57 protein-coding genes and 1 tRNA gene (2 of these 58 only partly in view) are annotated in these 50,449 nt (G+C 62.5%); 25 read left to right on the forward strand and 33 right to left on the reverse strand.

Annotated elements, in window-relative coordinates; all coding sequences use genetic code 11:
* From BVG79_RS00410 to BVG79_RS00420, 3 genes are all read left to right on the forward strand, one after another.
* On the forward strand, positions 1-1,336 hold the 3' portion of the coding sequence (locus BVG79_RS00410; RefSeq protein WP_236951378.1) for an ABC transporter permease subunit. 410 nt of this gene lie to the left of the window's left edge; the window shows 1,336 of its 1,746 coding nt (coding positions 411-1,746); its start codon lies beyond the left edge, outside the window; its stop codon occupies positions 1,334-1,336.
* A 196-nt stretch (positions 1,337-1,532) separates the two neighbouring features.
* Positions 1,533-2,441, forward strand: a complete 909-nt coding sequence (locus tag BVG79_RS00415; protein WP_085785162.1) for a sulfurtransferase — start codon at positions 1,533-1,535, stop codon at positions 2,439-2,441.
* 6 nt (positions 2,442-2,447) lie between these two features.
* Complete coding sequence (locus BVG79_RS00420; RefSeq protein WP_085785163.1) at positions 2,448-3,623, forward strand: YeeE/YedE family protein; 1,176 nt, start codon at positions 2,448-2,450, stop codon at positions 3,621-3,623.
* Here BVG79_RS00420 and BVG79_RS00425 read toward each other — a convergent pair.
* Genes BVG79_RS00425 through BVG79_RS00440 form a run of 4 tightly spaced genes read right to left on the reverse strand, consistent with a single transcriptional unit; the run spans position 3,620 to position 7,985 of the window.
* Positions 3,620-4,174, reverse strand: a complete 555-nt coding sequence (locus BVG79_RS00425; protein WP_085785164.1) for an NTP transferase domain-containing protein — start codon at positions 4,172-4,174, stop codon at positions 3,620-3,622. The two genes, BVG79_RS00420 and BVG79_RS00425, sit on opposite strands and share 4 nt — an antisense overlap.
* Positions 4,155-5,171 carry an XdhC family protein gene (locus BVG79_RS00430; RefSeq protein WP_085785165.1) on the reverse strand — a complete coding sequence of 339 codons (1,017 nt, stop codon included), beginning with the start codon at positions 5,169-5,171 and terminating at the stop codon, positions 4,155-4,157. The genes BVG79_RS00425 and BVG79_RS00430 overlap by 20 nt, the downstream gene beginning before the upstream one ends.
* A gap of 2 nt (positions 5,172-5,173) precedes the next feature.
* Entirely contained in the window at positions 5,174-7,516 is a 2,343-nt protein-coding gene (locus tag BVG79_RS00435) for a xanthine dehydrogenase family protein molybdopterin-binding subunit (protein ID WP_085785166.1), read from the reverse strand.
* On the reverse strand, positions 7,509-7,985 hold the full coding sequence (locus BVG79_RS00440; protein WP_085785167.1) for a (2Fe-2S)-binding protein: 477 nt from the start codon (positions 7,983-7,985) through the stop codon (positions 7,509-7,511). The genes BVG79_RS00435 and BVG79_RS00440 overlap by 8 nt, the downstream gene beginning before the upstream one ends.
* 604 nt (positions 7,986-8,589) lie before the next feature.
* Here BVG79_RS00440 and otsB point away from each other — a divergent pair.
* Complete coding sequence (otsB, locus tag BVG79_RS00445) at positions 8,590-9,444, forward strand: trehalose-phosphatase (RefSeq protein WP_085785168.1); 855 nt, start codon at positions 8,590-8,592, stop codon at positions 9,442-9,444.
* A gap of 43 nt (positions 9,445-9,487) precedes the next feature.
* On the forward strand, positions 9,488-10,888 hold the full coding sequence (gene otsA / locus BVG79_RS00450; protein ID WP_085785169.1) for an alpha,alpha-trehalose-phosphate synthase (UDP-forming): 1,401 nt from the start codon (positions 9,488-9,490) through the stop codon (positions 10,886-10,888).
* Positions 10,889-10,896: 8 nt separating this feature from the next.
* Here the strand turns inward: otsA and BVG79_RS00455 are convergent, their stop codons facing one another.
* A complete protein-coding gene (locus BVG79_RS00455; RefSeq protein WP_085785170.1) occupies positions 10,897-11,700 on the reverse strand; it encodes a division plane positioning ATPase MipZ in 804 nt (267 codons plus the stop codon).
* Positions 11,701-12,064: 364 nt separating this feature from the next.
* Between BVG79_RS00455 and BVG79_RS00465 the strand changes: the two genes are divergently transcribed.
* The 3 genes from BVG79_RS00465 to BVG79_RS00475 all read left to right on the forward strand — a co-directional run bounded on the left by BVG79_RS00465 (position 12,065) and on the right by BVG79_RS00475 (position 14,210).
* A complete protein-coding gene (locus BVG79_RS00465; protein WP_085785172.1) occupies positions 12,065-13,336 on the forward strand; it encodes a DEAD/DEAH box helicase in 1,272 nt (423 codons plus the stop codon).
* Positions 13,337-13,410: 74 nt separating this feature from the next.
* Positions 13,411-13,881 (forward strand): YbaK/EbsC family protein, encoded by a 471-nt coding sequence (locus BVG79_RS00470; RefSeq protein WP_085785173.1) that lies wholly within the window; start codon positions 13,411-13,413, stop codon positions 13,879-13,881.
* Positions 13,878-14,210, forward strand: a complete 333-nt coding sequence (locus BVG79_RS00475) for a YnfA family protein (protein WP_198167860.1) — start codon at positions 13,878-13,880, stop codon at positions 14,208-14,210. The genes BVG79_RS00470 and BVG79_RS00475 overlap by 4 nt, the downstream gene beginning before the upstream one ends.
* A 42-nt stretch (positions 14,211-14,252) precedes the next feature.
* On the opposite strand, the gene rpmE is transcribed toward BVG79_RS00475, so the two are convergent.
* From rpmE to ffh, 9 genes are read right to left on the reverse strand one after another with little or no spacing between them, the layout of a single operon-like run.
* Complete coding sequence (rpmE, locus tag BVG79_RS00480; RefSeq protein WP_085785174.1) at positions 14,253-14,474, reverse strand: 50S ribosomal protein L31; 222 nt, start codon at positions 14,472-14,474, stop codon at positions 14,253-14,255.
* Between the two features lie 11 nt (positions 14,475-14,485).
* Positions 14,486-14,863 carry a 50S ribosomal protein L19 gene (rplS, locus tag BVG79_RS00485; protein ID WP_085785175.1) on the reverse strand — a complete coding sequence of 126 codons (378 nt, stop codon included), beginning with the start codon at positions 14,861-14,863 and terminating at the stop codon, positions 14,486-14,488.
* Positions 14,864-14,903: 40 nt separating this feature from the next.
* The gene (trmD, locus tag BVG79_RS00490) at positions 14,904-15,746 is read right to left on the reverse strand and encodes a tRNA (guanosine(37)-N1)-methyltransferase TrmD (protein WP_085785176.1); all 843 of its coding nucleotides are present in this window, start codon (positions 15,744-15,746) and stop codon (positions 14,904-14,906) included.
* A complete protein-coding gene (rimM, locus tag BVG79_RS00495) occupies positions 15,746-16,249 on the reverse strand; it encodes a ribosome maturation factor RimM (protein WP_085787157.1) in 504 nt (167 codons plus the stop codon). The genes trmD and rimM overlap by 1 nt, the downstream gene beginning before the upstream one ends.
* Before the next feature lie 51 nt (positions 16,250-16,300).
* On the reverse strand, positions 16,301-16,666 hold the full coding sequence (gene rpsP / locus BVG79_RS00500; protein ID WP_085785177.1) for a 30S ribosomal protein S16: 366 nt from the start codon (positions 16,664-16,666) through the stop codon (positions 16,301-16,303).
* Positions 16,667-16,706: 40 nt separating this feature from the next.
* Entirely contained in the window at positions 16,707-17,006 is a 300-nt protein-coding gene (locus BVG79_RS00505) for a chorismate mutase (RefSeq protein WP_085785178.1), read from the reverse strand.
* Positions 17,003-17,533 carry a GNAT family N-acetyltransferase gene (locus BVG79_RS00510; protein ID WP_085785179.1) on the reverse strand — a complete coding sequence of 177 codons (531 nt, stop codon included), beginning with the start codon at positions 17,531-17,533 and terminating at the stop codon, positions 17,003-17,005. Before BVG79_RS00510 ends, BVG79_RS00505 begins: the two co-directional genes overlap by 4 nt.
* Complete coding sequence (locus BVG79_RS00515) at positions 17,530-18,063, reverse strand: GNAT family N-acetyltransferase (RefSeq protein WP_236951379.1); 534 nt, start codon at positions 18,061-18,063, stop codon at positions 17,530-17,532. Before BVG79_RS00515 ends, BVG79_RS00510 begins: the two co-directional genes overlap by 4 nt.
* Positions 18,060-19,562, reverse strand: a complete 1,503-nt coding sequence (ffh, locus tag BVG79_RS00520; RefSeq protein ID WP_085785180.1) for a signal recognition particle protein — start codon at positions 19,560-19,562, stop codon at positions 18,060-18,062. Before ffh ends, BVG79_RS00515 begins: the two co-directional genes overlap by 4 nt.
* Before the next feature lie 222 nt (positions 19,563-19,784).
* Here ffh and BVG79_RS00525 point away from each other — a divergent pair, with 222 nt between their 5' ends.
* Complete coding sequence (locus BVG79_RS00525; protein WP_198167861.1) at positions 19,785-20,600, forward strand: glycosyltransferase family protein; 816 nt, start codon at positions 19,785-19,787, stop codon at positions 20,598-20,600.
* Positions 20,601-20,613: 13 nt separating this feature from the next.
* Complete coding sequence (locus BVG79_RS00530; protein ID WP_085785181.1) at positions 20,614-21,564, forward strand: LysR family transcriptional regulator; 951 nt, start codon at positions 20,614-20,616, stop codon at positions 21,562-21,564.
* On the opposite strand, the gene BVG79_RS00535 is transcribed toward BVG79_RS00530, so the two are convergent.
* Positions 21,489-21,869, reverse strand: a complete 381-nt coding sequence (locus BVG79_RS00535; protein ID WP_085785182.1) for an ArsR/SmtB family transcription factor — start codon at positions 21,867-21,869, stop codon at positions 21,489-21,491. The two genes, BVG79_RS00530 and BVG79_RS00535, sit on opposite strands and share 76 nt — an antisense overlap.
* Positions 21,870-22,063: 194 nt before the next feature.
* Between BVG79_RS00535 and BVG79_RS00540 the strand changes: the two genes are divergently transcribed.
* The 5 genes from BVG79_RS00540 to BVG79_RS00560 all read left to right on the forward strand — a co-directional run bounded on the left by BVG79_RS00540 (position 22,064) and on the right by BVG79_RS00560 (position 24,621).
* Positions 22,064-22,423 (forward strand): AtpZ/AtpI family protein, encoded by a 360-nt coding sequence (locus BVG79_RS00540; protein WP_085785183.1) that lies wholly within the window; start codon positions 22,064-22,066, stop codon positions 22,421-22,423.
* Positions 22,407-23,150, forward strand: coding sequence for a F0F1 ATP synthase subunit A (locus BVG79_RS00545; protein ID WP_085785184.1), 744 nt, complete (start codon positions 22,407-22,409; stop codon positions 23,148-23,150). The genes BVG79_RS00540 and BVG79_RS00545 overlap by 17 nt, the downstream gene beginning before the upstream one ends.
* Positions 23,151-23,207: 57 nt before the next feature.
* Positions 23,208-23,438, forward strand: a complete 231-nt coding sequence (locus BVG79_RS00550) for a F0F1 ATP synthase subunit C (protein ID WP_085785185.1) — start codon at positions 23,208-23,210, stop codon at positions 23,436-23,438.
* A 102-nt stretch (positions 23,439-23,540) separates the two neighbouring features.
* The gene (locus tag BVG79_RS00555) at positions 23,541-24,050 is read left to right on the forward strand and encodes a F0F1 ATP synthase subunit B' (protein WP_236951380.1); all 510 of its coding nucleotides are present in this window, start codon (positions 23,541-23,543) and stop codon (positions 24,048-24,050) included.
* A gap of 4 nt (positions 24,051-24,054) precedes the next feature.
* Positions 24,055-24,621 carry a F0F1 ATP synthase subunit B family protein gene (locus BVG79_RS00560; protein WP_085785187.1) on the forward strand — a complete coding sequence of 189 codons (567 nt, stop codon included), beginning with the start codon at positions 24,055-24,057 and terminating at the stop codon, positions 24,619-24,621.
* Positions 24,622-24,676: 55 nt separating this feature from the next.
* Here BVG79_RS00560 and BVG79_RS00565 read toward each other — a convergent pair whose 3' ends face one another.
* From BVG79_RS00565 to BVG79_RS00575, 3 genes are all read right to left on the reverse strand, one after another.
* Positions 24,677-25,444, reverse strand: a complete 768-nt coding sequence (locus BVG79_RS00565) for an FCD domain-containing protein (protein WP_085785188.1) — start codon at positions 25,442-25,444, stop codon at positions 24,677-24,679.
* A 92-nt stretch (positions 25,445-25,536) separates the two neighbouring features.
* Positions 25,537-26,193: a YiaD family glycine zipper/OmpA-like lipoprotein gene (locus BVG79_RS00570; protein ID WP_085785189.1), complete on the reverse strand. Its 657-nt coding sequence runs from the start codon at positions 26,191-26,193 to the stop codon at positions 25,537-25,539.
* Positions 26,194-26,265: 72 nt separating this feature from the next.
* Positions 26,266-27,117 carry a methylated-DNA--[protein]-cysteine S-methyltransferase gene (locus BVG79_RS00575; RefSeq protein WP_085785190.1) on the reverse strand — a complete coding sequence of 284 codons (852 nt, stop codon included), beginning with the start codon at positions 27,115-27,117 and terminating at the stop codon, positions 26,266-26,268.
* 100 nt (positions 27,118-27,217) lie between these two features.
* Here BVG79_RS00575 and nth point away from each other — a divergent pair, with 100 nt between their 5' ends.
* Both nth and BVG79_RS00585 read left to right on the forward strand, forming a co-directional pair.
* Positions 27,218-27,862 (forward strand): endonuclease III, encoded by a 645-nt coding sequence (gene nth, locus BVG79_RS00580; protein ID WP_085785191.1) that lies wholly within the window; start codon positions 27,218-27,220, stop codon positions 27,860-27,862.
* Complete coding sequence (locus BVG79_RS00585) at positions 27,859-28,842, forward strand: adenosine kinase (protein ID WP_085785192.1); 984 nt, start codon at positions 27,859-27,861, stop codon at positions 28,840-28,842. The genes nth and BVG79_RS00585 overlap by 4 nt, the downstream gene beginning before the upstream one ends.
* A gap of 216 nt (positions 28,843-29,058) precedes the next feature.
* Here BVG79_RS00585 and BVG79_RS00590 read toward each other — a convergent pair whose 3' ends face one another.
* The 4 genes from BVG79_RS00590 to fabA are packed head-to-tail and all read right to left on the reverse strand — an operon-like array spanning position 29,059 to position 32,622.
* On the reverse strand, positions 29,059-30,012 hold the full coding sequence (locus BVG79_RS00590) for a threonine ammonia-lyase (RefSeq protein WP_085785193.1): 954 nt from the start codon (positions 30,010-30,012) through the stop codon (positions 29,059-29,061).
* Positions 30,013-30,057: 45 nt separating this feature from the next.
* Complete coding sequence (locus tag BVG79_RS00595) at positions 30,058-30,846, reverse strand: enoyl-ACP reductase FabI (RefSeq protein WP_085785194.1); 789 nt, start codon at positions 30,844-30,846, stop codon at positions 30,058-30,060.
* Positions 30,847-30,857: 11 nt separating this feature from the next.
* Positions 30,858-32,084, reverse strand: a complete 1,227-nt coding sequence (gene fabB / locus BVG79_RS00600; RefSeq protein WP_085787159.1) for a beta-ketoacyl-ACP synthase I — start codon at positions 32,082-32,084, stop codon at positions 30,858-30,860.
* A gap of 22 nt (positions 32,085-32,106) precedes the next feature.
* A complete protein-coding gene (fabA, locus tag BVG79_RS00605; protein ID WP_085785195.1) occupies positions 32,107-32,622 on the reverse strand; it encodes a bifunctional 3-hydroxydecanoyl-ACP dehydratase/trans-2-decenoyl-ACP isomerase in 516 nt (171 codons plus the stop codon).
* 218 nt (positions 32,623-32,840) lie between these two features.
* Here fabA and irrA point away from each other — a divergent pair, with 218 nt between their 5' ends.
* Positions 32,841-33,284 (forward strand): iron response transcriptional regulator IrrA, encoded by a 444-nt coding sequence (irrA, locus tag BVG79_RS00610; RefSeq protein ID WP_085785196.1) that lies wholly within the window; start codon positions 32,841-32,843, stop codon positions 33,282-33,284.
* Positions 33,285-33,376: 92 nt separating this feature from the next.
* Here the strand turns inward: irrA and BVG79_RS00615 are convergent.
* The 11 genes from BVG79_RS00615 to mdh all read right to left on the reverse strand — a co-directional run bounded on the left by BVG79_RS00615 (position 33,377) and on the right by mdh (position 46,301).
* Positions 33,377-33,451 (reverse strand) — tRNA-Gln (locus tag BVG79_RS00615).
* Positions 33,452-33,603: 152 nt separating this feature from the next.
* Positions 33,604-34,437, reverse strand: a complete 834-nt coding sequence (gene kdsA / locus BVG79_RS00620) for a 3-deoxy-8-phosphooctulonate synthase (RefSeq protein WP_085785197.1) — start codon at positions 34,435-34,437, stop codon at positions 33,604-33,606.
* 46 nt (positions 34,438-34,483) lie between these two features.
* Entirely contained in the window at positions 34,484-36,082 is a 1,599-nt protein-coding gene (locus BVG79_RS00625; RefSeq protein WP_085785198.1) for a KpsE/RkpR family capsule polysaccharide export protein, read from the reverse strand.
* A complete protein-coding gene (locus BVG79_RS00630; protein WP_085785199.1) occupies positions 36,066-36,719 on the reverse strand; it encodes an ABC transporter ATP-binding protein in 654 nt (217 codons plus the stop codon). The genes BVG79_RS00625 and BVG79_RS00630 overlap by 17 nt, the downstream gene beginning before the upstream one ends.
* A 118-nt stretch (positions 36,720-36,837) precedes the next feature.
* On the reverse strand, positions 36,838-38,226 hold the full coding sequence (gene lpdA / locus BVG79_RS00635) for a dihydrolipoyl dehydrogenase (RefSeq protein ID WP_085785200.1): 1,389 nt from the start codon (positions 38,224-38,226) through the stop codon (positions 36,838-36,840).
* Positions 38,227-38,282: 56 nt separating this feature from the next.
* A complete protein-coding gene (locus BVG79_RS00640) occupies positions 38,283-38,672 on the reverse strand; it encodes an MAPEG family protein (RefSeq protein WP_085785201.1) in 390 nt (129 codons plus the stop codon).
* A 15-nt stretch (positions 38,673-38,687) separates the two neighbouring features.
* The gene (odhB, locus tag BVG79_RS00645; RefSeq protein ID WP_085785202.1) at positions 38,688-39,914 is read right to left on the reverse strand and encodes a 2-oxoglutarate dehydrogenase complex dihydrolipoyllysine-residue succinyltransferase; all 1,227 of its coding nucleotides are present in this window, start codon (positions 39,912-39,914) and stop codon (positions 38,688-38,690) included.
* Between the two features lie 3 nt (positions 39,915-39,917).
* On the reverse strand, positions 39,918-42,881 hold the full coding sequence (locus BVG79_RS00650) for a 2-oxoglutarate dehydrogenase E1 component (protein ID WP_085785203.1): 2,964 nt from the start codon (positions 42,879-42,881) through the stop codon (positions 39,918-39,920).
* Positions 42,882-42,904: 23 nt separating this feature from the next.
* Positions 42,905-43,789, reverse strand: coding sequence for a succinate--CoA ligase subunit alpha (gene sucD, locus BVG79_RS00655; protein ID WP_085785204.1), 885 nt, complete (start codon positions 43,787-43,789; stop codon positions 42,905-42,907).
* A 103-nt stretch (positions 43,790-43,892) separates the two neighbouring features.
* Complete coding sequence (sucC, locus tag BVG79_RS00660; protein WP_085785205.1) at positions 43,893-45,089, reverse strand: ADP-forming succinate--CoA ligase subunit beta; 1,197 nt, start codon at positions 45,087-45,089, stop codon at positions 43,893-43,895.
* Between the two features lie 249 nt (positions 45,090-45,338).
* A complete protein-coding gene (gene mdh / locus BVG79_RS00665) occupies positions 45,339-46,301 on the reverse strand; it encodes a malate dehydrogenase (protein WP_085785206.1) in 963 nt (320 codons plus the stop codon).
* Between the two features lie 186 nt (positions 46,302-46,487).
* On the opposite strand from mdh, the gene BVG79_RS00670 reads away from it, so the two are divergent.
* The 7 genes from BVG79_RS00670 to BVG79_RS00700 all read left to right on the forward strand — a co-directional run.
* A complete protein-coding gene (locus BVG79_RS00670) occupies positions 46,488-46,691 on the forward strand; it encodes a DUF1737 domain-containing protein (protein ID WP_085785207.1) in 204 nt (67 codons plus the stop codon).
* 194 nt (positions 46,692-46,885) lie between these two features.
* Complete coding sequence (gene sdhC / locus BVG79_RS00675; RefSeq protein ID WP_085785208.1) at positions 46,886-47,284, forward strand: succinate dehydrogenase, cytochrome b556 subunit; 399 nt, start codon at positions 46,886-46,888, stop codon at positions 47,282-47,284.
* A gap of 11 nt (positions 47,285-47,295) precedes the next feature.
* Entirely contained in the window at positions 47,296-47,679 is a 384-nt protein-coding gene (locus BVG79_RS00680; protein WP_085785209.1) for a succinate dehydrogenase, hydrophobic membrane anchor protein, read from the forward strand.
* Between the two features lie 21 nt (positions 47,680-47,700).
* Positions 47,701-49,506 (forward strand): succinate dehydrogenase flavoprotein subunit, encoded by a 1,806-nt coding sequence (gene sdhA / locus BVG79_RS00685; RefSeq protein WP_085785210.1) that lies wholly within the window; start codon positions 47,701-47,703, stop codon positions 49,504-49,506.
* A 1-nt stretch (position 49,507) separates the two neighbouring features.
* Positions 49,508-49,867 carry a hypothetical protein gene (locus BVG79_RS00690; protein WP_085785211.1) on the forward strand — a complete coding sequence of 120 codons (360 nt, stop codon included), beginning with the start codon at positions 49,508-49,510 and terminating at the stop codon, positions 49,865-49,867.
* Entirely contained in the window at positions 49,867-50,172 is a 306-nt protein-coding gene (locus BVG79_RS00695) for a hypothetical protein (protein WP_085785212.1), read from the forward strand. Before BVG79_RS00690 ends, BVG79_RS00695 begins: the two co-directional genes overlap by 1 nt.
* A 17-nt stretch (positions 50,173-50,189) precedes the next feature.
* Positions 50,190-50,449, forward strand: partial view of a hypothetical protein gene (locus tag BVG79_RS00700; RefSeq protein WP_085787160.1) — the 5' portion only. The gene runs 19 nt beyond the window's last position; only the first 260 of its 279 coding nucleotides appear in the window; its start codon is at positions 50,190-50,192; the stop codon falls past the right edge of the window.

Genomic DNA, 50,449 nt, shown 5'->3' on the forward strand with positions numbered 1-50,449 from the left:
GGCCCCCGACGGTATTTTAAACGGTGTTCTGGGCTGGTTCGGCATCGGCCCGTTCCGGGGGATGCTGTATAACTACGGCGCGGTCTGTGTGGCCTTGGCGCAGGTTTTTATGCCCTATGTCGTCTTGGCGCTGTATGATGTGCTGCAGGGCACGTCGCCGCGCGTGCACGAAGCGGCCGAGAGCTTGGGCGCATCGCCCAGCATGGTCTTTTGGACGGTGCGTTTCCCGATGGCGCTGCCGGGGCTGCGCGCGGGGATCGTCGTGGTCTTCCTGATGGCCTCGACCGCTTATGTATCGGCGACGATTCTGGGCGGCGGGCGTGTGCTGACCAGCGGCATGCTGGTCTACCGCGAGGCGATCGTGAACCTGAACTACCCCGTCGCGGCAGCGCTGACGTTGGTGATGACTCTGGCCAGCCTTGGCTTTTCGGGCGTGGTTCTGCTGGTCTTTCGCCGCCTGACGCCTTGGGTGAATAATGCCGGCGGCCAAGGCCGCGCGGCGGCAACGTTGCCTGCGCTGCCCATCGCACTGGTGCGCACGATGGATGTCGTCGGGCCGATCTTGTCCAAAGTGCTGTTGGCGGCGGCAATCTTGCTGCTGCTGTTGCCGCTGTATCTGGTGGTGATGCAAAGCTTCAACGATGTGCCGCAAGCTTCGTCGGCCAAGTTCATGGGCTTTACGCTGAAATGGTACCAGCTGGTGCTGGAAAACGGCAATTACACGGCCGCCTTCCTGAACTCGGTCCGCTTGGCCATTGGGTCGACGCTGGTGGCGCTGGCAGTTTCGATCCCTGCCGCTTTTGCGCTGGTGCGGTTCCGCTTTCCGGGGATCTCGGGGCTGGCGGTGTTCTGGGCGTTGCCGCTGTCGCTGCCGGGGGTGGCCATCGGGGTGGGGATGCTGCAACTTCTTAGCATCTTCTTCCGCTTGCCGCCGTTTTTGGGGCTGTTGGCCGTGCATGTGGTGATCGTGATTCCGTTCTGCATCAGCCTGCTGGTAGCATCGGTCATGCAACTGGACCGCAGCCAAGAGGAAGCGGCCGCAAGCCTTGGCGCGAATGCGGTGCAGCGCTTCTTCCGCATCATCCTGCCCGGCTTGGCCCCCGGAATCGCGGCGGCGTCGATCATGGCGTTCCTGACCAGCTTTGGCGAGGTGACCGTCACCAGCTTCTTGACGACTGCGCGGATGACGACCTTGCCGGTGCGGATCTATGCCGACTCGACCTTCATGCTCGAGCCGACGATCCATGCAGTTTCGGCAATGACCATGCTGCTGACGCTGATCGCGCTGTTCGTTCTGAACAAGTTCCTGCGGCTCGACCGGCTGTATGCGCGCTAATGCCATCTCCTCCGGCGCGATGGGTGTCAGAGGGGGTGATTCGCTGCGTCGAAGGCCTTTTCCCTACAAGCTGACCCAGCGGCAGTAGTGCCGTTGCTGTCTGGCCGCGAAATCAGGTGAACCTGTTTTCTTGCGAAAATACGGTGCTACGTCATCCTTCTGCGCAATCACATATGTATGCAGCAGGGGACGACAGATGTATTTCAAGCCGATCAGCATGGCCTTCGCCGCCATTTTCTTTGCCACCGCCAGCACCGCAGCCGAGCCTTTGGTCACCACCGCGTGGCTCGAGGAAAACCTCGGTAACCCTGACATCGCCCTGATCGAGGTCAGCGTGAACCCCGGCGTTTACGAGCGCGGCCATATTCCGGGCGCGGTGAATTTTGTCTGGCACACGGATCTCGTCGATCCCGTCCAGCGCGACATCGCCAGCCAGTCCGACCTGCAGGCCCGCCTACAAGCCGCGGGCGTGAATGATGACACCACGATCATCCTTTACGGCGATACGAACAACTGGTTCGCGGCATGGGGCGCATGGGTGTTCGATGTCTACGGGCTACAGGATGTGCGACTGCTGGACGGCGGCCGCGTCGCGTGGGAGGCCGAGGGGCGCCCGCTGGACAGCGTCGTGCCCGACCCCGCGCAGGGCAATGTCACGCTGGCCGCCGCGAATGCCGACTTGCGGGCCTTCCTGCCCGAGGTTGTGGCGGCCTCAAATGACGCAACGCATGCGATCGTCGATATCCGCTCGGCCAATGAATACAGCGGTACCGTGATCGCACCCGAGGGCTTTCAGGAAACTGCAATCCGTGCGGGCCACGTGACGGGGGCCGTCAACGTGCCGTGGGGTAGCGCCGTTGCCGACGACGGCCGATTTAAGTCGGCAGACGAGCTGCGCGAGATCTATGCTGCGGCGGGGGTCGACGGGTCGCAGCCGATCATCACTTATTGCCGCATTGGCGAGCGGTCGAGCCACACGTGGTTCGCCCTCAGCAAGATCTTGGGGTATGATGTGCAGAATTACGACGGGTCTTGGACAGAATACGGCAACGCTGTGGCCGTGCCTGTGACGAACCCGGCGGGCACGATCTGGACGGGTCTGTAATCGCAGATGTCGCTGGCTGTTGATGTCAGGCCCGCCCGTCGCAACTTTTGGGTTGCGGCGGGTTTGGCCGTGGTGATCGTCGCATTGCTATGGGCGATTCCTGCGCGCGATGCGCTGAACCGGCCTTTGCCCTTGTCGATGCTGTTGGGCGTCGCGCTGGGCGTGGTGTTTCAGCGCGCGCGGTTTTGCTTTTGGTGCAACTTCAACGACTACCTGAGCGAGGGTGACGCGCGGGGCCTGCTGTCCATTCTGACGGCGCTGGCCACCGGAACTGTGGCCTATGCGGCGGTGCTGCACGGCTGGGTGCCTGACCCGTTCGCAGGGCGCTTGCCGCCCGATGCGTTCATCGGGCCGGTTGGTGTGCCGTTGGCGCTGGGCGCGTTCTGCTTTGGTGTCGGCATGGCGATAAGCGGGTCGTGCATTAGTGCGCACCTGTATCGCTTGGGCGAGGGAAGCGTCGGGTCGGTGCTGGTTTTATTGGGTGTGGGTGCAGGGTTCATTTTAGGGTTTTTGCTGTGGAACCCGCTGTATATGGCGGTCGGCGCGGGGCAGGTGGTATGGCTGCCTGCACTGCTCGGGCACGGCGGAGCCTTGGCTGTCGCGCTGGCGGGCTTTGCAGTGTTGGCCTTTGTGGTGCTGCGCTTTGCCCGCCCTCAGCCGTCCGTTGCACCTGTAACGCCGGTTCAGGCCATATTCTCCGTGCGCTGGCCGCCGGTTTTGGCGGGCGTGCTTGTGGGGCTGATCGGTATTCTGGCTTACCTGCGCGTCGCGCCGTTGGGCGTAACGGCCGAGATCGGGTCGCTTGCGCGCACCTTTGCAACCGACAGCGGATGGGTGCCGCAGCGGTTGCTGGCGCTGGACACGCTGCGGGGGTGCATTGCGGTGGTCAAGGAAACGCTGGCCTCGCGCAACGGGGTCTTTGTGGTCGGGCTGGTGTTGGGGGCCGCTGTGGCCGCGCAGCTGGCAGGGCAATTCCGCCCCGTCTGGCCGCGTGTCGCCAGTTTGCCGCGCTTTCTGGCAGGTGGTGTTTTGCTGGGTTTTGGCGCGATGATCGCGCTGGGCTGCACGGTGGGGGTGCTGCTGTCGGGCACGATGGCGGGGGCACTATCAGGCTGGGTCTTTCTGCTGTTCTGCCTGCTGGGCGCATGGGCGGGTCGCGCTTTGCGGCCTTGGCTGCCTTAGGGGGGTGTGTCGACATCGCGCGCGGCGGTATCGTTCAGCGGCAGCAGTTGGCTGGGCGCGAGGCTTTGCAAAAACGCCCGTGCCCCACGGTCGCCCTTGGCCCCCGCGCGGGCGGCGGCGAAATCGGCCGCGTCCAGCACCATCGGCGGCATCCGCGCGCCGTCATGCACACATGCGGCGCTGCCCCCCATCGCAAGCAGGGATTGCAGCACGGGCGTGTCGATGCCGGGCATATCGCCCAAACATACCAACAGCCGCGCCGCGCCGATTGCGACGGCATGGTCGACCGCCGCCGCGAACGATGACGCCATCGGGAGCCCTGTCGGCAAGGTGATCGTTTGGAACGACGGCGGCACAAGGGCTGCGACCGCAGGGTCCGACACCACGGCGGCGCGGTGGTCTAGCGTCGCGCCGTGCAAGGCCGCCAGTGGCCAGCCCAACATGGGGCGTCCCTGCCACGGATAGGTCAGTTTGTTATCGGGCCCGAACCGGCGCGACAGGCCCGCCGCCAGCACAACACCCAGCGTGATGTCAGACGGTTGCGGCATCATACTGCATCACCTCGGCCATGACCGAGATGGCAAGCGCCTGCGGGTCGCGGGTCGAATGGATCAACCCGATCGGGCCGTGGATGCGCGCCAGTTGAGTATCGGCCACACCGTCCAGCGAAAGTCGCGCAAGGCGGTTGCGCTGCGTGTTCCGGCTGCCCTGCGCCCCGATGTAGAACGCGGGGGTTTGCAGCAGCGCTTGCAGGATTTCAGGCTCGTAATCGTGGTCGTGATAGAACAGCAGCGCGGCGGTGTGTGCATCAATGCCCAGCCGCGCGATGTCAGCCATCCGGCCCAAGGGCTGTGCATTAAGGCCCGTGGCTGCCGCGATGTCCAGCGTGTTATCGGCATGCGACAGCAGGGTTTGACCATAGCCCATGCTGTTGACAAGGCTGGCGAAAACAAGTGCCTCGGGTCCTGCCCCGAAAATGACGAAACGCAGGGGGGGCAAAAAGCCGGTCAAAAACCCGTTCGGGCCAAAGCCGGTTTGTGCATGATCTGTCAGCGACAGCCGGCCATCGGGCGACAGCAGCAGCGCTGTCGGCTGACGGGCCGCGCGGGCCTGTGACAACGACTGCAGTACAGGCATATCGTGCAGAGTGAATAGCGTGATTTCGGCGGCACCCCCGCACGGCAAGCGCAAGTCGAAAAATGGCGAGCCTTCCCCATACCGCAGCAGCGTGGGGGCGTTCGCAAGGCGTTGATCTGCGGCGCGCAGCACCAGATCAGCCTCGATACAGCCGGATGTAATGGCACCGGCAAAGCGCCCGTCGGGGGCGATCGCCATGGCGGTGCCGATATTGCGGTAGGCAGCCCCTTCGGTCTTGGTCAGCAGGGCGATGACCGTGCCTTCGCCAAATTGCAGGGCGGCTTCCCACGGGTCGGCCATGGCGGGGTGAGCCGCCATGGCTGGTGTTGCGGGCATGGCCGTGCCGGTGGCGTGGGATTCCGTCGGAACCCCCGGCCATTCGCAGCTGAAACCGGCCATGCCGTTTGCCATGATCAGGCCTCCAGCGCGGCAAGCACGTCATCTGCCGTCATCGGCAGGTGGCGCATGCGGATGCCGGTGCCGTTGAACAGGGCGTTGGCGATTGCGGGGGCAATCACGGTCACGCCCGGCTCGCCCAGGCCCACGGGGGCCTCGGTGCTTTCGACCAGTTCGATGTTGATTTCCGGCGGGGTGTCCATCAGGCGCAGCGGTGTGTAAGTGGCCAGGTTGCGGTCACGCACGGACCCGTTTTCGAAGGCGGTGCCTTCGAACAGCGCCATCGACACGCCCCACAGGGCGCCGCCTTGCAGCTGGGCATGGGCGCCATCAGGGTCGACCACGACGCCGCAGTCAACGACCATCCAGATCTTTTCGACCTTGATTTCGCCCCATTCTTTGTCGACCGCGATCTGCACGACAGCGGCAACCCAAGTCGGCATGCTGCGCGACTGGCCGAACGTGGTGGCGATCCCCATCGAGGACCCTTCGGGCAGCACGGCATTGCCGTAACCCGAAATCTCGGCCACGCGCTTGAGCACGGCGGCTTGGCGCGCCGCGCCGCCCTTGTCCAGCGGCGTGCTGCCTGCGTTGCGGCCCTCGGCTGTCAGATGGTCAAGGCGGAACTGCAGCGGGTCAACGCCTGCGTGGTGGGCGGCTTCGTCCATGAAGCTCTCCACGCCGAAGTTCGTCCAGCCCGGCGCAACCGACCGCAACCAACCCGGACGGAAGGTCTGCACTGCCAGATCGTTCGAAATCGCGCGCAGACGCTGGCCGCCGGTTTCGTACCAATGGTCGGCCCCGTCGACCGCGAAGGGGTCGTAAGGCTCGTCATTCGTGCCCTTGGCCAAGCCGAGCGGCATGTTCGCTTTGGTCGGCCAGCCCGATGCGCAGGCCGTGTCCATCGCCAGCACCTTTTTGTCGGCGTCAAACGCCATGCGGAACTGCGATGTCGACGGCGAACGCGGGCCGTCGAATGCCACGTCATCCTCGCGCGAGAAGATCAGCTTGACCGGACGGCCGTCCAGCATTTGCGATGCCAGCGCGGCGGGCACGGCATAGTCGCCCGACAGACGACGACCAAAGCCGCCGCCCAGCATATAGCTGCGCATGATGACCTCGCCGTCGCCCACACCCAAAGCGGTCTGGAGCCACGGGATCGTCAGCGATTGCGCCTGGTTGCCGGTGTGGACTTCCCAGATGCCGTCGTCGTTGCGGAAGGCCAGCGCGTTCAGAGGCTCCATTTGGAAGTGCAGAACGGTGGCGGTGGTGTAGGTCTGTTCCAGCACGCTGTCGGCGCTGGCGAAGATCGGGTCGACATCATTGTCGCCCACGTCCAGCGTGCTGCCGGATTTGGGGTCGGCGATCAGGCGGGCGTTTTCGGCTTGGAAGTCATCCTCGCCCAGATCGGCACCAAAGCCGGGGGTCCAGGTGACTTTGATGACCTTGGCAGCCTTTTTAGCGGCCCACAGCGAATCTGCGATGACCACGGCAAAGCCCGGTGCGATCCCCGAGGGGTCTTCCAGCTTCAGCGTTTGTTGATAGCCGCGGATCGATTTGGCTTCGCTGTCGTCGATCTCGGTGATGACCGAACCATAGCGGGTCGGCGGAATCAGCGGGGCGCCGTAAACCATACCGTCGATCTTGGCGTCGATGCCGTAGATGGCCTTGCCGTTGACCTTGGTGGCAATGTCCAGCGCCTCGACGTCCTTGCCGACCAGCGTCAGCTCGGACAGGTCTTTCAGGGGCAGGGCGGCCAGCTCGTCCTCGGTAAAGGTGCGGTCGATGCCGTCGGCGACCAGTTCACCAAACGTGGCGGTGTGATCACCCGAGGTGACGGTGCCGTTGGCGACGGTGACGGTCGCAACATCGACATTCCACAGCGCGGCGGCCTTTTCAGCCAAGGCGACACGGCCAGCAGCGCCGGCCTGACGATAGATCGGCCAGCTTTGCGACACGGACCAGCTACCGCCGGTCATCATGAAGCCCCACTTGGGGTCGGTATCGACGTGCTCGATGCTGACGTCTTCCCAGTTCGCGCCCAGCTCGTCCGCCAGAATACGCGCGATCGCGGTGCCGACGTGCTGGCCCATTTCGGCCTGCTTGATGTGGACGTTGACCTTGTTCGACGCGTCGATCCAGTACCAGATGGTCGGGTCAAAGCGCGAACCAGTGGGGGCAACCGGCACACCATCTGCAGTCGCCGGATCCATCGCGGCGAGGCCCGAGCGCGGGAACCCGAAGGCTGCACCAGCCAGACCGGCCGAGATCAGAAAGCCACGGCGGGTCAGGTCAAGGCTGTTGGCCTTGCCGATGCCAAGGCGACGCAGGCCGCCAGCTTGGGTTTTGATGTCAGCCATTTTGAACAGCCCCCTCGTTGATGGCCGTCACGGCTTCGCGGACGGCTTGGCGGATGCGGACATAGGTCATGCAGCGGCACAGGTTGCCGGTCATGGCCTGATCGATTTCTTGATCGGTCGGGTTCGGGTTGCCGGCCAGCAGCGATGCAGCCTGCATGATCTGACCCGACTGGCAATAGCCACACTGCGGCACGCGCAAGCTGCGCCAAGCCTCTTGCACGGGGTGGCTGTCATCTTCGGACAGACCTTCGATCGTGGTGATCTTGACACCAGCGGCCTGTGCGACAGTCGTCACGCACGACCGGCGAGCAACACCGTCGATATGCACGGTGCACGCGCCGCACATGCCGATGCCGCAGCCGAATTTGGTGCCGGTCATGCCCAGCTCTTCACGGATCACCCACAGCAGCGGGGTGTCGTCGTCAACGTCAACGCTGACGTTCTGACCGTTGATCGATAGCTCGAACATGGTACCTTCCTTTTCTCAGTGGGTTACCGTTTGGTTATGCGCATGTCCGGCCCAATTGGTCCGGGCACTGAGGGCTGGCCCAGCGGGGCACAGGCGATCGGCGCGAAAGGTTTTGCATGGGGTGCCGGCCCAAAGGGAATTCTTCGGCGCATGAAGCGCAGATTTTTGACAGCGATATGTCCGAACGGCTATTTCGTGTATTGCGTCAGGGGCGGCCCACATGTTAGAAAGTCCACAGTCCGAAACCGTGGGCGTCCCGTTTGTGTGGGGCGTCTGGTTAGCGGATAGGGCATGTGATTCGGCTGCTGGCATTGCGCCAATACCCCTAGCTTTACGGCTTGCGGTGGTGCCGCAGCCTGTTGCGAAGTGATGTGATATTAGCACGTCATCGCGGCGACCAGAATGGCTATCCTGCGACAATCTGTACACCTCTGTCTTTTACCGACAGTTCCAGTCAGGATTTCGGCCGTGTTGCGCGGAAGTCGCTGGAAAGGTGTACTTTTATCACGGTTCCGTAATTTCGCGATCGGCCATTCACCGCCTGTGGGGCAACCAGTTGCCCCCATCGCGTTGAAAAATCGAGAAATAGTGATATGTCTATGGCATGAGCATAGACAACCGACAAACGGCCGCAGCGGCTGACGGTAGCGAATTGCCAGCCAAGCTCACGGGCCCTTCCCCTGTGCCGCACGCGTTTGACGTGTCCAACGGGGCCATCGACGCATCTGCAAGCGTCGCGCCGCACCCTGCCGACTGGGCGTTTTTTCTGGATTTAGACGGGACCCTGTTGGATCTGGCCGAAGCACCCGATGCCGTCCGCCCCGCCGATGACCTGCAGCACGTGCTGACAACGCTAGAGGCCGCATCCGGCGGGGCGCTTGCCATCGTCACCGGGCGCGCGGTCAGTTTCGTTGACCAGCTTTTCGCCGGCCATAGTTTTACAGTTGCAGGTTTGCACGGGGCGCAACTGCGCCTGCAGGGGCAGGGCGCGCCCGCTATCGCCGCGCGGCCCGCTGGCTTTGTGGCTGGGGCGCGTTTGGCGCGGGCGGCAGCGCAAAATGGAGTGCTATTTGAAGATAAAGGCGATGCTTTTGCGCTGCACTACCGCCAAGCGCCCGCTGCCGCCAAAGATGTGCATGCCGTGATGACCCGTGCCCAGCAGCTTGCAGGCGCGGATTATAAACTGCGCCCTGGCAAGTTTGTTGTCGAACTGGCCCCCGCACGGCAGGACAAGGGCGACGCCCTGCGCCATTTGATGACGCTTGCCCCGTTTCTGGGGCGGCGGCCGTTTGCCGCAGGCGATGATGTTACCGACGAGGCTATGTTCAAAGCGGCGCGCGATTTGGGCGGCTTTGGCCTGCGCGTCGGCGCGCGCGCCGATTTGGCCGGAAGTGCCGCCGCGATGGGCCTGCCGAACGCCGCCGCTTTTCGCCACTGGATAAGGAGCTTGACCCCATGAGCCGCCGCCACATTCTGCCTTGCGCACCGCAGGCGGCACAGGAATGAGCCGCCTTGTTGTCGTCTCGAACCGCGTTCCCAACCCTGATCGTCCTGCCGCAGGTGGCCTTGCCGTTGCGGTGCAAGCCGCGCTGCGCGAACGTGGGGGTATCTGGATGGGCTGGTCCGGCAAATCGTCGGGCACGCGCGACCCCGGCCCCCTGTCCATCCGGCAGGAAGAGGCAATCACCTACGCCCTGACCGATCTGTCTGAACGGGATTTATCCGAATATTATCAAGGATTTGCCAACAGTGTGCTTTGGCCGCTGTGTCATTACCGTATTGATCTGACCGATTACGCGCGCCGCGATGCAGCGGGATATTTCCGCGTGAACCGCCTGTTCGCCGAACGGCTGGCCCCGCTGCTGCGCCCTGACGATGTAATCTGGATTCACGACTACCACATGATTCCGCTGGCAGCCGAGTTGCGGCAGATGGGGATCACCAATCAGATCGGGTTCTTTCTGCACATCCCGTGGCCTGCGCCGGATGTCTATCTGACGCTGCCCGTGGCCGAGCGCTTGCTGCAGTCGATGACCGCGTATGACTTGGTCGGGTTTCAAACCGAGCACGATGCGGAAAACTTCGCCCTATGCCTGCGTCGCAGCCGCGTGGCGCAGCCTGTCGCGGGCGTGCCCGACACATTCGCCACGCCCGACCGCCGCTTTGTCGTACGCGACTTTCCGATTGGCATCGATGTCAGCGCGTTTTCCCGCACCGCGCAAAACGCCATGCGCAACCCCGCGATGCGCAAGTTCCAGCAGTCGCTGGGCGATCAGCAGCTGCTGGTGGGGGTCGACCGTCTGGACTACACCAAAGGCATCCCCCAACGGATCGAGGGGTATCGCCATTTTCTAGAAAACAATCCGGCATGGATCGGCAAGGTCAGCTACCTGCAGATCACCCCGACCAGCCGCGAGGGCGTGGCCGAGTACGACGCCCTGCAACGTGAGGTCGCTGAACTAGCGGGCCGATTGGCGGGGCAAATGGGGCGTCTGGATTGGACACCGATGCGCTATATGAACCGTGCCTTCGGGCAACACGTTCTGGCGGGTGTCTACCGCATGGCCCATGCGGCGCTGGTGACACCGCTGCGCGACGGGATGAATCTGGTGGCCAAGGAATACGTCGCCGCCCAAGATCCTGCGGACCCCGGCGTTCTGATCTTGTCGCGTTTCGCGGGGGCCGCCCAAACGATGGAGGGCGGGGCGTTGCTTGTGAACCCCTATGATTCCGAGGCGATCGCCAACGCTATCGCGCAGGCCGTCTCGATGCCGTTGGAGCGGCGCCAGCAGCTTTATTCCCGCGCGTTCGCGGCGCTGCAGGAGACAGACGTATTCGTTTGGTGCGCCGATTTTCTGGCGGCGCTAACCCCTCAGCCTGCTGCGCTTTTACCCGAGGCTTAGCGCAGTACCTAAAAGTCGGGTGTCACGCCCGGCAGGTTCAGCGTCTTGATCAGTTCGCGCAGCTCTTGCCGCGCGGACAGGTTCGAGATGCTGAGGCTGCCGCCGCCAATATCGCGCAGGTCCAGCAGCGTCAGGCCGCGCGGGAATAGTTCGCGAAAAATCACCCGCTCGGAAAAGCCGGGCGATGTGCGAAAGCCGATGCGTTTGGATAGGCGGTCGACGGCGCTTTCCATCTTTTGCTTGTTGTTCATGTTCTGCGCGCCGACGCGGTTGCGCAATACGACCCAATCCAGTGGCGTCAGGCCTGCTGTGGCGCGGCGTTGGCGGGCCGCCCATACCATTTCCGAATAGACCGAAGGGCCGATGATCTTTTCGCCATCACTGTCGATGCGCGCCAGCAGATCGAAGTCGATGAAGCTGTCGTTCAGGGGGGTGACGAGCGTATCGGCCAGCGAATGGGCCAGTTGCGCCAGCCGCGTGTGCGAGCCGGGGCAGTCGATCAAGATGAAATCCGACACAGGCTCCAGCGCGGCGACGGCTTCGGAAAACAGCCGGTCAAGTTCGGCATCGTCCGCCTGCTGCGGGTCCATGGACGGAAGCTCGACATAGATCGGGGTGGGCAGCTGCAGGCCCTCGGCCTCCATGAAATCGGTGCGGTTTTCAATGTAGCGGCCAAGGCTTTTTTGCCGCAGGTCCAAATCCATCACACCAATACGGTGCCCCATCCGCGCCAGCGCCGTCGCCACATGCATCGAGACGGTGGATTTCCCCGCGCCCCCCTTTTCATTGCCCACGACGATGATATGCGCCATCCGCGATTTTCCCGTATCGTTTCTGCGGCCGAACCGGCCCCGTTGCGGCGGTTATGCGACGGCGCCGCGCCAAACGGAAGGTGCCATCGGCGCAAATCCGTCAGGTGGCGCGACGATGCAACGCATTGGCCCGCCCTTGACTTTTACACCGATCACGCGCATCTGACACGTAACCCGACCCGTCTGCCGCGTGAGCAGCGCGCCCCTTTGGCGCAATCGGCCGGGCACAGTTCCCATCTTCACGCGGGGGGACGCGCAGCTAGATGCCGCGCATGCCCGAAGTGGTCGTGACCTGTCCTTGTGTGGCGGGGTGCGGCCTGCACCCTGACCTGCCGCACGTTTGCGGCCCTATGAAAGAATTTCGATGGATTTCGATATGCTGGGCTTGTCGCCCAGACTCACAAAAGCTTTGGCTGAACTGGGCATTACCGCCCCGACCCCGATTCAGGCGCAGGCGATTCCGCATGCGATGAACGGCCGCGACGTGCTGGGCCTGGCCCAGACCGGCACCGGTAAAACTGCAGCATTCGGCCTGCCCATGATCGATGCGTTGATCAAGGATTCGCGCCGCGCCCAAGCCAAGGGCGCCCGTGCGCTCGTGCTGGCCCCGACGCGCGAGCTGGCCAAGCAGATCGCGGAAAATCTGGCCGCCTACACCAAGGATTCGCACCTGAAGACGGTTGTCGTCACGGGCGGCGCCGGCATTGGCGGGCAGATCCAGCGGATGGAACGTGGCACGGCCATTCTGGTCGCCACCCCCGGCCGCCTGATCGACCTGCTGGACCGCAAGGCGATCGACCTGTCGCAGACCGAATTCCTGGTGCTGGACGAGGCTGACCAGATGCTCGATCTGGGGTTCATCCACGCGCTGCGCCGCATTGCGCCGCTGCTGCCTGCCAGCCGCCAGACCATGCTGTTCTCGGCCACTATGCCCAAGCAGATGGAAGAACTTGCCGCGTCGTTCCTAACGAACCCTGTGCGCGTGCAAGTGAACCCGCCGGGGCAAGCTGCCACCAAGATCACCCAATCGGTGCACTTCGTGGCCAGCCGCGCCAAGACCGACCTGCTGATCGAGCTGCTGGACAAGCATCGTGACGAGCTGGCGCTGGTCTTTGGCCGCACCAAGCACGGTATGGAAAAGCTGGCCAAGCAGCTGGAAAACGCAGGCTATGCGGTCGCCGCAATCCACGGCAACAAGAGCCAAGGCCAACGTGACCGTGCCTTGCGCGACTTCCGCGCGGGCACGCTGCGCGTTCTGGTTGCCACCGACGTGGCCGCGCGCGGTCTGGATATTCCGGACGTGCGTTATGTTTATAACTACGAGCTGCCGAACGTGCCGGACAACTATGTCCACCGCATCGGCCGCACCGCGCGTGCGGGCAAAGATGGCCAAGCCGTGGCCTTCTGCGCACCGGACGAGATGGGCGATCTGCGCGACATCCAGAAGGTGATGAAGATCTCGATCCCCGTCGCATCGGGTGCGCCGTGGGAAGTGCCGAACGATGGCGGTGCCAAGAAGAACAACGGCGGCCGTCGCCCGTTCAAAAGCGGTGGGGGCAAGCCCCAAGGCGAAGGTCGCCCGCAAGGGCAGCCGCAACGCCGCCGCCGCCCGCAAGGCGCGAAATCGGCCGCATGACGGAAAGGGGGCCTCGGCCCCCTTTTTATTTGCCCGCGCGGCCGCTAATTCTGCCGGACAGGAGGGCGTAGATCATGGCATCGACACGCGGCACAATCGCTTTGGCCAAGGCGGGCATCGCCTTTACCTTGCATCCCTACACCTATGATCCCCGCGCTGAACATACGGGTGTTGCGGCGGCCGAGGCTTTGGGTCTGTCCCCTGACATCATGCTGAAGACCCTGATGATCGAGGTGGACGGCAAGCCCGCTTGCGTGGCCATCCCCGTCGCGCACACCTTGTCGATGAAGCGCGCAGCCGCAGCATTTGGCGCCAAGCACGCCGAGATGATGGCCGTGCCGAAGGCCGAGAAAATTTCGGGCTACCATGTCGGCGGCATCGGCCCCTTTGGCCAGATGCGCCCAATCCCCGTCGCATTCGAGGATACGGCCATGGGGGGCGATACGATTTACATCAACGCAGGCCAGCGCGGGCTGATCATGGGGATTGCCCCGCGCGACGCATTGGCCTTTCTGAAGGCGGCATCCGCGCCGCTTGTCGCATGACGCTGCCTGTTCTGGGCCTGTATCTGGCCGCAGCGCTAGCCGAGATTGTGGGCTGTTTCACATTTTGGATGTGGGCGCGGCTGGATCGCAGCCCGCTGTGGTTGGCCCCGGGAATGGTAGCGCTGGCTTTGTTTGCCTGGCTGCTGACCCATGCGCCCGCCGATACGGCAGGGCGATCCTTCGCCGTTTATGGCGGGGTCTATATCTGTGCGTCGCTGCTGTGGATGTGGGTGGCCGAACAGACCCGGCCCGACCTGTGGGATGTGCTGGGCGGGGCGATCTGCCTGTTCGGCGCGGCCCTGATTTTGTGGGCGCCGCGCGCAAGCTGACCGCAAATGCAAAACGCCGCCCTGAGGGGCGGCGCTGCGATCTTAGAAACCAAGACCTGCGTATTTGTTCTTGAACTTCGACACGCGGCCGCCAGTGTCCATCAGGCGGGTGCCGCCACCGGTCCATGCGGGGTGCGACAGCGGGTCGATATCGAGGGCGAGCGTGTCGCCGTCTTTACCCCAGGTCGAGCGCATTTTGACGATGGTGCCATCGGTCATCTTGACGTCGATGAAGTGGTAATCGGGATGGATATCCGTTTTCATCTCGCCTCTCCTTAAGCTTCAGCTTTAGCTTTGTAGTTGGTCTGCTCGGTAATACGAGCCGACTTACCGCGACGATCGCGCAGGTAGTACAGCTTGGCGCGACGCACCTTACCACGACGAACAACGGTGATCGAATCGATGTTGGTCGAGTGCAGCGGGAACACGCGCTCGACGCCTTCGCCGAACGAGATTTTGCGCACGGTGAACGAACCGGCGATGCCCGAACCGTTCTTGCGGCTGATCACGACGCCTTCGTAGTTCTGAACGCGCGAACGCGAACCTTCGGTAACCTTAAAGCCCACGCGAACGGTGTCGCCGGCTTTGAAGTCGGGAATTTCTTTACCCAGAGCGGCGATTTGTTCCGCTTCCAGTTGTGCGATCAGATCCATCTGATCCTCCTATTTTGCCAGTGGTTGTTCCACCGAGGTGTCACGCGTCCGAGAGCTCTTGGTCTTCATTCGGGTCCCTGTTGTGCGCTGCACACCAAGCCCGCCAGAGGTCAGCCCGCCGTTCCTTTGTTAGCCTTTCGGCTTGTTCCCGTCGCCAAGCTTCGATTTTGGCGTGATGCCCCGAAAGAAGAACTTCGGGTATGTCACGCCCCTGCCAGGTTGCGGGTTTCGTATACTGGTCATGTTCAAGCAAACCGTCCGAGAAAGACTCGTTCTCGATCGACGCCTGATTCCCAAGCACGCGCGGTATAAGGCGCACGGTGGAATCAATCAAGGCCTGCGCTGCGATCTCGCCGCCGGTCATGACAAAGTCGCCCAGCGAGACCTCGATCATGCCGAAAGCATCAATGGCGCGCTGGTCCAACCCCTCGAACCGGCCGCAGACCAGCGTGACGCCATCGCCCGCTGCCAGATCGCGCATCAGGGCCTGATCCATCCGGCGTCCGCGCGGCGACAGGTAAATGATGGGCGCGCGCGGGCTGATGCGGGCGCGCGCGACGCCAATGGCGCGGGCCATCACATCGGGGCGGATCACCATACCGGCGCCGCCGCCAGCGGGGGTGTCATCCACATTCAGGTGACGCCCATCGCCAAAATCGCGCAGGTTATAGGTCTGCAGCTGCCACAGCCCTTCTTGCAGGGCGCGGCCAATCAGGCTTTCGCCCAAAATGCCGGGAAAGGCCTGCGGCAGCAGCGTGATCACCTGCGCCGTCCAGACATTCACCAGATCAGGTGTTTCCGACAGCAGGTCCGACGGGGTCACCGACAGGCGTATCGCCTTGCGCCCCGCTGCGCGCGCGGGCTTTTCGGGCGCAATCGCCATCAGAACAGGCCTTCGGGCGGATCAGCGATGATGCGGCCTTGTTTCAGGTCGACCGTCGGCACGACGGCCACGGTGAAGGGCAGCAGGACGGTCGCGGGTTTGCCGGTGGGCTGCACTTCCAACAGGTCGCCAGCGCCGTGGTTCAGCACCGCCTTCACCTTGCCCAGCGGGGCACCGCCCGTGTCGAACACGGCCAGATCGATCAGGTCGGCGTGATAGAATTCGTCGTCAGGCAGATGCGGCAGGCGCGCGCGATCGGCCGACAGGTTTTGGCCGCGCAGGGCGTCGGCCTCTTCTTTGGTCGAGATCCCCTCGATCCGCGCGACAAGCGCGCCCGAGGTCTGCCCCGTGATCACCACGACGCGGAAAATACGTCCGCTGTCGGTGTGCAGGGGGGTGTAGACGGCGATATCTTCGGGAACAGCGCAAAAAGACTTCAGACGCACGTCACCGTGCACCCCGAACGAGCCTGCGATTTGCCCGACAACGACCAGATCAGACATGTGTTCCCCCATAAGACGGACGGGGCCCGAAGACCCCGCCCATGTACCGAATTATTCGGCAGCTTCTTCTGCCGGTGCAGCTGCGCGTGCAGCTTTCTTGGCAGCGCGGTCGGTCGCGGCCTTGCCGGGAACGGCTTTCTTGGGGTTGTTACGCTCGGTCTTGGCGACCAGGCCAGCAGCTTCCAGGAAACGTGCGACGCGGTCGGTCGGCCCCTGTGTGCCTTGACCCAGCCAGTACTGGACGCGCTCGACGTTCAGCTTGACGCGGTCTTCGCTGTCTTTGGCCAGCAGCGGGTTGTAGGTGCCCAGCTTCTCGATGAAGCGGCCGTCGCGCGGCATGCGTGCGTCAGCGGCGACAACTGCGTAGTGAGGGCGCTTTTTCGAACCACCGCGGGCGAGACGAATTTTCATAGCCATGGGATAATCTCCTTGAAGATGGCAGTGACGGGGGACCCCGTCAGGATTGATGGGTTTCGTGGTGTTTGATGACTTCCTGGATGATGAAGGCCAGGAATTTCTTGGCGAATTCGGGGTCGAGGTCAGCGTCCAGCGCCAGCTTTTCCAGCCGGGCGATCTGCTGTTCTTCCCGCGAGGGGTCGGCGGGGGGCAGGGCGTGTTCAGCCTTGAGCTTGCCCACCGATTGCGTGTGTTTGAAGCGCTCGGCCAAGGTGAATACCAAAATGGCATCCAGCCGGTCGATCGAGGCGCGGTGTTCGCGCAGGACTTCGGCCGCGCGGGCGATAACGTCGTTGCTCATGCTGCACCTCCTTTGGTTTGGGGGCGTGGGTGACGGAAGACCAGATAACCCTTGCAGCTGGCCGGGGGCGCTGCCTTGTCGTCGATAACGGCCCCCAGCTTTTCCGCCAATTTGGCCGAGCGGATGTTGTCGGGCGCAACATAGCTGACGACCGTATCCCAGTGCAGCACGCCATAAGCATGCGCGATGGCCGCACGGGCGGCTTCGAAAGCATAACCTTTGCCTTCGGCGCTGGCGGGGTAGATCATCCAGCCAATCTCGTTTTCAGGCCAATCGGGCGGCGTCCAAGGGCCGACAAGGCCGATGGCAGCGTCTGTTCCCTGCAGCGTCACCGTCCACATGCCGTGGCCGTAAATATCCCAATGCCCCAGCTCGGCCGCGAATTGGCGGAATGCTTTGGCTTCGGTGTCGATCCCGAAAAAGCTGGCGCGCGGGGATAGCATGAAGTCGCGAAACGCAGGCCAGTCGCGCGCATCGGGACGGCGAAGGGACAGGCGTTCGGTGGTCAATGTCGGGGCCGGGATCATGCCAGCACCTGTGCGGGGTTGTGGCGATAGACCAGCACGTCAAAGTCGCGCTGCGGGCGCGGCGCGTCCGCATCCAGCGCGGCACCCAGCCGCTCGGCAAGGTTGGCCGAGGGGGTGTTGGTCGCCGCGATGTAGCTGACGGCGGTGGTCCAGCCCAAAACGGTGAAGGCATGGGCGAGGGTCGCTTTGGCTGCCTCGGCGGCGTAGCCTTGGCCCTCCAGCGTTGCATCCCACAGCACCCAGCCGATTTCCTTTTCAGGCCATTCGATCGGATACCACGGGCCGAAACGGCCAATGGCTGCGCCGGTGTCTTTGCGCGTTGCAACCCAGCCGCCAAAGCCGCGCATCTGCCAGTGGCCAATATCGGCCGCCCAGCCGCGCCAGCTGGCTTCGGGGGATTTCGGGCCGCCGACCCAGGCCGAGCGGTCGGTCTGGTAGAAGTCGCGCATGATCGGCCAGTCTTGTGCCTGCGGTTTGCGCAGCACAAGGCGGTCCGTCACCAGCGTGATATCGTCGGCGAGGTTCATCATTTCTTCTTCATCAGCCCTGCAAGGCCCGGGGGCAGCGCTTTGGGGCCACCAAGGCCAGGCATCTGGCCGAAACCTTGGCCAAGGCCTTTGGCCAGCTGGTCTTGTGCGGCGGCCATATCGGCCTCGCCCATTTTGGTGGGGTCCATACCGCCTTTGCCCATCATGGCCATGGCTTGCTTAAGCATGCCGCCCTTGCCCATTTTGCCCAGCTTTTTCATCATATCCGCCATCTGGCGGTGCTGCTTCAGCAGTTTGTTCAGCTCGGCCACGTCGACACCAGCACCCGCCGCGATGCGGCGCTTCCGGCTGGCTTGCAGCAGGTCTGGGTTGGCGCGTTCTTTCTTGGTCATCGAGCCGATGATCGCGATCTGGCGGCGCAGCATGCGGTCGTCCAAGCCCGCGTCGTTCATCTGTTTCGACATCTTGCCCATGCCGGGCATCATCGACATCAGGCCTTCCATGCCGCCCATCTTTAGCATCTGCTCAAGCTGGCTGCGCAGGTCGTTCATGTTGAACAGACCTTTTTGGAACCGCTTGACCATCCGCTCGGCCTGTTCGGCCTCGAATGTAGCTTGGGCTTTCTCGACCAGCGCGACAATGTCGCCCATGCCCAGAATGCGCCCTGCGATGCGGTTGGCGTCGAACACTTCCAACGCGTCGGTCTTTTCGCCTTGGCCGATAAAGCGGATGGGCTTGCCGGTGATCGCGCGCATCGACAGCGCCGCACCGCCACGGCCGTCGCCGTCCATACGGGTCAGGATGACGCCCGACACGCCGATCTTGTCGTCGAATTCGGTCGCGACATTGACGGCGTCTTGGCCAGTCAGGCCGTCGACCACCAGCAGTGTTTCACGTGGAGAGACGACATCGCGCACAGCCGCAGCCTGCGCGATCAGCTCTTGATCGATGTGCAGGCGGCCGGCGGTATCAAGAATGTAGACGTCATAGCCGCCAAGGCTGGCTTGGGTTTTCGCGCGCTTGGCGATGGCAACGGGGTCTTCGCCCTTCACGATCGGCAGCGTATCGACACCGATCTGCGTGCCGAGAATCGCCAGCTGTTCCATCGCGGCAGGGCGGTTCGTGTCCAGCGACGCCATCAGGACGCGCTTGCCCTCGCGCTCTTTCAAGCGACGGGCAAGTTTGGCAGTGCTGGTGGTTTTACCCGAGCCCTGCAGGCCGACCATCAGGATCGGGGCAGGGGGATTGTCGATTTTCAGAACGCCGGGGTCGGTCTCGCCCGCCAGCGTCTTGATCAGCTCGTCATGGACGATCTTGATGACTTGCTGGCCGGGGGTGATCGATTTGGTGACGGCTTGACCGGCGGCTTTCTTGCTGACGGCTTTGACAAAATCGCGCACGACCGGCAGCGATACGTCGGCCTCGAGCAAGGCAACGCGCACTTCGCGCAGCGCGGTTTCAACGTCGGCCTCGGACAGGGCGCCCTGTTTCGTCAGCCGATCAAAGACACCGGACAGGCGCTCGGACAGATTCTCGAACATGCGGCTTCCCCTTTCAAGGCGCGGCGGTTGGCAAAGCGGAAACGCGCCCGTGGGCGCAACGCGCTGACGGACGGCGATCCCGCAATTAGGACGGGACCGGAAGATACACAACTTCCGGATATGGCCTTGCGAATAGGTCAAACAGGCTGCGCTGTCAACCTAAGGGCCTTGCCAGCGCGGGCGGGGGCTGCACAATGGGGCGCAAATGGCGGGGGGATACGAATGCGCGGTGTCATCTATGTTGCAACAGGGGCGGGGTATCGGGATCTGGCGGTCGCCTCGGCTACCAGTTTGCGCGCGCACGAGCCGCACCTGCAGATCGACATCTTTACCGACGATCTGAGCGACCCCGCGCTGGCGATATTCGATCAGGTGCATCTGGTGGACAACCCCGAGCCGCGCTCGAAGCTGCTTTATATGCAGAAAACGCGGTTTGATCATACGCTGTTTCTGGATGCCGACACGCTGGTCGTCGCCCCGCTGGGGGATGTGTTCGACCTGTTGCAGCAATTCGACATGGCGCTCGCGCATGAAGTGCGGCGCAACGGCACGTTGGTCAACGAGGGGTTGGAGGAGCAGACCCCCCGCGCATTCTCGCAGTTGAACTCGGGCGTGCTGCTGTATCGGCGGACGCCTGCGGTGTTGGCCTTTCTGGCGGAATGGCACCAGCGGTTCAAGGCGGCGGGTGTGCCGCGCGATCAGATCATTTTGAAAGATATGCTGTGGCGCACTGACCTGCGTTATTACGTGCTGCCGCCCGAATTTAACTTGCGCCGCGTGACGGAACTGGACGCGATCGAGCCGCTGGATATGGCGCCGACGGTTCTGCATTCGCACCGCTTGATGGACCACATGCGCGCAGGCGCGCCGCGCATCAGTGATCCGGCTGCTTTGATGCGGGCCGAACGCGCCATGTTGGTGCAGGAATGGCGCGACGCGGGCGCGCCGCTGACCGAAGACGACGATGCATTGGCGCGGTTTCGCGCCGCTCGGCCAGCGGGGGCGCTGCCGCCCTTGCGGCCTGCAGGTGATAAGTGATTGGGGACAAGTGATGGACGATTGGGACGAAATCCGCACGGCCTATCAGGTGGCACGCTTTGGCACGGTTTCGGGCGCGGCCGAGGTGCTGGGTGTGCACCATGCCACCGTTATCCGGCATATCGATGCGCTGGAAACGCGGCTGGGGGTCAAGCTGTTCCAGCGCCACGCGCGCGGCTACACCCCGACCGAGGCGGGCCAAGATTTGTTGCAGGTTGCGCAGGTGACGGATGACCAGTTCAGCCAGTTATTCAGTCGCATCAAAGGCCAGCGCGAGGCGCTGTCCGGTGAATTGGTCGTCACCTCGCTACAGGGGATGACCGAGCTGCTGATCCCCGTTCTAATGGCGTTTCAGGCCGAACACCCCGACATCATCATCCGCCATCTGACGGGCGAGCGTCTGTTCCGGCTGGAATACGGCGAGGCCCATGTCGCCATCCGCGCAGGCGCCATCCCCGAAGAGCCAGACAACGTCATCCAGCCGCTGGTGATGCAGAACATGTCGCTGGCCGCGGCGGAAAGCTATATCGACCGATTTGGTGCCCCGAAAGACCAAGCTGATCTGGTGAATCACCGCTTTGTCGGCCATGACGCTGAAGACTACCGTGCCCCCTACATGCGTTGGCTGTCGGGCGTCATCCCGCGCGAACGGGTGGTCTACCGCACGTTGGATCTGGTTGAAATGTATGATGCCGTCACCGCCGGCGCGGGCATCGGGTTCGTGCCTAGTTGGTTCCTGCCCAGTCGCCCCACCCTGCGCGAAGTGATGCCGCCCCAAGATGATTGGGTGGCCCCGCTATGGGTGGTCACGCACGTGGACCTGCACCGTTCTGCCAAGGTGCAAGGGTTTCTGCGTATGCTGAAGGCTGCCGCGCAAGAATGGTCGCATCAGGGATGCTCCGTGCCGACGGGGTCGCCGTCGTCCAAGAAGTCTGCATCCAAGGCATCGTCTACCAGTTCCTGACCGAGGAAGGCCTCGAAGGCGTCCAGATCGAACCCCTCGAACAGGCCAAAGCCCTGAATCCAGATGCTGGCCGCGCGCATGGCATCTGGTTCCAGCTTGCACCATTTAACGCGGCCGCGCTTTTCCTGCGAGATCAGCCCCGCCTCGGCCAAGGTCTGCAAGTGTTTGGAAATCGCGGCCAGCGACATCGAAAATGGCGCAGCCACATCGGTGACGGCCATATCGTCTTCCAGCAGCATCGCCAGAATGGCGCGCCGTGTGGGGTCGGCCAAGGCCGCGAAGACAAGGTCAAGCTGGTGCTGCATCGCGCTATATCAGGCTTTCGCCAGCAAAACGTCAACCCAAAGGTTGAATATCGAATTTCGCAACAATGCCACCCGCGGGCAGCGCGAAAATAGGTAATTAACTGTTTTGAATGGATTAATTAATGGCGCGAGTCGGGTTGACTCGGGGCGGTCTAGCCCTTAGCACCTAGCCCAAGACAGGAAGGGCCCGTGGCATGACCGACCCCGACCATAGTGATGGTGAAAAGAAGCGCTTGCAGGCGCTTGAAGACCGCCTTCGCGAGGTTCGGAAACGGGATGCGCCGCAGGTTCGACCGGATCGAGATTTTTCGCAGGCCGATCTGGCATGGCGCATGGTGATCGAAATGGTCGCCGGCATCGGGATCGGGGCGACGATAGGCTACGGCCTTGACACGCTGTTCGGCACCAAGCCGTTCCTGATGATCATATTCTTGTTCCTGGGCCTGGTTGCTGGTGTGCGGACAATGATCCGTTCCGCCAATGAAGTGCAGATGAAACAGCAGGCCAAAGCGGCCAGCGAAGATAAGGGTGAAGAGAGTGGCCGAGAGCACTGAAACGGGTTTCGTATTCCACCCGCTTGACCAGTTCGAGGTGAAAAACCTGTTCGGTCAGCACGTTGGTACATTCTCGTTCACCAACGCTGCGCTGTGGATCATTCTGGCCGTGATTTGCGTCTGGCTGCTGATGGTGTTCGGGGCGCGCAAGCGTGACCTGATCCCCGGTCGCCTGCAATCGGTCGCCGAGATGACCTATGGCTTCATCCACAAGATGGTGGAAGACGTCGCGGGCCATGATGGTGTCAAATATTTCCCGCTGATCATGACCTTGTTCTTGTTCGTGCTGTTCGCGAACGCGCTTGCCCTGATCCCGATGAGCTTCTCGGCAACCTCGCACATTGCTGTGACGGTCGTTCTGGCGCTGATCGTGTTCGTGTTCGTCACGGTTCTGGGGTTTGTGAAGAACGGCGCAGGCTTCTTGGGGCTGTTCTGGATCAAGTCGGCACCGCTGGCCATTCGCCCGCTGCTGGCCGTGATCGAGGTGATCTCGTACTTCGTGCGTCCCGTCAGCCACTCGATCCGTCTTGCTGGTAACCTGCTGGCCGGTCACGCCGTTATCAAAGTTTTTGCCGCATTCGCCGCGTCGCTGCTGATCGCCCCCGTGTCGATCATCGCAATCTCGGGGATGTATGCCTTCGAGGTCATGGTTGCCGTGATCCAGGCTTACGTCTTCACGATCCTGACCTGCGTTTATCTGAAAGACGCGCTGCACCCCGCCCACTAAGGGCAGGCAGCGCAAATCGAAACCTAAATATCCATTTTTCCCGCGAAGGAGCTTAACATGGAACTCGCACAACTCGGCCAATACATCGGCGCTGGTCTGGCATGCATCGGTATGGCTGGCGCAGCCATCGGTGTGGGCAACGTTGCCGGCAACTACCTGGCAGGCGCCCTGCGCAACCCGTCGGCTGCTGGCGGCCAAACGGCTACGCTGTTCATCGGCATGGCCTTTGCAGAAGCTCTGGGCATCTTCTCGTTCCTGGTCGCACTTCTGCTGCTGTTCGCGGTCTGATTTCGATCTGACCGGGCCGCGTTTTCGTCGGCCCATCCTCGGGGTGCGTAAGGGTTTTTCCCTGCGTGCCCCTTGATGCAAGCAGAGCCGTTGGAGGACCAGATGGCCAATCCCGCCGCCGAAGCGGCCATGCCGCAGCTGAACACAGCGTATTACGGAAACCTGATTTTCTGGACGCTGCTTGGCCTTATCGCGATCTATTTCATCTTGTCGCGTATTGCGCTGCCGCGGATCGGTTCCGTTTTGGCTGAACGCGCCGGTACGGTCGGTAACGATCTGTCCGCCGCGGAAGAGCTGAACCAGAAAGCCCGCGCCGCCGAGGCTGCCTATCAAAAGGCACTGGCCGATGCGCGCGCCGAATCGGGTCGCATTGCCGAACAAACCCGCACCGCAATCGACGCCGATCTGAAGGCGGAACTTGCCAAGGCGGATGCGCAGATTGCTGTGAAAGTTGCTGAAAGCGAGAAAGCCTTGGGCGATATTCGCGATCAGGCCGTGACCAGCATCACCCGCGTTGCGAAAGACACTGTCGGCGAGATCGTCGGCCTGTTCGGCGTGAGTGCTGAAGGCGAAACGCTGTCGGCTGCGGTCGATGCGAAGATGAAAGGCTGAACCAATGCGTAAGATTTTTGGTACTGCTGCACTGATGGTCGGCGCGTCGTTCACGCCCGCCATGGCTGCAACCGGCCCGTTCTTCTCGCTGCGGAACACCGATTTCGTTGTTCTGCTGGGCTTCATCGTCTTCGTTGCCATCGTGCTGTGGGCCAAAGTGCCCGCCCGCGTCGTAGGCTTGCTGGACGTGCGCGCCGAAACGATCCGTGCACAACTTGCCGAAGCGCGCGCGTTGCGTGACGAAGCTGCTGCTCTGCTTGCCTCGTACGAGCAGAAGCAGAAAGATGTGCAGGATCAAGCTGACCGCATCGTCGAAGCGGCCCGCCGCGAAGCCGAAGCCGCCGCTGTCAAGGCGCGTGCCGAGATCGAGACCTCGGTCGCACGCCGCCTGTCGGCTGCGGAAGAGCAGATCGAAAGCGCGCAAAAAGCCGCGATCAAAGACGTGCGCGACCGCGCTGCGACGGTGGCTATTGCCGCTGCACGCGACGTGATCGCAGGTCAGATGGATGCGACGAAAGGCAACAAGCTGATCGACGACGCCATTAAGACGGTGGATGCACAGCTGCACTAAGCTGGCACCGTAATCATTGAAAGCCCGCGTCACCGACCAGTGACGCGGGCTTTTTTTATCGTGTTACTTCGTGTTGGAACCGCTGGCGGGCGATAGCATCGTTGCGATCGGCTTTGCGCTGATGGGTCAGCGATCGTTCCACGAAAGCCAGATGATCGACGACCGCCTTGCGCGCGGTATCTGGGTCACGGGCTTGCAGAGCGGAATTGATGGCGCGGTGCTGTTCTAACAGTTGTTCTCGAATAGGGCGCTGTTTGAACATCGCTTGGCGATTATAAAACACCCCTTCGCGTAGCAACTGGAACATCGATCGCATCATATGCAGCATCACCACATTATGGCTGGCTTCGATGATCGACAGGTGGAAATCGGCGTCCAACTCGGCCTCGTCTGCGGGGTTACGCTTCAGATGAGCGGCTTCCATCTTCTGGAAAATCGCACCAATCACCATCAGGTCGGTTTCAGATGCGTGCAAGGCGGCGCGTTCGGCGGCCAGCCCCTCAAGGTCGCTGCGAAAGGTCAGATAGTCGAACACCGCTTCGTCATGCGAGGCGAAGAGTTGCACCAAAGCGGGCGAAAAGGCTGATCCCAGAACATCTGCGACGAAAACACCGGCGCTGGCACGGCTGACCAGCAGACCGCGGCCCTGCAATTCAGCCAGTGCCTCGCGCAGCGACGGGCGCGAGACGCCGAAACGGTCGGCCAGTTCGCGCTCGGCCGGTAGGCGTTCGCCGGGGCGCAGAATGCCGCGCAGGATCAGTAATTCGATCTGGCGCGCCACCGATTGCGACAGCTTCTCGGCCTGGATCTTTTCAAATGGCATGTAGCCCCTCGCAGGTGGATGCATATCGGCACTAAACGTATGCGGGGGAATAAAGGGGGCCGCCCCGAATGCAAGGGGCGGCCCTGTGTCTCTTAGTTCGTCGGGGTGATGACGATTTCAACGCGGCGGTTGGCTTGGCGGCCTTCGGCCGTTGCGTTGGTGGCAACCGGTTGGGTCGCGCCGCGGCCGACTGTGTAGATACGGTTCGAGGTCACGCCCGAGTTAATCAGAACCGATGCAACCGATTGCGCACGGCGGACCGACAGGTCTTGGTTGTAGCTGGCGCTACCTGTGCTGTCGGTGTGGCCGATGACGCTGATCGAAGTGTTCGGGTAACGGTTCAGCGACGATGCGACGGTGCGCAGGTCGGTTTGCGACTGCACCGAAACGGCGGTCGAATCGACGCCGAACAGGACGTCTTGCGGCATCGTCACGGTCAGGTTTTGGCCGTTGTTGACGATGCCGACGTTCGAGCCGAGCGACTGGCGCAGCTCAGCCTCTTGACGGTCCAGCGATGCACCGCCGACAGCGCCGAGGCCGCCACCGACAGCCGCGCCAACGGCCGCATTGCGCCAGCGGTCATTTGCATCATTTCCGGTCAGCGCGCCGACAACAGCCCCGAGGCCGGCGCCGACCATGGCGCCTTGGCGGGTGTTTTCATTGGTTTGCCCCGGCAGCGGGGCTTGGCATGCGGCCAAGGCCAGCATGGAAGCTGCCGCGACGCCGAGCGAGAGTTTCGAAAAGGTCATAGCGAATCCGCCTCTTACTGAGGGTGGCCAATTCGGCCACCAATCGCCGATATTATGCCAGAGTTGTGCGCGCTATCCAATAACTCCGTCGCTGACCGGCGGATCTGTGCGCGCGGCCTCGAGTGCCAGAATTTGGCGCTTGCTTTCCACGCCCCAGTGGTAACCGCCCATACCGCCATCGCGGCGCAATACGCGGTGGCAGGGGATCAAATAGGCAATCGGGTTGCGCCCGACGGCAGTGCCGACCGCGCGAACGGCACCCGGGTGGCCAATGTGCCGCGCGATGTCGCCATAGGTGGTCACCGCGCCCTCTGGGATCTCGAGTAGTGCTTGCCAGACCTTGACCTGAAAAGGCGCGCCCATCAGGTGCAGGGCGCTGGCATCGCCCGCGAATGCGGCGGTGACCAGATCTTGCAGGCGGCCGTCGTCTGGTTCGAAGGTGGCTGCCGGCCAGCGGCGCTGCAGGTCTTGGCGCGTCAGATCCGCTGGCTGATGGCTGGTGAAGCCGATGGCGCACAGGCCGTGCGCGCTGGCCATGGCTACGGCGCGGCCGAAGGGCGTGTCACAAACGCCGTGCCGGATGGTCAGCCCCGCCCCCTTCGCAGCATAGGTGCCGGGGGTCATGCCTTCCCATTGCACGATCAGGTCGTGCAAGCGCCCGCCGCCCGATAGCCCTGCGCCCAAGGCGCTATCCAGCGTGCTATGGCGCTGCGCCAGCAGCGTGCGCGCCACATCGGCGGTCAGGAATTGCTGGTATTTCTTGGGCGAAATGCCCGCCCACTGGGTGAAAACCCGCTGCAAATGCGCGGGCGACAGGTCCATCTCGCGCGCCAGCGCGTTCAGTGACAGCTCGGGGCCGGATGCCGCAATTTGCGCGATGGCGCGGGCAATCAGGCGGTAATGATAGGTCTGTTCGTATTCCATGGTGCAAAGTTAGGCATGCCGACCAGCTTTGGCGACCCGTTTCCTGCGCATAGGCAGGACAGCGGCTTGTGTGTTGCCGCGCAGCGCGGCAAAAGGGGCTATGGTCGCACAACTTAATTATATGCAGATGCGAGAGGTCTTCTCGCGATTTCAGGCGTCCGAGCCTGCACCAAAGGGCGAGTTGCACTTTACCAACGCCTATACGCTGTTGGTTGCCGTTGCGCTGTCGGCGCAGGCGACCGACGTGGGGGTCAACCGCGCGACCAAGGCCTTGTTCGAGATCGCAGATACCCCGCAGAAGATGCTCGATCTGGGCGAGGACCGCGTGATCGAACATATCAAGACGATTGGCCTGTATCGCAACAAAGCCAAAAACGTCATGCGGCTGAGCCAGATCTTGGTGGATGATTACGGCGGCTTGGTGCCCAGTTCGCGCGCGGCGCTGTCGTCGCTGCCGGGGGTGGGACGCAAGACGGCGAATGTGGTGCTGAACATCTGGTGGGGCTTTCCCGCGCAGGCGGTCGACACCCACATCTTTCGCATCGGCAACCGCAGCGGCATCTGCCCTGGCAAAGATGTGGTCGCAGTTGAGCGCGCAATCGAGGATAATGTCCCCGCCGAATACCAACAACACGCGCACCACTGGCTGATTCTGCACGGGCGCTATATCTGCGTCGCGCGAAAACCCAAATGTCAGGCCTGCCACATTGCAGACCTCTGCCTTTACGAGGACAAGACACAATGAAAACCTATGCTGCCGTCGGCCTCGGAAATGCCATCGTGGATGTGCTGACCCAGTCGGATGATACCTTTCTGGAAATGATGGGGATCGAGAAGGGCATCATGCAGCTGATCGAGCGTGACCGCGCCGAGCTGCTGTATTCCGCCATGCAGGGCCGCGTGCAGGTGCCGGGCGGCAGTGTTGCCAATACGATGGCCGGTCTTGGCAATCTGGGGCTGAACACCGCCTTTGTGGGCCGCGTCCATGACGATATTCTGGGCCGTTTCTACGCCGATGCGATGAATGAAATGGGCACGGATTTCGTGAATTCGCCCGTTGCTGCCGGTGATCTGCCGACCTCGCGCTGCATGATCTTCGTCTCGCCCGATGGCGAGCGGTCGATGAATACTTACCTTGGCATCTCGTCCGAGCTTGGCCCCGACGATCTGAACAAGGCCGTGCTGGAAGACTGCGACCTGACCTATTTGGAAGGCTATCTTTACGACAAGCCCAAGGGCAAAGCCGCGCTGGAAGAAGCCGCCCGTCTATGTCAGGCCGCCGGTGGCCGCGCGGGGATCGCGCTGTCCGACCCATTCTGTGCCGACCGGCATCGGGGTGACTTCCAGCGAATCGCGCGCCAGCTGGATTACGTGCTGGGGAACGAGCACGAATGGATGTCGTTGTATCAATGTGATCTGGAAAACGCCCTGCAGCGCGCCGCGCGCGAGGTGAAGCTGGCTGTCTGCACGCGCGGCGGTGGCGATGTTGTGCTGCTGCGCGGCGATGAACGCGTGGAAGTGCCGGTTAACCCGGTGACGCCGGTAGACGCGACGGGGGCTGGCGATGCTTTCGCAGCTGGCTTCCTGTTTGGTCTGTGGAACGGGCGTAGCTTGCAAGACTGTGGCCGCATGGGGTGCGTTGTAGCTGCCGAAGCGATCAGCCATTTCGGGGCACGCCCTGAAACAGATCTACAAGAATTGTTCACGCGCGAAGGCCTGATCTAGGGTCTCGCGCGGCTGGGGCGGTTGCTACCGAAAGGTGGCGGCCTACCTGGCGTGCTAGAGATCAGGGAGATGTGGCTGGCTTCGTTGTCCTGGGTGGCGGTGGCTGCCGTGGACTGCGTTGCTCGCTGCGTTGAGACAAATATAGGCCAGGGGGTGCGACATTGCACTGCGACACCCGCGCCCGACTTTTTTAGTCTGGTTTACACCAAGTTAACTTTACATCAGGTCAATGGCCCGGGCCAAAAGGCCGGGATCGACGTTGCCGCCCGATGCGACGGCGACCACAGTATCGCTGCCAAAGGCCTGCGGCTGGAATAGCGCCGCCGCCAGCGCCACAGCGCCGCCCGGTTCGATTACGATTTTCATGTGGCGCAGGGCCAGCGCCATCGTCTGCAAAACCTGATCTTCGGTGACGGTCAGGCCAGATAGGCAATGGGCCTGCAAGATGGGGAACGTCAGATCGCCCGGTTGCGGGGTGACGATGGCATCGCAAATCGACCCACCAAGGCGGGCGTTTCGTGTGATCACCCCTTTGGCCAGCGAACGGGCGGTGTCGTCGAAGCCCTCGGGCTCGGCGGGGCGGACACGCATGTGCGGGGCGCGCTGCGCCAGTGCCAGCGCAATCCCAGCCGTCAGGCCGCCACCCCCACAGGGGACGACAACTTCGGCGGCAATATCGCCCAGCTCGTCCGCAATCTCGATCCCGACCGAGGCTTGCCCCGCAATCACCTGCGGATCGTCATAGGGTTTGATCAACGCCAGCCCGCGCGCTGCGGCGATTTCCGTGCCGATCGCGTCGCGGTCCTCTGTCTCGCGGTTATACAGAACCACTTCGCCGCCCAAGGCGCGCGTTCCCTCGATCTTGGCTATCGGGGCGTCGGCAGGCATGATGATGACGGCGGGCAGGCCGTGCGCGGCTGCGGCGCGGGCCACGCCTTGTGCGTGGTTGCCCGACGAATACGCGATGACGCCGGTGGTGCCGGCGGGCAGGGCCGATACCGCTGCCCATGCGCCGCGGGCCTTGAACGACCCCGTCAGTTGCAGGCATTCGGCCTTCACCAGCAGGCGGCGCCCTGCGATTGCGTCCAGGGCGGGGTGATTCAGCAGCGGCGTGCGGCGCACATGGCCCTGCACGCGATCCCAAGCGGCGTCGATCAGTTCGGTGTTCATGGTCTTCCCTGCAACAAAAAGGGCGCCGCGTGGCGCCCTTGAAGCTTACAGGTTTTCTTGTTGGGGCATACCCAAAACGTGGTAACCGCCGTCGACGCGGACGATTTCACCCGTTGTGCAAACCCCGCCGTCGGAGGCCAGCCAAACAGCGGTGCCGCCGATCGCCTCGAGCGTTGCATTCGCGCGCAGGGGCGAGTTCTGTTCGGTGTGGCGCAGCGTGGTGCGCGCTCCGCCGATGGCCGAACCTGCCAGCGTCTTCATCGGCCCGGGCGAGATGGCGTTCACGCGGATGCCTTCGGGGCCCAGATCGTTGGCCAAGTAGCGCACAGCGCTTTCCAGACCGGCCTTGGCCACACCCATGACGTTGTAGTTCGGCGTCACGCGGTTCGAGCCCTGATAGGTCAGCGTCAGGATTGTGCCGCCGTTCGGCATCAACGGGCGGGCGCGGCGGGCGACTTCGATCAGCGAATAGACCGAAATCACCATCGAGGTTTTGAAGTTCTCGCGCGTGGTGTTGATGAAGCGGCCGGTCAGCTCGTCTTTGTTGGAATAAGCGATGGCGTGGACCAGAAAGTCGATCGTGCCCCAGCGCTCGGCCAGCATTTCAAACGCCAGATCCAGCGATTCGTCGTTCGTCACATCGACGTCGACCATGAAGTCCGACCCGACCGAGGCGGCAAGGGGCTTCAGCCGCTTGCCGAAGGCCTCGCCTTGGTAGGTGAACGCCAGTTCCGCCCCTGCCTCGTGCATCGCCTTGGCGATACCCCATGCGATCGAGTGGTCGTTCGCAACGCCCATCACGAGGCCGCGCTTGCCTTTCAGATCGAGTGTCATGCCGCTGTTCCTTATTTCACAAAGCGGGACAGCAGCATCGAGCCGTTGGTTCCGCCAAAGCCGAAGCTGTTTGTCATCACAGTATCAAGGCCCGCGTCAAGGACTGTCGTCGCGGCGATCTCGGTAGGCTTCAGGGCGGCGTCCAGCGTTTCGATGTTGATCGAAGGCGCAATGAAATCGTCGCGCAGCATCAGCAGGCAGTAGACGGCCTCGTGCGCGCCGGTTGCGCCTTGGCTGTGGCCGGTCATCGATTTGGTCGAGGAAATCACCGGATGAGCCTCGCCGAACACGCGGCGGACGGCCTCAACCTCGCCCACGTCACCGACGGGTGTCGATGTGCCGTGCGCGTTGATGTAGCTGACGGTGCGGCCATCGGGCAGGGTGCTGAGGGCCAGACGCATCGCGCGCTCGCCACCCTCGCCCGAGGGGGCAACCATGTCGTGGCCATCAGATGTGGCGGCAAATCCGGTCACTTCCGCATAAATCTTGGCCCCGCGGGCCAGCGCGTGCTCCAGTTCTTCCAGCACGACGATTGCGCCGCCGGCCGAGATGACGAAGCCGTCACGGCCCGCATCGAACGCGCGCGAGGCGAGTTCGGGCGTGTCGTTGTACTTGGACGACATGGCGCCCATGCCGTCGAACAGGCAGGACAGGGTCCAGTCCAGTTCCTCGCCGCCGCCGGCGAACATCACGTCTTGCTTGCCGAATTGGATCTGTTCCGCCGCCGCGCCGATGCAGTGCAGCGACGTCGAGCAGGCCGAAGTGATCGAGTAGTTGATGCCTTTGATCTTGAACGCGGTCGACAGGTTCGCCGACACGGTCGAGGACATGCCGCGCGGCACCATCAGCGGGCCGACGCGCTTCGGGCTGCCGCTGTTCAGTACGGTTTGATGCGCGGCAAACAGGTTCGATGTCGACGGGCCGCCCGAACCGGCGATCAGGCCTGTTCGCTCGTTCGAAATTTCGGCCTCGGTCAGACCGGCGTCTTCGATGGCTTGCGACATGGCAATCCATGCATAGGCCGCGCCCGGGCCCATAAAGCGCAGCGTGCGCTTTTCGATATGATCGGCGACGTTCAGCTTCACATCACCCGCGATCTGCGAGCGGAAGCCGTATTCTTTCATTTGTTCGTTCGCAGTAATGCCCGACTTGCCCGCCTTCAACGCGGCGGTAACCTCATCAGCATTGTTCCCGATCGAGGAGACGATCCCCAGACCCGTAACGACAACACGGCGCATGGCCATTCTCCTTTCAGGTGGCTTATTCAGCGACGGGCGCTGCAAGACCAACCTTCATGTCTTTGACGGTGTAAATCAGCTCGCCGTCAGCCTCGACGCGGCCATCGGCCACGCCCATCTTCAGCTTGCGGTCGATCACGCGGGTGAAATCGACGAAGTAGCGGATCATTTTGCGGTCGGGCCGTACCATGCCCTTCAGGTTTACTTCGCCGACGCCCAGGGCAAAACCTTGGCCTTGCCAGCCGCGCCAGCCCAGATTGAAGCCGGTCAACTGCCACAGGCCGTCAAGGCCAAGGCAGCCGGGCATAACCGGATTGCCGGGGAAGTGGCAGGCAAAGAACCACAGGTCCGGCGAGATATCGAATTCGGCAACAACATGGCCTTTGCCATGCAGCCCGCCATCGGCAGAGATGTCGGTGATGCGATCCATCATCAGCATGGGCGGCATCGGCAACTGTGCATTGCCAGGTCCGAACAGCTCGCCTCGCGCACAGGCAAGGAGGTCATCTTTGTCGAAGTGCGTCGGGTAGCTGGTCATCGAAGGGGCATATCCATGTCTGCGTTCAGTTGGCGTCCGTCTAACATCCCGTGGTTATTCAGGGCAAGCGCAACGGGACGTCGCGAAGGCGGACGGGGCAGATATAGGGGAAGGGCGCTACGTGATTAAGGGTGCCTCGCGCGAATTTGCGGCGCGGGGCGGATGGGGGCGCGGCGATTCGCATTGCGGTGCTGCGGCATTTCCCACATAATAAGGTGATGGATACGGCAAAACCCCTTTCGGACACGCTGGAAGCTTACGCGCAACGCAGTGTGACATGGTTGAATGGCGTAGGTCTGCGGCCGACACGCCAGCGCGTTGCGTTGGCGAACCATCTTGTCGGTGACGGGCTTGACCGCCACGTCACTGCCGAAAGCCTGTTCGAGGCTGTGACCGCTGCGGGTGAGCAAGTGTCGCTAGCCACCGTTTACAACACCCTGCGCGCCTTCTGCGAGGCGGGGCTGCTGCGGGAAATCATCGTTGATGGCTCGAAAGGGTATTTCGACACTCGGCTGGACGATCACCCGCATTTCTATTGGGAAGATACGGCCACGCTTAGCGATGCGCCTGCCGACCAGCTGGAAATCTGCCGTCTGCCGCAAGCCCCCGCCGGGGCCGAAATCTCGGCCGTGGATGTAATCATCCGCCTGCGTCGCCGTTAACTACGCCGCCACTGAATCCAAATTGAACTTTGATCAAACGACTTGGGCCGCAGCTATGCACTGCGTCTTGCGTCTGGTTCTGTTTGGAAAATTGGCTGGGGTACCAGGATTCGAACCTGGGAATGGCGGTACCAAAAACCGCTGCCTTACCACTTGGCGATACCCCAACCGTGAGGCGGTGTCTACTGATCCTTGGGGCGGTGTTCAAGCCCCATTTTTCAGCTTTGCCCCCGTGCCTTGGCGTCATCTTTCGCAATGACGTCAAAATCACCTTTTCGGGGCGCGGCGCGTATTGGCCCGCGCCGTGCCCCGCCGCATGTCAAACGCGCATCGGGTCTTCTTTGGCCAGCGCGTCGAATTTCATCAGCGATGTCATGACGCGATCCATCTGATCCAGATAGATCATGTTCGGCCCATCCGACGGGGCGTTGTCCGGGTCTTCATGAGTTTCGATGAAGACGGCAGAAATACCCAAGCTGACGGCCGTGCGCGCCATAACAGGCGCGAATTCGCGCTGCCCGCCCGATGAGTTGCCCTGCCCGCCGGGTTGTTGCACCGAATGGGTGGCATCCATCACAACGGGGTAGCCGGTGCGGCCCATGATGGGCAGGGCGCGCATATCGGTCACCAGCGTGTTATACCCGAACGAGACGCCACGCTCGGTCAGCAAGATGCGGTTGTTGCCGGTCGAGGCGACCTTTTCGGCGACGTTTGCCATGTCCCAAGGGGCCAAGAACTGGCCCTTTTTGATGTTGATCGCAGCGCCCGTTTCGCCTGCGGCCAGCAGAAGGTCGGTCTGGCGGCACAGAAATGCGGGAATCTGCAGCACGTCTACAGCCATGGCGACCGGCGCACAGTGGGCCCGTTCGTGGATGTCGGTCAGCACAGGGCAGCCGATTGAATTGCGCACGCCTTCCAGAATTTTCAGGCCGGTATCCATCCCGACGCCGCGCCGCCCGCCCAGCGATGTGCGGTTGGCCTTGTCGTAGCTGCCCTTGAAGATGAACTGCGCGCCCACGCGGGCGCAGATTTCGGCCAGCGTACCGGCGATCATCTGGGCGTGGTCTGCCGATTCCAGCTGGCAGGGCCCTGCAATCAGGGTCAGCGGGCGGTCGTTGCCGACGCTCAGGCGGCCAATGGCGACTTCCTGCATGGTATTCTCCTTGGGGGTGGGCGGGCCGTTGGCGCCGCCCGTATGATCAGGACGAGACTTGTTCGCGCAGAACCGAGGCCGTGATCGACAGCATCAGATAGATGCCGGCGAAGACCAACAGCGCGACGATCGTATTCTCGAACGCGCGCGGATAGGTGGGCTTATCGGGGGCGACGGGCTCGACACCCATCTTGATATAGCGCACCTGCCGTGCTGCTTCCAGACGCGAGGCCTCCATCTGCGCCAGCGCTTGGCGGACAAGATCGACCTGGAAGTTGTAGTTTTCCTCGGCGATGCGTAGCTCGGTATTCTTGCTGGCCTGCGAGGACGTGTTTTCCGGCGCGGTCAGCGAGGCACGAATCTCGCCGGTCAGGCCTTCGATGGTGTTGATCCGCAGGCGCAACTGCTCTAGCTGCGATTCGACTGGGCGCGCCGCAACCTCCAGGCTACGCAGCGTGATTTGCAGTTGCTGCTTTTCAGCCTCCAGCGCGGCGATCTGGTTCATCTTGACCATTGTCTCACTGGATGGGTCGACCTGCTGCACGTCTTGCTGAATGGCCAGCCATGCGTTGAGCGCGTCGGTCCTGCGCTGTTCGGCGTTTTGGTAGCTTTGTTCGGCATCGGCCATCTGCGCTTCGCGCAGGCGTAAGGTCAGGCGGTCGATCTGTTCTTCCGCATAGCCGACCAGCGCCTTTGCAAAGGCCTCGCTGGTCTCGGGGTCGGCGGCGATCACCTCCATCCGCAGGATGCCTTCGGTCGGGTCGAAACCGACTTTTACGTTCCGCTCGAATATCTTGTAGGCGTCCTCGTAGGCGGCATCGTTGGGCAGCCGTTGCAGCGGGTCGATCCAGTCTTGGCTGAAGTGTGTGCGGAAGCCCAAGTCTTCGTCCAGCCGCATCATCGCCGTGCGCGATGTCAGATAGGACTGCACCGTCACGCTGTCTTGGATGATCCCCGTGACCGAGGCCGAGACTAGGGACGAGCCGCTTCCCACGCTGGCATTGACGGCCGAGACAGGCTGATCGATCGAAAATTCCGATTCCGTCGCGTACATCGGCGTTGCAATCACATAGAAATACCAGCCCGCAATAAAGGTCGGCAGCAGTACAAAGAAGCTAAGGCGCGCTATCAACAGCCCTAGCTTGCGGCGGCGGCGGCGGGCGATGTCGCGCTGCAGGGCCAAAATCTCTTGGCTGCGGTCGGCGGCCATGTCCAGCATGGGGCCGGGGGCTGACGTCGGGCGTACGTTGCCGACTGTGCGGGCGGGTTCTGTCGTCGCGCGCTTGGCCGGCAAGCCTTCGGTAATGGGCGAGGGTGCGTTTTGCCCTTGGCCATCATCAGGGATGATATCCAGCAGGCTGTTGCCGCCGAACGGGTCGACGCCCCGCGCGCGCAGCTGTGCCACGGCGTCAAAGTCGGACGTAAAGGTCAGCCCGTGCCGCTGGGCCAGCCTGCGCGCCGTGCGCAGTTGGCGCGGGGTCAGTCCCTCGGTCGCGATCACATTGGGGTCTTGCGAGGGGGCAGCTGCAGGCGCATCGCCCTGCGTGTCGGCCGTGGCCGACGATTGCGCTTGGCTGGGGTCTTGGCTGTTCAGGTCAGCCTCGGGGCGCGGGCGAAACCGGCGGACTTTAGGCGGTATAGTCATAAAGTTGTTTCGCCTCTTCCAGCGTTTCAAACATGTGTAGCGTGCCGTCACGCAAAACAGCAGCACGATCGACGAATCTTTCCAACGTGTTTGCTTGGTGCGATACGATAATCACAGTGGATTTTTCCAGACGCTCACGCAGGATCGCGCCAGCCTTGCGGTTGAATTCCACGTCTGTGGTGGTCGGCATGCCTTCGTCGATCAGGTAGATGTCGAAATCCAGCGCCAGCATTAATGATACGGTCAGGCGCGCGCGCATCCCCGCGCTATAGGTTCCGACCGGCATGTCGAAATATTCGCCTAGGCCCGCCAGCCACCGCGCGAAAGCTTCGACATAATCATCGTCGAGGCCGTAAATATTGGCGATATAGCGGGCGTTTTCCTTGCCCGATATCCGGTTGACCACGCCGCCCATGAAGCCCAGCGGGAACGAGATCTTGCAGTCGCGGATGATTTTGCCTTCGTCCGGCTTTTCCAGCCCCGCCATCATATTGATAAGGGTGGTTTTGCCGGTGCCGTTCGGCGCCAGAATGCCCAGCGACCGCCCCAAATCGACCCGAAACGAGGCGTGGTTCAAAATGACCTTGCGCTGCGTTCCCGTCCAAAAGGACTTACTGACGTCCTGAAATTCCAACATGAGCGACTACCTGCAATGCTGTCGCGCAGTTTCAGCGCAACACCTTAACATCCCATGATAGGCGCAAGGGGGGCAGAAATCCACGTGAAAGCGGATCTCTGCCCGTTGCAGGGGGCTATCAGGCGTGGATAGCGCCGCTGTTGCAGGCAAGTGCCGCCTCGCGCACCGCTTCCGAGAAGGTCGGGTGGGCGTGGCAGGTGCGGGCGATATCCTCGGCCGCCGCGCCAAATTCCATCGCGACGCAGATTTCGTGGACCAGATCGCCCGCGGCAGGGCCGATGATGTGAACGCCCAGAATACGGTCGGTTTCCTTGTCGGCCAGCAGCTTGACGAAGCCCTCGCCTTGGAAAACCGCCTTTGCGCGGGCGTTGCCCATGAAGCTGAACTTGCCGACTTTATAGGGGCGGCCCGATTCTTTCAGGGCTTCCTCGGTCGCGCCGACGCTGGCAACTTCGGGGGTGGTGTAGATCACGCCGGGGATGATGTCGTAATTCACATGGCCCGCTTGGCCCGCTAGAATTTCGGCAATGGCGATGCCTTCGTCTTCGGCTTTGTGCGCCAGCATCGGGCCGGTGATCGCATCGCCGATGGCATAGATGCCCGCGACGTTGGTGGCGTAATGCCCGTCGGTCTGGATCTGTCCGCGCGGTGTCATGGCTACGCCCAAATCGGCAAGGCCGAGGCCGTCCGTATAGGGGCGGCGGCCGGTGGCGACCAGAACGGTGTCGGCGGCCAGCGTGGCCTCCTCGCCCGACTTGTTCAGCTTGTAGCGCAGCGTGGCGCCAGTTTCATCGACGGTTGCCTCTTGCACGGCGGCGCCCATGATGAACTTCAGCCCCTGCTTGGAAAGGATGCGCTGCAGCGTGCGCTGCACGTCGCCATCCATGCCGGGGGTGATCTTGTCTTGGTATTCGATCACCGTCACTTCGCTGCCAAGGCGCGCGTAGACCGACCCCAGTTCCAGCCCGATCACACCTGCGCCGATAACAGCCAGACGGGCAGGGATCTTGTCCAAGGACAGCGCGCCGGTCGAGCTGACGATGGTTTTCTCGTCAATCGTCAGGCCGGGCAGGCTGGCAGGCTCGGACCCCGATGCGATGACGATATGCTTGGCGGTATATGTTTCGTCGCCGACGCGCACCTGACCCGCGGCAGGAATGCTGGCCCAGCCCTTTATCCACGTGATCTTGTTCTTTTTGAACAGGAACTCGATGCCGCCGGTGTTCTGGCCGACGACGTCGCCCTTGTAAGCTTGCATCTGGGCCCAGTTTACGGTCGGCGCCGCGCCTTCCAGCCCCATTTTGGCAAAGTTATGCTCGGCCTCGTGCAGGTTATGCGTCGCGTGCAGCAGCGCCTTGGACGGGATGCAGCCGACATTCAGGCAGGTGCCGCCCAAGGTCTCGCGCCCCTCAATAACGGCTGTCTTCAGCCCTAACTGGGCCGCGCGAATCGCACAGACATATCCCCCGGGGCCGGCGCCGATCACGATCAGGTCATAGCTGGACATGGCATTTCCTTATTAAGGCAGTGGGCAGGTGCCGCAGCCGCGGCCGCTGCGGGCATTCAGAACAACGTGGCAAGCAACATGACGATTGTGGAAACAAAGCCCACCATCCAGATAGCCGACCGCCATGGCGACCAGCCAAAGGCATAGGCCGGAATGTAAAGCACACGCGCCGCCAGATAGAGCCACGCCAGCGTGGCCGTCAGCGCGGTGCTTTGGCCCGTCAGCGCAGTGACAAGCGCGGCGATCGCGAACAGGATCAGCCCTTCGGTGTGGTTGTTGACGACCCGCGCCATGCGCCCCAGGACGGGGGGCATGGCAGGTGTCGTGTCACGGGGGCCGACATTCCATTGCGACAACCCTGCTTGGGCCGTCAGGATGCCCGACCCCAGAATCTGGATCACCTGCAATAGCGCCGCAAGGACAAGGACGATCAATTCAGGGGTCATGGCACGCTCCGGCGTTTACAGGTCCATCAACAGGCGGCGGGGGTCTTCCAGCGCTTCCTTGACACGGACAAGGAAGATCACGGCCCCTTGGCCATCGACAATGCGGTGGTCATACGACAGCGCCAGATACATCATCGGGCGGATGACGACTTGGCCATTGATCGCAACGGGGCGGTCCTGGATTTTGTGCATGCCCAAGATGCCAGATTGCGGCGGGTTCAAAATCGGCGATGACATCAGCGACCCGTAGACCCCACCGTTCGAGATGGTGAAGGTGCCGCCTTGCATGTCGTCGATCGAGAGCTTGCCCTCGCGCGCTTTGCGCCCGTAACCGGCAATGTCTTTTTCGATCTGCGCAAAGGACTTGCTGTCGGCGTCGCGCACGACCGGCACGACCAGCCCGTTCGGCGTGCCGACGGCCACGCCCATGTGGACATAGCGCTTATAAATAACGCTATCACCGTCGATTTCCGCGTTCACCTCGGGCACTTCGGCCAGCGCGTGGGCGCAGGCTTTGGTGAAGAACGACATGAAGCCCAGCTTCACGCCGTGTTTCTTCTCGAACAGGTCTTTGTACTGGTTCCGCAGGTCCATCACGGCCGTCATGTCCACCTCGTTATAGGTGGTCAGCATGGCGGCTGTGTTCTGCGCCTCTTTCAGCCGACGGGCGATGGTCTGGCGCAGGCGGCTCATCTTCACGCGCTCTTCGCGCGGGGCATCCTCGGCCGAGGCTTGGCGCGGGGCGGCGGGCTTGGGCGCAGGCGCGGCAGCAGGGGCCGACGGGCTGGTCTGCGCAACCAGCGCGGCCAGCACATCGCCCTTCATCACGCGGCCATCGCGGCCGGTGCCCGTCACGCTGTCGGGGGCGATGTTGTTTTCGGCCATCAGTTTGCGGGCCGAAGGCGCATCATCGCCCTTCGGTGCACTGGGGGCCGGTTCGGCTTCTTTGGCTTCCTCGGGCGCCTTTTCGGGTGCGGGCGCAGCGGCGGGCTTTGCGGCTGCGGCCCCTTCGGCGATATGCGCCAGCAATGCGCCCACGCCGACGGTCTCACCCTCGGCGGCGATCACTTCGGACAGGGTGCCGGCAACGGGCGAGGGAACCTCGACCGTAACCTTGTCTGTCTCCAGCTCGCACAGCATCTCGTCGACGGCGACAGCATCGCCGGGTTTCTTGAACCATGTTGCCACGGTCGCTTCGGTGACGCTTTCGCCTAGCGTCGGAACACGGACTTCGGTGCTCATGGCTCAGTTTCCTTTGATGGTCAGGGCTTCGTCGACAAGGGCGTTTTGCTGGGCTTTGTGCTGGCTTGCAAGCCCCGTCGCAGGCGATGCGGATGCGGCGCGGCCAACGTAGACGGCGCGGCGGTGCTTCGCCTCGATTTTATTCAGAACCCATTCAAGGTTGGGGTCGACAAAACTCCAACCGCCTTGGTTGCGGGGCTCTTCTTGACACCACACCATTTCGGCATCCTTGAACCGGCCCAATTCGCGCACCAATGTCATGGTCGGGAACGGATAGAATTGCTCCAGACGCATCAGGTAAACATCGGTCAGGCCGCGGGCGTCGCGTTCTTCCAGCAGGTCATAGTAGACCTTGCCCGAACAAATGACCACGCGCTTGATCTTGTCATCGGGCTGCAGTTGCGTGGCCGAATTGCCCAGTTGTGCATCATCCCACAGCACGCGGTGGAACGAGCTGTCGCCGGTGAAATCCGCCGCTTTCGACGTGGCCAAACGGTGGCGCAGCAGCGATTTCGGCGTCATCAGCACCAGCGGCTTGCGGAAGTCGCGGTGCAGTTGGCGGCGCAGGATGTGGAAGTAGTTGGCAGGCGTCGTGCAGTTGGCCACGATCCAGTTGTCGCCGCCGCACATCTGCAAAAAGCGTTCAAGCCGCGCCGAGGAGTGCTCGGGGCCTTGGCCCTCGAACCCGTGGGGCAGCAGCATCACAAGGCCCGACATCCGCAGCCACTTCGATTCGCCCGAGGAAATGAACTGGTCGAACATGATCTGCGCGCCGTTGGCGAAGTCGCCGAATTGCGCTTCCCACAAAGTCAGCGCGTTCGGTTCGGCCAGCGAATAGCCGTATTCAAAGCCCAGAACCGCATATTCCGACAGCATGGAATCGATCACCTCGTACTGGGCTTGGCCGGCACGGATGTTGTTCATCGGGTAGTAACGCTGTTCGCTTTGCTGGTCGATAAAAGCCGAGTGACGCTGGCTGAACGTGCCGCGCGTCGAATCCTGCCCCGAAAGACGGACGGGATAGCCCTCGGTCAGCAGGCTGCCGAAGGCCATGGCTTCGGCAGTGGCCCAGTCGAACCCTTCGCCGGTTACGAACATGTTTCGCTTCGCCTCCAGCAAGCGATCCACCGTTTTGTGTAGGTGCAATCCCTCGGGCTGCGTGGTCAGCGCGGTGCCGATCTCGGCCATGGTTTCGGGCGAAATCGCCGTCGCAACGCGCGGGGTATTGTCCTGCGCAGGGCGGCCCAAATGCGCCCAGCGGCCGTCCAGCCAGTCGGCCTTATTCGGTTTATAGGCTTTTGCGGCCTCGAACTCGTCATTCAGGTGGCTTTGGAAGCGCGCCTTCATTTCCTCGATCTCACCTTCGGGGATCAGCCCGTCGGCGACCAGGCGGTCGGTATAGAGGGTCAGGGTCGTTTTGTGGCCCTTGATGGTCTTGTACATCGCCGGGTTGGTGAACATCGGCTCGTCGCCCTCGTTGTGACCAAAGCGGCGGTAGCAGAAGATGTCGATCACCACGTCCTTGTGGAACAGCTGGCGGAATTCGGTCGCAACGCGCGCGGCGTGGACGACAGCCTCGGGGTCGTCACCGTTCACGTGGAAGATCGGTGCCTCGACCATCAGGGCGATGTCGGTCGGGTAAGGGGACGAACGCGAATAGCTGGGCGCGGTGGTAAAGCCGATCTGGTTGTTCACCACGATATGGATCGTACCGCCGGTTTTATGTCCGACAAGGCCAGACAGGCCGAAGCATTCGGCCACGACGCCCTGACCTGCAAAGGCCGCATCGCCATGCAGCAGGATCGGCAGCACCTTGGTGCGGTCTTTGTCGTTCAGCTGCGCTTGTTTGGCGCGCACCTTGCCCAGCACGACGGGGTTCACCGCCTCAAGGTGCGAGGGGTTGGCCGTCAGCGACAGGTGGACTTTGTTGCCGTCAAACTCGCGGTCGGATGACGCGCCAAGGTGGTATTTCACATCGCCCGAGCCGTCGACATCGTCGGGCTTAAAGCTGCCGCCTTGGAATTCGTTGAAAATCGCACGGTAGGGTTTGGACAGAACGTTCGCCAGCACCGACAGGCGGCCGCGGTGGGGCATGCCCATGACGACCTCTTGCACGCCCATGGCGCCGCCGCGTTTGATGATCTGTTCCATCGCGGGGATCAGGGCCTCGCCGCCGTCCAGACCAAAGCGCTTGGTGCCCATGTATTTGACATGCAAGAACTTTTCAAAGCCTTCGGCCTCGACAAGCTTGTTCAGGATGGCGCGGCGTCCCTCGCGGGTGAAGGTGATTTCCTTGCCGTAGCCCTCGATCCGTTCCTTCAGCCATGCCGATTGGGCGGGGTCGGAGATGTGCATGTATTGCAGCGCGAAGGTGCCGCAGTACGTGCGGCGCACCAGATCGATGATCTGGTTCATGGTCGCGATTTCCAAGCCAAGCACGTTGTCGATGAAAATCGGGCGGTCCATATCCTCGGGGCCGAAGCCGTAGGATGCGGGGTCCAGTTCGGGGTAGTAGGGCTTGGCCTGCATCCCCAGCGGGTCTAGGTCGGCGGCCAGATGCCCGCGGATGCGATAGGCGCGGATCAGCATCAGCGCGCGCAGCGAATCGATCACGGCGCCGCGCAGTTGCCCCTCGGACACGACCTGACCTGCTGCTGCGGCCTTGTCCTGCAGTTTTTGCGTGGTGGTTTGCATCTGTTGCGCGGGCGATGCTTCGCCAGGCCATTGGCCATCCAGCGCGGCAATGGCATCGCCGCTGGGCAGCGGCGGCCAGTCGCGGCGCGCCCATGACGGGCCGTCGGTCTGCGGCTGTGCCGTCTCGCCCATGGCGGCAAACAGGGCGCGCCAGCTTTCGTCGACATCCTGCGGGTTGGCGTCATAGCGCGCCTGCAGGTGGTCGATGTAATCAGCATTCGCGCCATTCAGCATATCGGCGGCGCGCAGGGCTTGGGGGGATTGGTCGTTCATGACTCTTGCTTCTAAAGGGGCACTCAGCCCGAGATGGCTTCCAGGACGGCTTGGCCCAAAGTGGCGGGGCTGTCTGCGACGACGATGCCCGCGCTGCGCATCGCCTCGATCTTCGATTCGGCATCACCTTTCCCGCCCGAAATGACGGCGCCGGCATGACCCATGCGGCGGCCCGGGGGGGCGGTGCGGCCTGCGATGAAACCGGCGACGGGCTTCCAACGGCCCCGCGCCTTCTCATCTTTCAGGAATTGTGCGGCGTCTTCCTCGGCGCTGCCGCCGATTTCGCCGATCATGATGATCGACGCGGTGTCAGGGTCGGCCAAAAACATTTCCAGAATATCAATATGCTCTGACCCTTTGATCGGGTCGCCGCCAATGCCGACGGCCGTCGACTGGCCAAGGCCGACATCGGTGGTCTGCTTGACCGCCTCGTACGTCAGCGTGCCCGAGCGCGAGACGACGCCGACGCTGCCGGTGCTGAAGATATTGCCGGGCATAATGCCGATCTTGCAGGCATTCGGCGTCAGCAGCCCCGGGCAGTTCGGCCCGATCAGGCGCGACTTGCTGCCCTGCAGCGCGCGCTTGACGCGCATCATATCCAGCACCGGAATACCTTCGGTGATGGCGACAATCAGCGGGATTTCCGCGTCGATCGCCTCGAGGATCGAATCAGCTGCGAAGGGCGGGGGCACGTAGATCACGGTGGCATCCGCGCCGGTGCGTTCCACAGCCTCGTGCACGGTATTGAAAACCGGCAGATCAAGGTGAGTGGTGCCGCCCTTGCCGGGGGTCACGCCGCCGACCATCTTGGTGCCGTAGGCAATGGCTTGCCCCGAATGGAACGAGCCTTGCGCACCGGTGATGCCCTGACAGATGACCTTGGTGCTTTCGTTTATCAGTATCGCCATGGAACTCTCCTCGAAGGCCCCTGCTACGGTCTGGGTGGCATCTGCATGATGCCCGACGTGGATTGCGAAGACGTGGATTGCGAATGTGCGCGGGGGTGCGGCATCAGCCCGCCTTCACCGCTTGCACGATCTTTTGGGCGGCGTCGGCCAGATCGTCGGCGGGGATGACGTTCAAGCCGGAATTGCGGATGATTTCCTTGCCCAGCTCGACATTCGTGCCTTCCAGCCGCACGACCAGCGGCACTTTCAGGCCCACCTCTTGCACGGCGACGATGATGCCCTCGGCAATGATGTCGCAGCGCATAATGCCGCCAAAGATGTTCACCAGAATGCCCTGAACGTTCGGGTCGGACGTGATGATCTTGAACGCCTCGGTCACCTTCTCAGCCGTGGCGCCACCGCCGACATCGAGGAAGTTCGCGGGCGCGGCGCCATACAGCTTGATGATATCCATCGTGGCCATGGCAAGGCCCGCGCCATTTACCATGCAGCCGATGGTGCCATCAAGGGCGATGTAATTCAGGTCGTATTTCGAGGCGACCAGCTCTTTGGGGTCTTCCTCGGTTTCGTCGCGCAAGGCGGCGATGGCGGGGTGGCGATACAGCGCGTTGTTATCGAACGCGATTTTCGCATCAAGGCAGCGCAGGTGCCCCGCAGGGTCGGTGACCAGCGGGTTGATCTCCAGCATCTCCATGTCGCATTGGGTGAATGCGGTATAAAGCTTGCCGGCCAGATCGACGCATTCCTTGACTTGCGCGCCGGTCAACCCCAGTGCGAATGCGATGCGACGCCCGTGCCACGGCTGGTAACCCGCAGCCGGATCAACGCTGAAGCTGATGACTTTTTCGGGTGTCTCGGCAGCGACGGTCTCAATGTCCATGCCGCCCTCGGTCGAGCAGACGTAGGAAATGCGCGAAGTTTGGCGGTCGATCAGCAGTGCGAGGTAAAATTCGTGGGCGATATCGGCCCCGGCTTCCAGATAAACGCGCCCGACTTTGCGGCCCGCTGCGCCCGTTTGGGCTGTGACCAGCGTTTGCCCCAGCATCTGGCGGGCGATATCGGCCGCCTCGGTGGCCGAGCGTGCCAGCCGCACGCCCCCGCCAAGGCCGGCAGCCGTTTCACGAAAGTGGCCCTTGCCGCGTCCGCCCGCATGGATCTGCGCTTTCACGACCCACAGCGGGCCAGGCAGCGCAGCCGCAGCCTGATCGGCGGCGTCTGGTGTCAGGATGATTTCCCCCTGTCCGACAGGAAGGCCGAAGTCGCGCAACAAGCCCTTGGCTTGATATTCGTGGATGTTCATTGCTGTATCCCGCACCACCCGATGTGAGGCCAGAACCGATCGCTGACCGTCCATGAAACCTATGGCCTATCAATCACAGGTCAACGCGTGCCAGAACTGATATTTCTAGCAGTTTGGTGAAATTCCGACATTTGTGATCACAGTATTTAATCATGTGATCACAAGGTGATCAATAGTCTGGCGCTAACATGTAACGGGGCCGGATCAGCGCTGATCCGGCCCCGTTCTACTTGCTTTTTCGCCCGGCGATCAGGCCAGGGTGGCGTCGATGCCCTTGCACGCGGCGACAAGGCCCTTCACCGATTCGACCGACTTGTCGAACATGGCTTGTTCGTCGGCGGTCAGCTTGATGCCGACGACCTTTTCGATGCCGTTCGCGCCGATGACGGCAGGGACGCCGACATAAAGGCCATCGAGACCAAACGCACCATCGACATAGGCGGCGCAGGGCAGAACGCGTTTTTGGTCTTTCAGATAGCTTTCCGCCATCTCGATCGCCGAGGTCGCAGGCGCGTAGAAGGCCGAACCCGTCTTCAGCAGACCGACGATTTCAGCGCCGCCATCACGGGTGCGCTGGATGATGCCGTCCAGCTTGTCTTGCGTCGTCCAGCCCATTTCGACCAGATCGGGCAGGGGGATGCCGGCGACGGTCGAATAGCGGGCCAGCGGCACCATCGTGTCACCGTGGCCGCCCAGCACGAATGCGGTCACATCCTTCATCGACACGTTGAATTCGACAGACAGGAAGTGGCGGAAGCGGGCCGAATCGAGCACGCCGGCCATGCCGACAACCTTGTGCGCGGGCAGGCCCGAGAATTGTTGCAGCGCCCACACCATGGCGTCCAGCGGGTTGGTGATGCAGATGACGAAGGCGTCGGGGGCGTGTTTGGCAATGCCTTCGCCGACCGATTTCATAACTTTCAGGTTAATGCCCAGCAGGTCATCACGGCTCATCCCGGGCTTGCGCGGCACGCCGGCGGTGACGATGCAAACATCGGCACCAGCAATATCGGCGTAGTCGTTCGTGCCTTTCAGCGTGGCGTCGAAACCCTCCGACGGGCCCGATTGTGCGATGTCCAGCGCCTTGCCTTGCGGGGTGCCCTCGGAAATGTCGAACAGGACGACATCGCCCAGTTCTTTGATCGCTGCCAGATGGGCCAGCGTGCCGCCGATCTGACCGGCGCCGATCAGCGCAATTTTGGGTCTAGCCATGGGGTGGTCTCCTCGTTGAACGGGTCTTTTCAAGCATTTTCTTGCTTTGACGCGCCTTGCGTAAACCCGCCTTCGCTTTCGCGCAAGCACGGCTGAAGGGGCTGGGCCATTGTTAGCGCTCGCCTTTGGTGCGCGGGGGGCGTAACCCTTGGGCCAAACCCGTTTGCTGCTGGAAGGAGCCCGCATATGAAAGCCTATCGCCTGTTGACCGCCGACGACACATCGGCCTTTTGCCACAAGGTGACCGAGGCCCTGTCCAAGGGCTGGACGCTGTATGGCGACCCGACCTATGCCTTTGATGCTGCGAACGGAGTCATGCGCTGCGGGCAGGCCGTCACAAAGGATGTCGATGTGACCTATACGCCGGAAATGAAGCTCGGCCAGCTTTGATTCGGGGGCGCGGGGGCGCAAGGCGGCTGGGTGTGATCACAAACGGCATGTTTTGCGATAACATCCAGCCAATCGGCCCGGCCCCGCGCGTTTTTCCCGTGACTTCGTGATCGGATCGGATATGCAATGCGGCATCGCCAGAGGGCTTTGCTGCTTTTTTAGCCGCGGTGCCCCGCAAGCAAGAGGTGGCGTTTATGGCCGATATGCAAAAGGGCAGGCGTCCGCTGTCGCCCTTCATGCTGGGAAAATATTATCGTTTCCAGATGACATCCGTGTCGTCTCTGCTGACACGTATCACCGGTAACGCACTGATCGCAGGTACCGTTTTGGTGGTATGGTGGCTGCTGGGCGTTGCAATGGGGCCAGATTGGTTCGGGCCGGTGCATTGGGTGATCACAAGCTGGATCGGGCGGCTGATCATTGTCGGCTCGCTGTGGGCGATGTGGTATCATTTCCTTGCAGGGGCACGGCATTTGATTTTTGATCGCGGCTACGGGCTGAAGATCCAGACGGCGGAACGTCTGGGCTGGGCTGCCGTGATAGGTTCGTTCGTGTTGACGGCGCTGACCGTCGGCCTGTTTTGCCTGATCTGAGGGAGGCGAGAATGCGGTATCTTACAGATCGTAAACGCGCTGTCGGGAACGGCGCTTCGCGTACCGGCACGCTGGATCACATCTTCATGACGACCAGTGCCTATGGGCTGCTGCTGCTGGTGCCTTGCCTGATCTGGGTCTTGGGGCATGCGTTGTTTTTGCCGTTCGATCAGGCGCGCCTTTATCTGGCACGCCCGTTTCCCATTATCGTTCTGGGGATGACCTTGGTGGTGGGGATGCGCCACTTTGCCGTTGGCGCCCAGATGATGATCGAGGATTACCTGCACGGCTACGCCCGTGAAGTGGCGGTCATGCTGGCGCGCGGCCTTTCGTGGCTGCTAATCGCGACCGGCATTCTGGCGCTGGTGCGTCTGGCGCTGGGCCAACCTGAATAACTTTTCGCCAAAGGGACCGAAGTGGCAGCTTACACATACGAGACGCATGAATATGACGTCGTGGTGGTCGGCGCTGGTGGCGCTGGCCTGCGTGCAACGCTGGGCATGGCCGAACAGGGCTTGCGCACCGCTTGTATTTCCAAGGTTTTCCCGACGCGCAGCCACACGGTTGCGGCGCAGGGCGGCATTGCGGCCAGCTTGGGCAACATGGGCCCCGACAGCTGGCAGTGGCACATGTATGATACGGTGAAGGGCAGCGACTGGCTGGGCGACACTGATGCGATGGAATATCTGGCCCGAGAGGCCCCCAAGGCCGTGTACGAGCTAGAGCACTATGGCGTGCCCTTCAGCCGCACCGAAGAAGGCAAGATCTACCAGCGTCCCTTTGGTGGCCACACGACCGAATATGGTGAAGGCCCGCCGGTGCAGCGCACCTGCGCCGCGGCTGACCGCACCGGCCACGCCATTTTGCACACGCTTTATGGCCAAAGCCTGAAACAGCAGGCCGAGTTCTACATTGAATATTTCGCCATCGACCTGATCATGTCCGAAGACGGTGTCTGCACGGGCGTTCTGGCGTGGAAATTGGATGACGGTACCTTCCACGTTTTTTCGGCCAAGATGGTCGTGCTGGCGACGGGCGGTTACGGGCGGGCGTATTTCAGCGCGACCTCGGCCCACACCTGCACGGGCGATGGCGGTGGTATGGTGGCCCGCGCTGGGCTGCCGCTACAGGACATGGAATTTGTGCAGTTCCACCCGACGGGGATCTACGGCTCGGGCTGTCTGATCACCGAAGGCGCGCGCGGCGAGGGTGGTTACCTGACCAATTCGGAAGGCGAGCGTTTTATGGAACGCTACGCCCCGACCTATAAAGATCTTGCCAGCCGCGACGTGGTTTCGCGTTGCATGACCATCGAGATTCGCGAAGGGCGGGGCGTGGGTCCGAACAAAGACCACATCTATCTGCACCTGAACCACTTGCCGCCCGAAACGCTGCACGAGCGCCTGCCGGGCATTTCGGAATCCGCGCGCATTTTCGCAGGTGTTGACCTGACGAAAGAGCCGATCCCCGTTCTGCCGACCGTGCACTACAACATGGGCGGTATTCCCACGAACTATTGGGGCGAGGTTCTGAACCCCACCGCCGAGAACCCCGACCGCGTCCAGCCCGGCCTGATGGCCGTGGGCGAAGCGGGCTGTGCCAGTGTGCACGGGGCGAACCGCCTCGGGTCGAATTCGTTGATCGATCTGGTGGTGTTCGGGCGGGCGGCTGCTATTCGCGCGGGCCAGATCATTCAGGCGGGGACGCCGAATCCGGCGCTGAACCCGCACGGTATCGCCAAGGCGTTCGATCGTTTTGATGCGCTACGCTATGCCAATGGCAGCACGACGACTGCTGATCTGCGGTTGGAAATGCAAAAGACGATGCAGGCCGATGCTGCGGTGTTCCGCACCGACAAGACCTTGGCCGAGGGGGTCGAGAAGATGGCCGCCGTCGCCGCCAAGGTTGGCGATCTGAAGGTGACCGACCGCAGCTTGGTATGGAACAGCGATCTGATGGAGACGCTGGAGCTGACGAACCTGATGCCGAACGCGCTGGCGACCATTGTGGCCGCCGAAGCGCGCAAGGAATCGCGCGGCGCCCATGCCCACGAAGATTACCCGAACCGCGATGACGTGAACTGGCGCAAGCACTCGCTGGCATGGGTCGAGGGGAACAATGTTTCGCTCGCCTTTCGTCCCGTTCACCTCGAGCCGCTGACGACAGTTGACGAAGGCGGTATCGACCTGAAGAAAATCGCGCCCAAAGCGCGTGTGTACTAACATGCGCGCGCTGGCGGTTCTTTGCGGGGTTGTGGCGCTGTCGGGGTGCATCAGCGAAAGCGCGGTGACCGATACATCGCGCGCTTTGGCCAAGCAGGCCGTGGACAGCGCCATCGCGGGGCGCGTGCCGGCAGCCTTGGTGACACCTGTCACCGACTGCGTCATCGATAACGCCACCCCGTCCGAGCTTGCGTCACTGGCTGCGGGGGCGTTCACGGGCGTTGCATCCACCCAAGCGGGCCAGACGGTTATGACGATCGCAGGTCGGCAAGCGACACAAAGCTGCGTGGTCGGCAATTTGGGCAGCGGCCTGATTGGCAGCGCGGCGGCGATGACGGCACTGCAGGGCGCTTGGCTGTGATGCGCGCAGGGGGGATCGTGCTGGCGGCCTCGGGGCTGATGGCCCTTGGGGCTTGTGCAAGCGCCCCCCGCGGCGAGGTTGATATTGTAGCGGCGGCCGAGCATTGCGAACAGCAGGCCCGCGCCAGCATGGGGCCGACGGGTGAAGTCACCGTCGGTTTCAACAGCCGATCCGGCCCGACGGCAGAACTGGCAGTCGGGCTGACGAGTGATTATCTAAGACGACGCGACCCGCTGGATGTATACAGCGAATGCGTCATACGTCGCACCGGCGCGGCACCCTATCGGCCGCCGGTATTGCGGTAAGGAACAAGGACATGGTCATGAAGAAGATCGTATTTTCCGTCATGCTGGCCGCTTTTGCGCTGCCTGCTTTCGCCCAGGATACCACGCGGGCGCGCGCGCTGATTCTGCCGATGCTGCAGGAAATCTCGCCCGGGCCTGCGGGCGAAGTTCTGGCCGATTGCGTTCTGGCCGCCGCGACTGCGGACGAGCTTGCCACGCTGTCCGCCGCGACTGGCCCTAGCCGCGAGGTTGGCGCCCTGATCACCACCATCGTCAGCCGCCCTGCGGCGCTAAACTG

The sequence above is a fragment of the Ketogulonicigenium robustum genome (genome assembly GCF_002117445.1).
GTDB lineage: Bacteria > Pseudomonadota > Alphaproteobacteria > Rhodobacterales > Rhodobacteraceae > Ketogulonicigenium > Ketogulonicigenium robustum.

Excerpts from the sequence above, each read along its gene's own strand:
- BVG79_RS00540 (WP_085785183.1), top strand. The coding sequence starts at position 22,064 with ATGACCGACCCCGACCATAGTGATGGTGAAAAGAAGCGCTTGCAGGCG.
- BVG79_RS00650 (WP_085785203.1), bottom strand. The coding sequence starts at position 42,881 with ATGAACGACCAATCCCCCCAAGCCCTGCGCGCCGCCGATATGCTGAAT.
- BVG79_RS00515 (WP_236951379.1), bottom strand. The coding sequence starts at position 18,063 with ATGATGAACCTCGCCGACGATATCACGCTGGTGACGGACCGCCTTGTG.
- ffh (WP_085785180.1), bottom strand. The coding sequence starts at position 19,562 with ATGTTCGAGAATCTGTCCGAGCGCCTGTCCGGTGTCTTTGATCGGCTG.
- otsB (WP_085785168.1), top strand. The coding sequence starts at position 8,590 with ATGAGCATAGACAACCGACAAACGGCCGCAGCGGCTGACGGTAGCGAA.
- BVG79_RS00425 (WP_085785164.1), bottom strand. The coding sequence starts at position 4,174 with ATGATGCCGCAACCGTCTGACATCACGCTGGGTGTTGTGCTGGCGGCG.
- BVG79_RS00455 (WP_085785170.1), bottom strand. The coding sequence starts at position 11,700 with ATGGCGCATATCATCGTCGTGGGCAATGAAAAGGGGGGCGCGGGGAAA.
- nth (WP_085785191.1), top strand. The coding sequence starts at position 27,218 with ATGGTCGCACAACTTAATTATATGCAGATGCGAGAGGTCTTCTCGCGA.
- sucC (WP_085785205.1), bottom strand. The coding sequence starts at position 45,089 with ATGAACATCCACGAATATCAAGCCAAGGGCTTGTTGCGCGACTTCGGC.
- BVG79_RS00505 (WP_085785178.1), bottom strand. The coding sequence starts at position 17,006 with ATGAGCAACGACGTTATCGCCCGCGCGGCCGAAGTCCTGCGCGAACAC.
- BVG79_RS00625 (WP_085785198.1), bottom strand. The coding sequence starts at position 36,082 with ATGACTATACCGCCTAAAGTCCGCCGGTTTCGCCCGCGCCCCGAGGCT.
- BVG79_RS00470 (WP_085785173.1), top strand. The coding sequence starts at position 13,411 with ATGGCATCGACACGCGGCACAATCGCTTTGGCCAAGGCGGGCATCGCC.
- sucD (WP_085785204.1), bottom strand. The coding sequence starts at position 43,789 with ATGGCGATACTGATAAACGAAAGCACCAAGGTCATCTGTCAGGGCATC.
- BVG79_RS00595 (WP_085785194.1), bottom strand. The coding sequence starts at position 30,846 with ATGACACTCGATCTGAAAGGCAAGCGCGGCCTCGTGATGGGCGTTGCG.
- BVG79_RS00565 (WP_085785188.1), bottom strand. The coding sequence starts at position 25,444 with ATGCCATTTGAAAAGATCCAGGCCGAGAAGCTGTCGCAATCGGTGGCG.
- BVG79_RS00695 (WP_085785212.1), top strand. The coding sequence starts at position 49,867 with ATGCGCGCAGGGGGGATCGTGCTGGCGGCCTCGGGGCTGATGGCCCTT.
- BVG79_RS00560 (WP_085785187.1), top strand. The coding sequence starts at position 24,055 with ATGCGTAAGATTTTTGGTACTGCTGCACTGATGGTCGGCGCGTCGTTC.
- BVG79_RS00570 (WP_085785189.1), bottom strand. The coding sequence starts at position 26,193 with ATGACCTTTTCGAAACTCTCGCTCGGCGTCGCGGCAGCTTCCATGCTG.
- odhB (WP_085785202.1), bottom strand. The coding sequence starts at position 39,914 with ATGAGCACCGAAGTCCGTGTTCCGACGCTAGGCGAAAGCGTCACCGAA.
- BVG79_RS00630 (WP_085785199.1), bottom strand. The coding sequence starts at position 36,719 with ATGTTGGAATTTCAGGACGTCAGTAAGTCCTTTTGGACGGGAACGCAG.
- BVG79_RS00435 (WP_085785166.1), bottom strand. The coding sequence starts at position 7,516 with ATGGCTGACATCAAAACCCAAGCTGGCGGCCTGCGTCGCCTTGGCATC.
- BVG79_RS00415 (WP_085785162.1), top strand. The coding sequence starts at position 1,533 with ATGTATTTCAAGCCGATCAGCATGGCCTTCGCCGCCATTTTCTTTGCC.
- mdh (WP_085785206.1), bottom strand. The coding sequence starts at position 46,301 with ATGGCTAGACCCAAAATTGCGCTGATCGGCGCCGGTCAGATCGGCGGC.
- BVG79_RS00440 (WP_085785167.1), bottom strand. The coding sequence starts at position 7,985 with ATGTTCGAGCTATCGATCAACGGTCAGAACGTCAGCGTTGACGTTGAC.
- BVG79_RS00535 (WP_085785182.1), bottom strand. The coding sequence starts at position 21,869 with ATGCAGCACCAGCTTGACCTTGTCTTCGCGGCCTTGGCCGACCCCACA.
- irrA (WP_085785196.1), top strand. The coding sequence starts at position 32,841 with ATGGATACGGCAAAACCCCTTTCGGACACGCTGGAAGCTTACGCGCAA.
- BVG79_RS00585 (WP_085785192.1), top strand. The coding sequence starts at position 27,859 with ATGAAAACCTATGCTGCCGTCGGCCTCGGAAATGCCATCGTGGATGTG.
- fabB (WP_085787159.1), bottom strand. The coding sequence starts at position 32,084 with ATGCGCCGTGTTGTCGTTACGGGTCTGGGGATCGTCTCCTCGATCGGG.
- BVG79_RS00680 (WP_085785209.1), top strand. The coding sequence starts at position 47,296 with ATGCGGTATCTTACAGATCGTAAACGCGCTGTCGGGAACGGCGCTTCG.
- BVG79_RS00420 (WP_085785163.1), top strand. The coding sequence starts at position 2,448 with ATGTCGCTGGCTGTTGATGTCAGGCCCGCCCGTCGCAACTTTTGGGTT.
- rpsP (WP_085785177.1), bottom strand. The coding sequence starts at position 16,666 with ATGGCTATGAAAATTCGTCTCGCCCGCGGTGGTTCGAAAAAGCGCCCT.
- BVG79_RS00530 (WP_085785181.1), top strand. The coding sequence starts at position 20,614 with ATGGACGATTGGGACGAAATCCGCACGGCCTATCAGGTGGCACGCTTT.
- BVG79_RS00590 (WP_085785193.1), bottom strand. The coding sequence starts at position 30,012 with ATGAACACCGAACTGATCGACGCCGCTTGGGATCGCGTGCAGGGCCAT.
- BVG79_RS00550 (WP_085785185.1), top strand. The coding sequence starts at position 23,208 with ATGGAACTCGCACAACTCGGCCAATACATCGGCGCTGGTCTGGCATGC.
- BVG79_RS00510 (WP_085785179.1), bottom strand. The coding sequence starts at position 17,533 with ATGATCCCGGCCCCGACATTGACCACCGAACGCCTGTCCCTTCGCCGT.
- lpdA (WP_085785200.1), bottom strand. The coding sequence starts at position 38,226 with ATGTCCAGCTATGACCTGATCGTGATCGGCGCCGGCCCCGGGGGATAT.
- rplS (WP_085785175.1), bottom strand. The coding sequence starts at position 14,863 with ATGGATCTGATCGCACAACTGGAAGCGGAACAAATCGCCGCTCTGGGT.
- trmD (WP_085785176.1), bottom strand. The coding sequence starts at position 15,746 with ATGGCGATTGCGCCCGAAAAGCCCGCGCGCGCAGCGGGGCGCAAGGCG.
- fabA (WP_085785195.1), bottom strand. The coding sequence starts at position 32,622 with ATGACCAGCTACCCGACGCACTTCGACAAAGATGACCTCCTTGCCTGT.
- BVG79_RS00690 (WP_085785211.1), top strand. The coding sequence starts at position 49,508 with ATGCGCGCGCTGGCGGTTCTTTGCGGGGTTGTGGCGCTGTCGGGGTGC.
- BVG79_RS00525 (WP_198167861.1), top strand. The coding sequence starts at position 19,785 with ATGCGCGGTGTCATCTATGTTGCAACAGGGGCGGGGTATCGGGATCTG.
- BVG79_RS00465 (WP_085785172.1), top strand. The coding sequence starts at position 12,065 with ATGGATTTCGATATGCTGGGCTTGTCGCCCAGACTCACAAAAGCTTTG.
- BVG79_RS00430 (WP_085785165.1), bottom strand. The coding sequence starts at position 5,171 with ATGGCAAACGGCATGGCCGGTTTCAGCTGCGAATGGCCGGGGGTTCCG.
- rpmE (WP_085785174.1), bottom strand. The coding sequence starts at position 14,474 with ATGAAAACGGATATCCATCCCGATTACCACTTCATCGACGTCAAGATG.
- BVG79_RS00475 (WP_198167860.1), top strand. The coding sequence starts at position 13,878 with ATGACGCTGCCTGTTCTGGGCCTGTATCTGGCCGCAGCGCTAGCCGAG.
- sdhC (WP_085785208.1), top strand. The coding sequence starts at position 46,886 with ATGGCCGATATGCAAAAGGGCAGGCGTCCGCTGTCGCCCTTCATGCTG.
- BVG79_RS00640 (WP_085785201.1), bottom strand. The coding sequence starts at position 38,672 with ATGACCCCTGAATTGATCGTCCTTGTCCTTGCGGCGCTATTGCAGGTG.
- BVG79_RS00575 (WP_085785190.1), bottom strand. The coding sequence starts at position 27,117 with ATGGAATACGAACAGACCTATCATTACCGCCTGATTGCCCGCGCCATC.
- BVG79_RS00670 (WP_085785207.1), top strand. The coding sequence starts at position 46,488 with ATGAAAGCCTATCGCCTGTTGACCGCCGACGACACATCGGCCTTTTGC.
- BVG79_RS00555 (WP_236951380.1), top strand. The coding sequence starts at position 23,541 with ATGGCCAATCCCGCCGCCGAAGCGGCCATGCCGCAGCTGAACACAGCG.
- kdsA (WP_085785197.1), bottom strand. The coding sequence starts at position 34,437 with ATGCAGGAAGTCGCCATTGGCCGCCTGAGCGTCGGCAACGACCGCCCG.
- otsA (WP_085785169.1), top strand. The coding sequence starts at position 9,488 with ATGAGCCGCCTTGTTGTCGTCTCGAACCGCGTTCCCAACCCTGATCGT.
- rimM (WP_085787157.1), bottom strand. The coding sequence starts at position 16,249 with ATGTCTGATCTGGTCGTTGTCGGGCAAATCGCAGGCTCGTTCGGGGTG.